Here is a 57671-nt window from a genome sequence, read left to right on the forward strand (position 1 = left end):
TTTGGTATCAATTATTGTTGAACCAGCAAAAATCCTGTTCCTAAACAATGCGATTAACCACGGCGTATTTACTCCGCTGGGGGCTGAGCAATCTGCTGAGTTTGGTTCATCTATCTTCTATATGATTGAAACTAACCCAGGCCCAGGCTTAGGTATTTTGTTGGCCTACATGGTAGTGGGTAAAGGCGCTGCGCAAAAATCAGCTTATGGTGCCTCCATCATTCATTTCTTTGGTGGTATTCACGAAATCTACTTCCCCTACATTTTGATGAAACCACGTTTGATCCTAGCGGTCATTGCCGGTGGTATGGCAGGTGTGGCCTTCAACATGCTTACCGGTAACGCTTTGGTTGGTCCACCATCTCCTGGTTCAGTATTTGCCTTAGTACTGATGTCTACAGGCGGTATGGGTATCGTGCTCACCCTATGTTCAATTGCGGTAGCGGCCACCACTTCGTTCCTGATTGCTTCAATCATGATCCGCAAAGATGCCTCAGAAACCGACGACTTAGAAGCAGCTCAAGCAGCGGTTGATGCCAATAAAGCTGAGTCAAAAGGGCAAATTCCCGCAGCAGCAACCATGGTCGGCGGTGAAGTGCGTCGCATCGTGGTGGCTTGTGATGCAGGTATGGGCTCGTCAGCGATGGGCGCCACGGTATTGCGCGGCAAGATAAAAGAAGCCGGTTTAGACATTAGCGTAAGCAACGCAGCCATTAACGACTTAGTGGATGCCGACATGGTGATTACTCAGCAAGAGTTATCAGCACGGGCTAGAGCAAAACTGCCTAGTGCGCGACATGTCAGCATTGGCAACTTCATGGATGCCAGCTTCTATGACGACCTAGTGGCCAGTTTGAAAGCATAAGCCAAGGCAGTGGCTTAGCTATAGCAGAGCTGCCACCTAGGCAGCCTGTTATAGCCCCAAACTAATATTTTAACTATTTGAATAGAATGAGATAAGCATGTCCTTTTTAAAGCGTTTATTCGCCTCCAGTGAAGAACAGACAGAAGTTGCCTCTCAGCCCGACACCGCTACGGTAGTGCAAGCGCCGTCGCCAGAGCCAGCTCCATCTAGCACCCCGCTAGGAGTAGCGCCAGAGCAGGTCTTTTTAAATCAGCAACTTAATACTAAAGCGCAGGTATTAGAGTTTATTGCCCAGCAGATGTTGGCTTTAGGTTTGGTCAACGGTGACTACAGTGATGCCTTAAAAGCGCGTGAAGAAAAAGTCAGCACCTACTTGTTAAACGGCGTGGCCATTCCTCATGGCACTAACGAAGCCAAAGCTTTGGTGGTGAAAAGTGGCGTGGTGGTAGTTCAAATACCCCAAGGGCTAGTGTGGAACGAGCAAGGTGATGTGGTGAAGTTAGCGGTGGGCATTGCGGCCACCGGTGATGATCATTTGCCATTATTGCAAAAATTGACCGCGGTGGTGATGGATGAGGACTTATCTCAACAACTTGCTAGTACAAACGATGTGCAAGCCATTATCTCAGCCTTGGGAGCAAGTCAGCCTAAGGCCAGTCAAGTATTACCAGACTTCGAGCTGAGTCAAACGGCTCAAGTGGTAGATGAAGCCGGTATGCACGCGCGTCCTGCTAGCATTATTAGCGAGCTAGCCGCTAGCTATACCGCCACCGACATTCGCTTGCGTAATGGTGAAAACAGCGCCGATGCTAAATCCATGGCCGCTATCTTAGCCATGGGGGCCAAACTTGGCGACAGCGTTGTGGTATCGGCCCAAGGCGAGCAAGCGAAGCAAGCGGTGAGTGAGCTTGCAGCAATGATTTCAGCAGGTTTAGACAATGAAGAAGCCAGTCAACACGCCGAGTTTAACCCACTAGAAGGTTTACCCGGACTGACAACACCCGCTGGAAGCGCGGTATTGAAAGGCATGGCTGCGTCACCCGGTATAGCGTTAGCTCCTATTTTTGTATTAACAGAGCAACAGCAGCATGTAGAACGTCAAGGCCAAGGTGTCGAAGTGGAACAAGCAGCCTTAAGCGAAGCCCTGCAGCAAGCCGAATTGGTAACCGAAGATCTATACCAAGCCTTATTAGCCAAAGCGCCCAATGAAGCGGCGATTTTAAAAGCCCAAAAACAACTGCTTAAAGATGCCTCTATTGTTAAGTGCTGTGAGCAGCTGATAGCTCAAGGCAATAGTGCAGCCTGGTCTTGGCAGCAAGCTTTGGCTGAGCAGATTGAAGCTTTAGCCCAGCTCAGCGACGAGCGCTTAAAAGCGCGTATTGCCGATCTAAAAGATGTGAGCCAGCGCGTGGTGGACTTATTACTACCTGAGCAGCAAGCCATCAGTTTTCCAGAGCAAGAGTTTATTTTACTCGCTAGTGATCTAAGCCCTTCACAAACGGCGGGTCTAGAAGGCAAACCGATTAAGGGCATCGCCACCGAGTTGGGTGGGCCTAATAGTCATATGGCTATTTTAGCTCGCGCCTTAGGCATCCCCGCAGTGGTAGGGGTTGGCGCCGACAAACTTTGCGGTGTAGCCAATCAGCAATTAGCCATTGTTGACCCTCAATCGGCCTGTTTGGTGATTCAACCAAACCCTGACACCTTGGCAGAGGCAGAGCGCAATATTCAGTTATGGCAGCAAATGCGTGAGCTGGAAGAAGCTCATCAACATGAACCAGCTGTCACCAAAGATGGCCGCCATATCGATGTAGTATGCAACATCGCCAAACCTTCTGATGCCAGCAAAGTCTTACAACATGGCGGTGAAGGCGCAGGTTTATTACGAACTGAGTTCTTGTTTGAAAGTGCACCTGAAGAGCCTTCTGTTGAGCAGCAAATCGAGGCATTAAAAGCGATTGTTAAAGAACTGGGTAGCCGTCAGTTAGTGGTGAGAACCGCCGATATTGGAGGTGACAAGCCGGTTTCGTGGATGAATATGCCCCATGAAGACAACCCTTTCTTAGGTGTACGTGGGCTGCGCTTGTCGTTTAAACATCCAGCCATGTTCGAGCGCCAGTTAGAAGCCATTTATCGTACTGCCGCTTGGCAGGTAGCAGAGCAGGGCAAAACCGGTTTGCACATCATGTTTCCCATGGTGGCCAAAATGTCGGAATGGTCTAAGGCATCGCAACTGGCCGAGCAAGTTAGACAGCGCCTAGACGCCCCCGTCTTGCCGCTGGGCATTATGGTAGAAGTGCCATCGGCAGCCTTAGTCGCCGATACCTTGGCCAAACATGTGGATTTCTTTTCCATCGGTTCTAACGATTTAACTCAATACACATTAGCGATGGACCGGTTAAACCCAGCGCTGTGTTGTGAAGCCGACAGTTATCACCCCGGTTTGCTGCGCTTGATCTCTATGACGGTAAAAGCAGCGGCCGCCAACGGCAAATGGGTGGGTGTGTGCGGCAACATGGCGGCCGATCCCAATATCGCCTGTTTGTTAGTGGGCCTTGGCGTAGAGGAGCTGTCGGTGAGCCCGGCTAATGTGGCCGCAGTGAAAAGCATTATTCGTTCGGTTGATTACAGCAAATTACAAATTAAAGCAGAAAAAGCGCTGCAAATGTGCAGCTCAGAAGCGGTGATGGCGATGTACCAAAGCCACCAAGATCTCGTTTAACACTTTATAGAATTAAGTAGGTAATACAATGACAAGTCAATTTGAAAAATATCAAGATTTAGCACAAGCGCTACCTAAAGCTACTAGTACTTGGAATATGTACGGTGCTGGCGTGGACAACATTGGTAAGAACAATCAACCGGAACTATTTGAGGTGCCAGAGCCAGCTGCTAATCAGCTCTTAGTAAGAGTGGACGCAGTAGGCCTATGCTTCTCCGATGTGAAGCTAATCAATCAAGGTAGCTCTCATCCCAAGCTATATAACCGCGACCTTACCAAAGAGCCAACGCGTTTGGGCCACGAAGCCACACTCACCGTGGTAAAAGTAGGTGACGAGCTCAGCGGCCAGTTTAAAGTGGGCGAGCGTTACGCCATGCAACCCGATATTTACCAAAACGGTAAAAGTACCGCCTATGGTTACACAGTACCTGGTGGATTAACTCAGTATCACTTAATTGGCCCAGAAATTCTCGATACCGATGCGGGCTCTTGCTTGCTGAAGGTATCTGAAGAGCTAGGCTTTGCCGAAGCGGCATTGCTAGAGCCTTGGGGTTGTGTATGGGCATCGTATACGCAGCGTCGTCGTTTAGAGCCTAAGCAAGGCGGGGTAATGTGGATAGTGGGCCAAGCCGACGATGATACCGTTTATGGTTTTTCTAAAGGTTTGTCATCGCCCGCTAAGGTTATTCTCACCAACGTACCAGAAAACCTACAAGTATTGGCTCAAAGCCAAGCCCAACAGGTGATTATTCGCAACGACATCACGGTGGAAAACCTAGAACAAGCGGTTAACGAATACACCGATGGCCTAGGTTTTGACGACGTAGTGGTATTAGCGCCTAAATCAGCAAAAGCCCTCACTACTATTGCTAAATATGTGGCGCGTCGTGGCACCATGAACATGGTAGGTAAGCAGCCTCTTGATGGCTTAGTGGATGCCGATGTAGGCCGTTTGCACTACGACTACGTGGCATTTATTGGCAATAGCGGGGTAGATATCGCCGACTCCTATGGCGAGCAACGTAACCGCTGTGATTTAAGAAAAGACGGTTTTGCAGTGTTTGTTGGTGCGGGTGGTCCGATGGGGCAAATGCACGTACAACGGGCGATTGAGTTAAAAGATGGCCCGCGTAAAGTAGTAGTGACCGATATCAACGACCAGCGTTTGGCCGAAATTGAAGCTCGCTTTGCCAGCCTAACCGAAGCCAACAACTGTGAACTTGTCACTTATAACCCTACCAACAGTGATACGCCGCTTCCAGAGCTAGTCAAGCAAATGACTCAGGGCGAAGGGGCCGATGATGTGGTGGTATGTGTACCCAATGCGCAAATCATGGCCGAGTCTGCCACCTTTATGAAAGACGACGGTATGTTGGTATTGTTTGCCGGGGTGCCTAATGGCACGTTAGCGCCAGTTGATTTTAGCTCGGTTTATCTCAGCAATGCCCAATACACTGGTACCTCAGGCTTAACCATTGATGACCAAACCGTGGTAATGAACAATACCGTGGCGGGTAATATCGCGCCTGCTATTTGTGTAGCCGCTATTGGTGGTATGAAGGTGGCGAAAGACGGCATTCAAGCGATGATTGATGCTAAGTATCCTGGCAAAATTCTCATCTTCCCTCACTTAGAAGACTTACCACTACTAGGCTTAGACGAACTAGCTGAAAAGTTACCCGAAGTTGCCGCGGCCTTAGGCAAAGGCAATACTTGGAACAAACAAGCAGAAAAAGCCTTGTTTGATAATTACTTTAAGGAGTTGGCATGATCTATACCTTAACGCTTAATCCTGCTGCCGATCTTGAGCTGAGCGTTGACCAGCTTGAGTTTAACTCTGTCAGCCGAGCAATCGATTCACGAATGGATTGCGGTGGAAAGGGCTTTAATGTGTCGCGAATGCTAAAGAACTTAGGCCAAGATAGCATCGCCATGGGCTTTGTTGGGGGTGCTACGGGCTTACGCCTTAGCAATGAGCTGGAAGCCGCAGGCATTGATTGCCAATTTACCAGCATTGTCGGGGAAACCCGCACCAATGTCACCATTGTGGAGGGCGCTAATGCCCGCCACATTAAGGTGAATCAGGCAGGCCCTGTTATTAGCGAGTCAGAACTGACCCGTTTAGTGGAAAGTATTCAGCAGCGCTTGCAGCCAGGCGACTGGTGGGTGCTTGGCGGCAGCCTACCGCAGGGTGTGCCGACGAGCTTTTATGCCCAGTTAGTCAGCTTAATTGAAGATGCGGGGGCGCATGCTGTTTTGGATACCAGTGGTGAAGCGCTGCGCGAGGGCATTTTTGCTGGCCCTAGCTTAATTAAGCCTAACTTAGAAGAAGCCCAAGCCCTGCTGGAGCTGGACGAAGAAGAGCTAAACAGTACTCAGGCATGGACTCAAGCCTTGTTAGCCATGGGCGCGCAAAACTTGGTTGTGTCTCTGGGTAAAGCTGGCGCTTTAATGGCTAGCGAAGCTCAGTTACATGAGTTTGCCAGCCCCAGTATCGTGGAAGCCAACCCGATTGGCGCAGGCGATTCCATGGTGGCAGGTTTGGTGTGGCGCTTAAGCAAAGGTGAAAGCTTAGAACAAGCGCTACCTTACGGTTTAGCCTGTGGCGCGGCCACTGCTAGCAGACCGGGCACTGAGCTAGGTGAACTAGCGCAAGTCGAACAGCTGCTAGAGCAATGCCGACAAATTAATTAGGCGCCAATTAAGGCAATAAACTTACAAGGGCTTATTCATCAATAAGCCCTTTTTTTGGTTTAGCTGGTGGAACCTTGCTGGATGTTCGGAATAAGCAAGCAGCAGTAGCTTCGGTGAAATGATGTTCTGACAATCGAAAGGGAAGTGGCTAGCCATTGAGCTGCTAAACCTGGTGACAATGAGTAAGCGATAAAAATGGCTATCATGTGTTAACCTTAGATAGCCATTATGTGAGTCATAGTGGTTACGGTTTATTCGATTAGCTAGTTTTTAGTGCCCCAAAACCACCAGATAACCAGTGCAATTGCGAGCAAACCTAATAGATTAATTAGCATGCTGTGCCTCCTGTTGATGTACCGATAAAGTGCGTAGGCGGTTGGCGTTGCTTACTACGGTAATCGACGATAAGGACATCGCCACACCAGCAATGATCGGGCTAAGCAACATGCCGGTAAAGGGATAGAGTAGGCCAGCGGCAATTGGAATGCCCAAACTATTATAAATAAAGGCCCCCATAGGTTTTGCTTGATGTTTGTCAACGTGGCACGGCTGATCCGCATGCTGTCGGCGATGCCATGCAGCGAGCCACGCATTAAGGTGATGTCGGCGGTTTCAATCGCTACATCGGTGCCTTGGCCCATGGCAAAACTCACATCGGCAGCGGCAAGAGCAGGGGCGTCGTTAATTCCATCGCCTACCATGGCTACTCGATAACCCTGTTGCTGGTATTGTTTCAAATAAGACAATTTATCATCGGGCAATAACTCACCGTGGAATTCATCTAGCCCAGTTTGCTTGGCAATGGCTGCGGCAGTGGCCTGATTATCACCACTTAGCATCACCACTTTAATGCCTTGGGTTTGTAGGGCTTTAATGGCCTCGGCTGAATCCTCTTTAAGCGGGTCGCTGATGCTGAACTCGGCCATTAATTTACCGTCCACTGCAAAATACACTCGCGAACCGCTGACATCTAGTTGTTGCTCATTAGTGCTTAGCTCCACACCTTGTTGCTGCATCAGTTTGCTATTGCCCAACAACAAGTCTTGCTGTTGATAGCGAGCGCTAAGGCCTAAGCCACTTATGTTATTAAGCTCTGCAACATCGCGTGTGGGAATGTCGTCTAGTTGTTGCTCGACATAACTGACCATGGCGCTGGCCAAGGGATGGCTTGAGGCGCGCTCCATGGCATAAATTAAGGCCAGCAACGAAGTGGCATCGCCATGTAACTGACTCTGACTGACTTGGGGTTTGCCTTGAGTAATGGTGCCGGTTTTATCCAAAATAATTAGGTTGATCTGACTGGCATTTTGTAGCGCTTCACCGTTGCGAATTAAACCGCCGGCTTCGGCGGCCTTACCTACACCAATCATGGTAGAGATGGGAGTGGCTAAGCCCAGGGCACAAGGGCAGGCGATGATCAATACCGAACACGCGGCGATTAACATGTTTACCCCTAGCGGCTCTGGTCCAAAGTTATACCAAGCTAAAGCGGTGATGATCGCAATGATCATTACACTGGGAACAAACACTGCCGATACTTTATCGGCCAATTGGCTGATCGGTGGTTTGGAGTTTTGCGCACGGCTGACCAAGTCGACGATTTTGGCTAACAGCGTATCTTTACCGACTTTTTCTGCGCTAATTACTAGCGGCTGGTTGCCATTGATGGTGCCAGCAGAGACGTTTTGCCCTTCGGTTTTTTCAATCGGAATAGGCTCGCCACTTAACATCGACTCATCCACAGTACTGTTGCCCTTAAGCACTTTGCCATCCACCGGAATGCTGTCGCCGGGCCTCACTAGCAGTTGATCGCCAATCTTAAGCTCGCTAATTGCTACCACACTTGTATTGCCGTTTTGATCAAGGCGTTGCGCAGTATTGCTTTGCAAGTTCAGCAGCTGGTTGATGGCCGAAGAGGTTTTACCCCGTGCTTTTAGCTCTAAGGCTTTACCTAGGTTAATCAGACCGATGATCATCACGCTGGCTTCAAAATACAGATGCTGAGCGTTACTAGGAAATAGGCTGGGACTGATTACTACCGCCATGGAGTAAAGCCATGCCGCGCCAGTACCTAAGGCTATTAGGGTATCCATATTGGCTTGGCGGTGTTTGAGACTTTTCCAAGCACTGCTGAAAAATTGCTTACCGGAAACCCACATCACTAACAATATCACTAAACCGACAAACAACCACCAAGCCTGCTGGCCAGGGCTGCTAACACTCATGGCTCCGCCTGCTAAGCCGTAGCCCATTAATGGCACAGCGAGTAATAAACTCAGCCCGGTTTGCATCAGTTTGTGGCGATACTCTTGTTTATCGTCGCTGCTACGTTGTTGCTGGGCTTGTTGCTCGTCTTCAATTAAGCTGGCGCCGTAGCCTGCTTGCTCGATTTGATTAATTAGGCTGTCGGCTGATTCCTCGCCAAATACGCTGGCGGTGCGTTCGGCAAAGTTAATCTCTACTTTGGTTACTTTATCCAGCTTATGTAAGGCTTGTTCGATGGTATTTACGCAACTAGCACAGGTGACGCCGCTTAGGTTAAGTCGGGTAAGGGAGCTGTCTGAGCTAGGTGCATTTGTTGCTGCATCGTCTGCAGGGAGTGTTGAGACGCGTTGCTGTTGGCTTTGGGCGATGCCTCTGTTTCTACTTCTGCTTCTGCTTCCGCTGCAATTTCGGTTTCTGGCTGAGCTTCGGCTAAATAGTTTAACTCACTGAGGCGCTGCTCGATTTGGCTAGGCCATAAACGCGTACTTAGCTGCAAGGTTTGCTGCTGTATGTCTACGCTTAGTTCCGCTTCTGGATCGTCGCCCTGTATGGCTTGTTCAATTTTTTTACGCAATGCCCGCATTTTACGTTTTGTAGCGAATACTGATAAGCCTGCGCCGAGCGCTGCTGACTGCGGTAGCCAGTTTGTTCAATCAATTGATTAAACTCGGCAAAGTCCTCAAGCTGGTTAACAATGGCATGGCGCTTATCGTTACTGACTTGTAGCACGGCTTCAGGGTGTTGCTGTTGTAGCGCTTGGCTTAGTTTGGCGACACATTTGCCGCAGGATAAGCCTTCTAAGTCAACGACTAAGTTACTCATTGTGTTCCTCCTTAGCTGACCATGACTCAATCAAGGCGCAAATACTCTGTTCCGTGGGAAGCTTATCCGGGTGGCATTGCCACTGTTGATAAGTATCTTGCAGCATGGCCAACTGTTGTTGGGTTTTAAGCAAACGTTGTTCGGTTTGTTGGATCTTTTCTTGTAATAGATGGCGAACCGTAGGGCAGGGAGTATCACCTTCATTAGCCAAGGCCAATATGGCTTGCACTTCTTTTAAGCTAAAGCCGATTTCTCTGGCTTGATGAATAAAACGTAGGCGTTGCAGCGCTTGGCTATCGTAGTCTTTGTAGTTATTAGCAGGGTCACGGCTGGCGCTAATTAAGTTTAGGCGTGTGTAATAGCGCACCGTTTCGGCGGTGACACCGGCTAGTTTGGCTAATTCTGAGGTTTTCATCGTGTTACCCATAACAACTTCACTTAGCACTACTATAAAACCTATGTGTTACACACGGGTCAAGTGCAAATATGCATTTGCTGGATAAACAACACTCAGAAATATAACCACACAAACATTGGTACTTTTGCTACAAATCCTACATTGTGACGCGCTTTGTTCGTTGTATTTTTACGGTTTCTTTGCGACGAAAGATATTAATTCCTTTTAAAACAACAACCTATTTGTTTTGGTTGAATGTGGAACGGTATTCGCAGTAGTGATAGCGGGAACCGTTTTATCAAAGCTAAAAGGAAGAAATATTATGGCTATTCGTCAATGTGCAATTTACGGAAAAGGCGGTATTGGTAAATCTACCACTACTCAAAACCTAGTTGGTGCTCTAGCAGAAGCGGGCAAAAAAGTCATGATCATCGGTTGTGACCCTAAAGCTGACTCAACTCGTCTTATTTTACACGCGAAAGCTCAAAATACCATTATGGAAATGGCTGCTGAAGCGGGTTCTGTTGAAGACATCGAACTAGAAGATGTACTAAAAGTGGGTTACGGCGGTGTTCGTTGTGTTGAATCAGGCGGTCCAGAGCCAGGTGTTGGTTGTGCCGGTCGTGGTGTAATCACAGCGATTAACTTCCTAGAAGAAGAAGGCGCTTACGAAGAAGATTTAGACTTCGTATTCTACGACGTACTAGGTGACGTTGTGTGTGGTGGTTTCGCCATGCCTATTCGTGAAAACAAAGCTCAAGAAATCTACATCGTGGTATCTGGTGAAATGATGGCAATGTACGCTGCTAACAACATTTCTAAAGGTATTTGTAAATATGCTGCAACCGGTGGCGTACGTTTAGCGGGTCTAATCTGTAACTCACGTAAATGTGACCGCGAAGACGAGCTTATCGAAGCCCTAGCATCAAAAATCGGTACTCAAATGATTCACTTCGTACCTCGTGACAACGTAGTACAACAAGCTGAAATCCGTCGTATGACAGTAATCGAGTACAACCCTAAATGTAACCAAGCTGACGAATACCGCACTTTGGCTCAGAAAATCATTAACAACCAAATGTTCGTTATTCCTACTCCAGTAAGCATGGACGAGCTAGAAGAGTTGCTAATGGAATTCGGCATCATGGACGTTGAAGACGAATCCATCATCGGTAAAACAGCTGAAGAAGTTACCGCTTAATCACTGCTCAATAATGAGTAAATTGATGCTATAGGAGGCAGCAATGTCAAATAAACAAGCAGAGACTCAAGCGCTGATTGATGAGGTGCTAGAGGTCTACCCAGAGAAAGCCAAAAAAGACCGTCTTAAGCACCTTGGTGCAAACGACAGTGAAAAAGGCAGCTGTATTACCGCTAACCGTAAATCTTTACCTGGTGTGATGACCGCTCGTGGTTGTGCTTACGCCGGTTCTAAAGGGGTGGTATGGGACCTATCAAAGATATGGTTCACATCTCTCACGGTCCAGTAGGTTGTGGTCAATACTCACGTGCCGGTCGTCGTAACTACTACACTGGTTACACTGGTGTGAATAGCTTCGGTACCATGAACTTCACTTCTGACTTCCAAGAACGTGACATCGTATTTGGCGGCGACAAAAAACTAGCCACCATTATCGACGAAGTAGAAATGTTATTCCCATTAACCAAGGGTATTTCAGTTCAATCTGAATGTCCGGTTGGTCTAATCGGTGACGACATCGAAGCGGTATCTAAAACCAAAGGCAAAGAAATCGGTAAAACCATCGTGCCAGTACGTTGTGAAGGTTTCCGCGGTGTGAGCCAATCTTTAGGTCACCACATTGCTAACGATACCTTACGCGATTACGTGCTAGATAAGTCTGAAGATAAAGAAGTTGCCACAACTGATTACGACGTAGCCATTATTGGTGACTACAACATCGGTGGTGATGCTTGGTCTTCACGTATTCTTCTAGAAGAAATCGGCCTACGTGTTGTGGCTCAGTGGTCTGGTGACGGTACTTTACCTGAACTAGAAAACACCCCTAAAGTGAAAATGAACTTGGTTCACTGTTACCGTTCAATGAACTACATCTGTCGTCATATGGAAGAGAAATACGGGATTCCATGGATGGAGTACAACTTGTTTGGTCCAACCAAGTGTGAAGAGTCTTTACGCGCTATCGCTGCGAAATTTGACGAAAAAATTCAAGCTAAAGCTGAAGAAGTTATCGCCAAATACAAAGCCCAATGGCAAGCCGTGGTTGACAAATACCGTCCACGTTTAGAAGGCAAAAAAGTCATGTTGTATGTAGGTGGTTTACGCCCACGTCACGTGATCGGTGCCTACGAAGACTTAGGTATGGAAATTGTTGGTGCTGGTTATGAATTCGGTCACAACGACGATTACAGCAAAACGGTTCCTGAAGTGAAAGACGCCACCCTGATTTACGATGATGTGACCGGTTACGAGCTAGAAGCTTTTGCCGACAAACTTAAACCCGACCTAATTGGTGCTGGTGTTAAAGAAAAATACATCTTCCAAAAAATGGGTATTCCATTCCGTCAAATGCACAGCTGGGATTACTCAGGTCCTTACCACGGCTTCGATGGCTTCGCTATCTTCGCTCGCGACATGGACATGACTTTGAACAACCCATGCTGGGACAAATTGACTCCGCCATGGAAAAAAGCCAAAGCAGCTTAAGTGCTTGCAATATCAGGACGAGTGCATCAGCGCTTAATTGTTTAACTCAATTCGTTGTTCACAGATGAGTGGCGCGAAAGGAGAAAGAAAATGAGTCAACAAGTAGACGATATCAAACCTGGCTATCCCCTGTTTGAACAGCCAGAATACAAAGACATGATGGCACGCAAACGTGCCGATCATGAAGAAGGGGTGAGCGACGAGAAGGTCAAGGAAGTATTCGAGTGGACCACCACCGAAGAATACAAAGAGCTTAACTTCTCTCGTAAAACCTTAACCGTAGACCCAGCAAAAGCTTGCCAACCTTTAGGTTCAGTATTGTGTGCACTAGGTTTTGAAAAAACGCTACCTTATGTACACGGTTCGCAAGGTTGTGTGGCCTACTTCCGTACCTATTTCAACCGTCATTTTAAAGAGCCGGTAGCCTGTGTTTCTGACTCTATGACCGAAGACGCCGCTGTATTCGGTGGCCAAAAGAACATGTTCGATGGTTTGCAAAACTCTTTGGCTTTATACAAGCCAGAAGTGATTGCAGTTTCTACCACCTGTATGGCCGAAGTTATTGGTGATGACTTAAACGCCTTCATCAACAACGCAAAAGCTGAAGGCTACATTCCTAAGGAATTGCCAACACCTTTCGCTCATACGCCTAGTTTCGTAGGTAGCCATGTTACTGGCTGGGATGGCATGTTTGAAGGCTTCGCACGCTACTTCACCCTAAACAAGATGGAAGACAAAACTGTTGGCAGCAATGGCAAAATTAACTTTGTGCCTGGTTTTGAAACCTACCTTGGTAACTACCGTGTTATCCATAAAATGATGCAACAAATGGGGGTAGATTACTCGCTACTAAGTGACCCATCTGAAGTGTTAGATACGCCTGCCGACGGTGAATACCGTATGTACGCAGGTGGTACCACTATCGCTGAATTGGAAGATGCGCCTAACGCCATCACCACCGTACTACTACAACCTGATCAATTAGTGAAAACTAAGAAGTTTGTAGAAGGTACTTGGAAGCACGAAGTGCCTGCGTTGCAAATCCCAATGGGCCTAGATTGGACCGATGAATTCTTGGTGAAAATTGCTGAGTTAACTGGCAAAGAAATCCCAGAATCACTTGCGCTAGAGCGTGGTCGTTTGGTTGACATGATGACCGATTCACACACTTGGTTACACGGTGTGAGCTTCTCCATCTATGGCGACCCAGACTACCTAATGGGCTTAACCAAGTTCCTTCAAGAACTAGGCTGTGAAATCAAACACATCTTGTGTCACAACGGTGCTAAACGTTGGCGCAAGAAAATGGAAGCGCTATGTGCTGAAGCACCTTGTACTGCCAACGCTGAAATTCACGTAGGTAAAGACTTGTGGCACTTCCGTTCATTGGTATTCACCAATAAACCTGATTTCATGATTGGTAACTCTTACGCTAAGTTCATTCAACGTGATACCAAGGCCAAGGGTGCGGAGTTTGAAGTTCCATTAATTCGTTTGGGCTTCCCCATCTTCGACCGTCACCATCTACACCGCAACACCACTTTAGGTTATGAAGGCGGCATGTACATGTTGACCACCTTAGTGAATGAAGTGCTGGCTAAGCTTGATGAAGACACCAGCGAAATGGGTAAAACAGACTACGGTTTCGACCTAGTACGTTAATCCTCAAAAGTCTGGCTGGGAGCATGCTCCCAGCCAGTTTTTAGCCAGTGTTAAGGAGCAAGCATGCCCAATCTTATTATTAGTCGCGAAAGCTCAGGTGAGCTACAAGCCTACATCGCCAAGAAAGATTTAGAGTTAACTATCAATTCTTTAGAGTTTGATCAAGACGATCAATGGGGCGGTGAGTTAGAGCTAAGCGATGGCAGCCGTTTTTATATTGAACCGCAAAATGCCAAACCCAGCTTACCTAAAACCTTCCGTGCCAGAAGAGCCTAGCCCTCGCTAGAGCTCAATGCTTAGCGCGTATTTTGTTTAGAGGAGAGATCATGAACAAGCCTATGAGTGACACCCTAGCATTAAGGCTAGCGGTAGCCGCCAAAGCCGTACCCGATATTGAATTGAAACAGTTTATTCAGTTACTGATTACGCATTGTGGTGAGCCGCTAACAGAGAAAAAACTACGCGCGATTAGCCCTAAAAAGTTGCGTGAGCTATTTGCGCAAACCGCCTTACAGCTTGAACGTAGCCAGCTTAATCAAGTGCACGCCATTTTGGGCGCCGACGAAATTAGCCCCATGGAAGCACCTAGCATACCAGCGCCAAAACAACTAAGCGGCCCAGTGGTGCAGTTAGCGGTAAGTTCAAATAACTTAGAGCGTATCGACGGGCATTTCGGCTCTTGTCTGCGTTTCTTAATTTATCAAGTCAGCGCCAGCGGTTATCAGCTGGTGGATGTTCGCCCGGTGGTAGAAAATCTTACCGGCGATGCGCGCACCACCTACTTAATTGATTTAATCGGTGATTGCCAGTTACTTGCTACTCTATCTATTGGTGGCCCGGCTGCGGCGCGAGTCAGTCGTGCTGATATTCTGCCGCTTAAACAACTGACTCCTCAGCCTAGCCAAAGCATATTACAACGCTTGCAAATGGTCATGGATCAGCCGCCACGCTGGTTGGCGCGTTTGTTGGAAAGACAAGGGCAGGAGGCTGCTTTATGTGTGGAGTAGGTGAAACTGAAGTTAAAACTTGCACCTGTAAGGGTGAAGATAAACCACATCAGCCTAAGCACGGTGATTGTGGCTGCCATAGCGGCGAGGCTGAAGCCAAAACTTGCACCTGTAAGGGCGAGGATAAGCCGCATCAGCCGGAGCATGGCGATTGTGGCTGTCATAGTTCTAGTCACAGTGCTAAGCAATGTGGCTGTAAAGATGAGCACAATGAGCAGCCGCTAAACCAGTCGAAGCTGGACAAACTGGTCTCTCGTATAGCTGACAAAGCCGATTACCAAAAGGGCTTGGCCTGCTTTAAAAAACATCATCCTGATATTCGAGTGATTGAATGTAGCGAAGACGACATGGCCGAGCGTGAACCCTTTCTTGCAGCCAGTTACTTCGACATTTATCTAATGGCCAATGGCACCAGTTGCGCGCGCTTAACCAATAGCTTGGATCTAGCTATTGGGCTAGTGATTGCTTTGCACGAAGAAGACTAAATAACTTATCGATTCGATGAAGCATTTGCCCAGCCGACAGGGTGGGTAAATATCGTTTTAAGAGAACTATCATGTCAGACTTAAACAGTGACCGCTATGTGTCCTTTTGCAATATAGATTGCGACCAAAATGCCGACCGCTTAATTGAGATGCTCGATCACCATATTGCCGCCGGTAATGGCAGTGAGCAATGGCAGCAGTACTTTATTGGCAAACGTGCCGAACAAAAAAAGATGCAGCGCGACAACCTCAATTTTGTTGGCAGCCAAACCAACCCGCTGTATGAATATTTTGAAGACTGTGACGACCAAACCGCTAGCGACTTGCTCTATCAAATAGAACAAGAATGTTGCTAGTAGCCTTAGCATTAGCACAGTAAAAAGCAGCTTGTTAGCTGCTTTTTTTGTGGCTGGGAGTGGGGCTTAGCGGCTTAAGCCTACGGGTGTTGCGAGTGATGTTGTTGGTTTTATTGGTTTTTTGTGGCTTGGTCTAGGTTAAGTGTTGGGGAAAGATGTTAGTGTGTGGCGATTTTAGAATGGGTGTCTGATTTAATTGACTTCGTTAAGTCTAGTGGAAATAAAATCGTTCCTTACGTTCAATTTGATAGCAGAGGTCCTAATATGAACTTCCTATGGGTTCACCGGTGGTGAAAGTGAATAGTTTTATTATAACGTTAGTTGCGACTTTATTTTATCTTCCTTTTTTTAGCAATGGTGGGGAGATTGAGAAAGAGAGTTGTGAAGATAAAGTTTCTCTTTACAATAAGGTGATATTTGAAAATTTGAGTGATGATATATCTTTCTATGACTCTATGTACGACGCTTCAAGAATTAGCCATATCAATCGAGATGAGTTTTTCTTATCCAACACTCTGGAAGAGTTAAAGATATATGAAGAGCTAACTGATGAGTTGGAATTGACTTCCTTGGTTGCAATTTACTCTATTATCATCGCTAAAGGCAGTAAAGATCAGGAAGAGGCCCGAGTTAATCTCTGGAAGCTCTTGCTCCATGTTGATAATGATATATTTAATACAAGAACTCCAAATATGAATTTGAGTTTTATCGAAATAGCAGCTGTTCTAAAAAGAAAGAGGTTTTTCGATTTGCAGAAGGGCAATGAAAGCTTGGAAGAACATGTCAACACTCTAAATTGCTATCTTAACTACAATTAGATGATTAATTATATAAGACATATATGGACGCCCCGTGTTTTGCAACTCCTGATTGAAGATCGGTTCGCTGACATATATCCGGCGTCTTTAAGTAGGGCGATTCATTAATGCGCCCTGCGCCATGATGAGATCCGAACCCGACCGCCTTTACACCCATACGGCATAAAATGCCTCGTCTCATTCCCAGGCTCTTGCCGGGACGGATAACCGTTTTTCCATCAAGGTTTGCAAACTCTAGGGTGACGTTTATATCTCTTTTTTCTGCCTAATCAGTTGATTAAACAGTTCTGTTACTCTTTTTTCTCTGTATTCATGCCGTTTTAAAGGCCCGGCTTAACTGAAACTCTTGATCTCCGCTTATGAGCCGCCAGGCGATCCTGCCGAGTTTATTTGCCAGTGCCACAATCGCCTTAACTTTTCCTCGTCGAGCAACCAGTCTGTTAAGCCAACGCCTCATTGCATCCTGACGCTTAGCTGCAAACCGTAGCACTGCTCTGGCACCATGAATCAACAATGTTCGCAGTTCTCTGTTGCCGTTTTTGGTCATGCCCATCAATGTAGCCTTCCCTCCGCTACTGTGCTGGCGGGGAACCAAACAAAACCGCACCACGCAGAAAATTGCCGCCCATTGGTAAACTGTTCACCCGTTCCTAGTTCGCTGAGTACACTGGCGGTGACAATGGGACCAAAGCCGGGAATTTTTAGCAAAGCTTGATAGCGAGGATGATGCTTTGCCAAGCGTGTTAACTCATCAGTTAACGAGTCGATATCACGGGAGATTATCTTAATGTCATCATACAGCCCTTGCAGCAGGCCGCGTATTACTGTTGATAAGCCGTTATCGGCATCTTCCAATGTGGCGGGCAGCTGCTCCTGCAGTGTTTTTAATCCTTTTGGGAAAATCACGCCGTATTCTGCCGCTAAGGCTCGAACCTGATTCACCGTTGCTGTACGGCGCACAACCAAGGTACTGCGTACAGTGCGAAGCGCCTTGATATCCCGCTGCTCCCGCGTCTTGATTGGCACAGCATGAATATTGGGACGAAAAGCAGCTTCGCAGATAGCTAGCGCATCATTAGCATCATTTTTTTGTCTACGCGCCATCGGTTTACATGCTGAGCCGGAAGCAGTTTGACCTGATATCCCATATTTTGAATGGTTCCCCCCAATAATTGGATGAAAGACAAGCTTCCATTGCAATCAGCGTATTGGGAGGGAATTGACGAACTTCATGCAGCAGTTTATCTCTGGAGACTTTTCTGTTTTTAATGACAGAGTTATCGTCACCAAGCACACATATTTGAAAAACATTTTTTGCTAAATCAATGCCAACAACTTTAATATTCATGATGGACGCTCCTTTGTTAACTAAGGCTTTGCACCTTTAGTTTGGCGCATTTGACGCCGTAAGAGGGGCGTCCATCACATCACCCATAATTATGTCTCAGTAAAAAGCAGCTTATTAGCTGCTTTTTTTGTGGGTGAGAGTTGGGGGTAGGTGCTAAAGCCGACAGCGTGTTGTGAGTGATGTTATTGGTTTTATTGGTTTTTTGTGGCTTGGTCTAGGTTAAGCGTTGGGAAAAGGTGTTAGTGTGTGGCGTTTTTAGAATGGGTGTCTGATTTATTTAACGTGATTTATTTAACGGAAAATTTATCAGGTTTCCCGAGAAATGAGCTGTTAAATTGTGACAATTTAAATAAACGGAGGAGCTTTACGTGTTACAAAAATTTAGGGTTATTGTTTTTTTCGCTGTTTTACTTGGTCTCACAGGATGTGCTGGCCTTGGAAATATGAAGGAGGTGGAGTTCCAAGCCGAGGCAAAGCCAGATGTAGCTATGGTAAATATTGTTCGAAGAGCCGTTTTTTTGGGCGATGGGGCAAAGGTAGAAGCTTGGGATGGAGATGAATTTATCGGAACTCTTAGTGCTGGAAAACTACTGCAATATGAGGCCAAGCCTGGAATACATACTTTCATGGTCTATATTCAAGGGGCTTGGGGAGTAGCAAAAGGAGATCTTAAACCGGGAAAAACATATTACCTAAAATTTAATATGTCCGGCTGGGGACCAATAAGTCTCGGAGTTGCCGAGTCTACTGACCCAAGAATACCAGAATGGAATACAATGAGTACAGTTTCCATCGATAAATCATCCCCTAAAGATGTTCCTGAACAATATGTTCTCAAAGCGAAAAAAGTTTTGCAAAGAGTTGAGAGCGGCAGCGCAAATGTCACTCCAATTACGGATCGTAATGCGCTGTAAATTAATCTAGCTATAAAAATTTAACAAGGCAACCAAGCGGAACTACGATCCGTCCGCTTATTGCGGCGTCATGTATCACATGAGAACTTATGGAATTAGCCAACTTTAAAGACGATTTCTGGCAGCTTCGAAACGGAGAAGCATGCCATAGAGATCATCCTGATACTTTTTGGATTCCTTCCTTAAACGATGGGAAAGCCCTGAAAGTTGGGGATGCTGCTAAAGTAATTTTGGAAATCGAGTGTGAAGATGAAGCTGGTGAAATTCACATTGAATCTGAGCGAGGGTACTTAATCGTATCTGAAATTGTCGGCGATAAGTTTATCGGCATACTGGATTTCCAACCTTGTTGCATTGAACCGAATGATGAAAATGTATATCTGGGGCTTGGTGTGGAAATTCCTTTTGGCCTAGAACATATCATCGATATAGATCGACCACCGCAAGACTATATTGATTGGCAATTAGGCCAAAAGCCAGAGAAAGTCTGGTATCGTCGGTGATAGATAAATTATATGATAATTATATGAGACACTCATAGTTATGTCTCAGTAAAAAGCAGCTTGTTAGCTGCTTTTTTTGTGGGTGAGAGTAGGGCCTAGGCACTAAAGCCTACGGCGTGTTGCGAGTGATGTTGTTGGTTTTATTGGTTTTTTGAGGCGTGGTCTAGGTTAAGTGTTGGTGAAAGTGCTATTGTGTGGCGTTTTTGTTACGGGTGTCTAATTTAATTATTTTTGGTGAGAAGAGTATACCAGTTTAAGCAGTGGTCTCCTCTTCTATATATTTTTATTAATGTTTGGTTTCTGTTTGTAAGATGTTTTTATTTATTAGTTTCAGGGTGGTAAAAATAGGAGCGTCCCGCTAGCCAGTCATTGCAGTTTTTGCAGGGTTCAAAATCAAAATCGTTATTCCAATGTTTTTGTCTTCTCGTAGCTATTTTATTGTCCCATGTTTCTTTAATACTACTATTCATCAAACTTCCTGGGCTATATTTTCCTTCATAATCTGCGTCACATTGTGAAAAGGTACCATCCCAATGTATCGAAACAGTTCTGGTTAACCAAGCACATGGAAAGCGGGTTATTTCTGTTCGTACTTGTTCTAAATTATCTGCTTTAACGGCATCTCCCCAGCCTAATTTAGGTCTTACCTTTACAATTGCTCCTTTAGATAACCAAAATCTTTTAAACTCTTCAACTTCATGTTCATTTTCTTCCATCACAATGAACTGACAAACAATTTTTGTTTTAACTATTGATGATTGTTTTTTGTATTCCAGTACTGTTGAAACATTTTCTACTACTTTGTTAAAGTCTCCTCTTACTCTAATTTTGTTATAAGAGTCTTCAGATGTCCCATCTATACTTACGATTATGTTATCTACTCCGGCATCTAGAGTGTCTTTTCCTAATTTTTCATCTAAATAAATGGCGTTTGTATTTAGATTTACTTGAATGTTTTTGCTTTTGGCATATTTTATCATTTTTATTAGCTTGTTACCTAAAAGCAGAGGTTCGCCCATAATGGCTAACCAAATTCTTGTTTTAGGACTAATTTCAGAAATTTCATCTACTATTTTTTTGAAAACAGAAAACTCCATATTCCCTTTGGGTCGTTTTAAGCTGGGGTAAGGACACATAATACATCTTAAATTGCAATAATTTGTCACCTCTACAATGACGTCAACTGGAAAATCATGCTCTTTTAGCGTTTTTTTTACATCTTCTAAATTAGGCTCTATCATAATCTACCTTTTGGCTTTTCTAATTTTTAATTAATCTTTAATCTTAGCAAAACATTTGCTGGATTAAATTTTAATGCAAAAAGTTTAAACGTTGTAAAGTTACAAGTTCAATCTTAATTGGGTGCGTTAAATAAAGAATAGTGTCAGCACTGGTAATGCATAAAGTTGCTATAGTTAAGACTAAAAATTAGAGTGTCATTTTTTCTTCATTAACTTACCTCATTGCCAATTTTAAACTTTATCCTTCGGTGTCACCTGTACAGAGATCAATGATTTGGAGCAAAATTATATAAGACACCGGCCTTGTTGATCAATTCAGTGCAACGAACGCAGTAACCTCAAGGCGTTTTCCTCTTTATTCAGCTAGCTGACGAGCAGGCATACCTAGCCTGCTCATTTTGTTCAACGCGCACACTCCGGCCATGATTTCGCCGACTTGGGCGTTGTAACAACGTAGACTCAACTTGTCGCTAAGCAGTTGTTTGAAACGATACATCGCCGTCTCCGATAGTGAACGAAGATGGTAAGCATTGTCCCGTTTCCAGTTTTCCAACTCACCTTGCTTCAAGGCTTTTACTGCAACGTTCCGTGGGTGACCCGCTTCCCACATACCTGCATTCTTGCGTGGAGGGATTAGTGCAACAGCCTTCTTACGTTGTACTTCTTGATAGCTCTGCCGTGTGTCATAGGCACCATCAGCGCTTACTGCTTTCACTTTGCGCCGCAGCGGTCTCAACAAGGTGGGTAACACTTCACTATCGTGAACCCAGTCCATCGAGACCTCAGCACTCACTATCTGATGGCTCTGGGCATCTACTGCCATATGCAGTTTTCGCCAGACTCGACGCTTTTCAGCGCCGTGTTTACGCACCTTCCACTCTCCTTCGCCAAACACCTTAAGACCTGTAGCATCGATAACGAGGTGAGCCGCTTGACCTTGGCTAGGTAGGCGATAGTTGACTTCAACAGTCTTTGCTCGCTTGCTTATACAACTGTAATCGGGAGATTTTAAGTCGACCTTGAGCAGGCGAAACAATGAGTTGATGAAGCCTTCAAGAGCACGCAGTGGTAACTTGAATACGCCTTTAATCATCAGCGCAGTTGCGATAGCGGTGTCACTGTAAGTATGGCTGCGCCCTCGACGACCACTGCGCTCAGTGTTATTCCATAGTTCTATGGCTTTCTCATCCATCCAGAAGGTCAATGAGCCGCGTTGCTTCAGTGCACTGTTGTACAGCTTCCAGTTGGTGATGTTGCCTTTCGCTTTACCCATGTTTGGTGACCCGACAGATATAGATACAGATCAGATCCGCGACTGCTGAGTTAGTTCAATCTGATTTAGGAAACAACGCCTAAGACACCTAAAATTGTACAATTAACTGAAACACCCATAATCATGGCGAAATATTCGCCACTGCTCTAGGCTTAAGCTAATTTTTCGCGTGGAGTTTTTGTTATGCCTCAACCTCGAAAATCGCAAGTGAGTTTGGATGATACGCCTTATTACCATTGTGTTTCCCGCTGTGTTCGTCGGGCTTGAAGATAAGCAAACAGGCAAGAGTTATGAACACCGCCGCCAGTGGGTAGAAGACTACCTATTAAAATTGGCAGAAGTGTTTGCTATTGATGTCTGTGCTTATGCAGTGATGAGCAACCACACGCATATCGTATGGCCTTGTTGATCAATTCAGAGCCAAGAATGCAGTAACCCCAAGGCGTTTTCCTCTTTATTCAGCTAGCTGACGAGCAGGCATACCTAGCCTGCTCATTTTGTTCAACGCGCACACTCCGGCCATGATTTCACCGACTTGGGCGTTGTAACAACGTAGACTCAACTTGTCGCTAAGCAGTTGTTTGAAACGATACATCGCCGTCTCCGATAGTGAACGAAGATGGTAAGCATTGTCCCGTTTCCAGTTTTCCAACTCACCTTGCTTCAAGGCTTTTACTGCAACGTTCCGTGGGTGACTCGCTTCCCACATACCTGCATTCTTGCGTGGAGGGATTAGTGCAACAGCCTTCTTACGTTGTACTTCTTGATAGCTCTGCCGTGTGTCATAGGCACCATCAGCGCTTACTGCTTTCACTTTGCGCCGCAGCGGTCTCAACAAGGTGGGTAACACTTCACTATCGTGAACCCAGTCCATCGAGACCTCAGCACTCACTATCTGATGGCTCTGGGCATCTACTGCCATATGCAGTTTTCGCCAGACTCGACGCTTTTCAGCGCCGTGTTTACGCACCTTCCACTCTCCTTCGCCAAACACCTTAAGACCTGTAGCATCGATAACGAGGTGAGCCGCTTGACCTTGGCTAGGTAGGCGATAGTTGACTTCAACAGTCTTTGCTCGCTTACTTATACAACTGTAATCGGGAGATTTTAAGTCGACCTTGAGCAGGCGAAACAATGAGTTGATGAAGCCTTCAAGAGCACGCAGTGGTAACTTGAATACGCCTTTAATCATCAGCGCAGTTGCGATAGCGGTGTCACTGTAAGTATGGCTGCGCCCTCGACGACCACTGCGCTCAGTGTTATTCCATAGTTCTATGGCTTTCTCATCCATCCAGAAGGTCAATGAGCCGCGTTGCTTCAGTGCACTGTTGTACAGCTTCCAGTTGGTGATGTTGCCTTTCGCTTTACCCATGTTTGGTGACCCGACAGATACAGATCAGATCCGCGACTGCTGAGTTAGTTCAATCTGATTTAGGAAACAACGCCATATCGTATTGCATGTGAATCAACAACAAGCCGAGGCTTGGTCAGTACAAGAGGTGCTTGAGCGCTGGCATCGCTTGCACAAGGGCACTTTGCTTACCCAAATGTACTTAAACCCTGAGCTTCGGGCACAACTAGATGCCAGCCAACTGCAGTGCGTTAACGATACCGCTGAAATTTACCGTCAACGCCTCTATGACTTAAGTTGGTTTATGCGCCAACTGAATGAACATATTGCTAGAGAAGCCAATAAAGAAGATAAGTGTACTGGCAGATTCTGGGAAGGGCGTTTCAAATCTCAAGCCTTACTCGATGAAGCGGCGCTCATGGCTTGTATGGCGTATGTGGACTTAAACCCAATCAGGGCAAAAATGGAAACAACGCCTGAATCATCCAAGCACACTAGTGTTAAGTTAAGAGCCAAGGCAGTACAACAAAAGAAAGCCCAACCTAAAACACTGTTTCCCTTTGTCGGTAACCCCAGAAACAACATGCCCCAAGGTCTACCTTTTCAATTGCATCATTACTTGGAATTGGTCGATAGCACTGGCCGTATTGTGCGAGAAGACAAACGAGGCCACTTAAGCCTAGAGGCCAGCCCCATAATGCAACGCTTAGGCATAGCCGCAGAGCAATGGTTAAGCTTGAGCTGTGAGTTTGAACAACACTTTTCCGGTGCGGTGGGTAAAGAGCGCCTATTGCGACAATATCATCAAGGCCTCGGTCATAAGCGCACCACTGGCTTAAGTCGATGCCGCTGCTTACTGAACAGCGCTTAAATTCCCTCGTCCGTTTTCGCCTAATCTCCAGCCATGCTGAGACTTTTTCTCGCCCAACTTTATTAGCGCCACTGCTAATTTGCGATAGCTGCTATTAACTGATTAAGCGATAAGCGTAGTAAATTGCCAGCTCGATAATTAGCAGAGTAGAGAAGGCCAGTGAGCCAATGTATGGCCCCAGCATGGATTTGGGGTCGCTGCTCCCCCAGGGGTGCCAGATCTTATCGATGATGTTTTCCCAAAATGGATTGGGGCGACGTAACAGCAGGATGAATAGCAGAAAGATGGCGCACACTGGAAGCAGTAAAAATACCATCTGGTAGACATAAACCCACCAGTGCAGCAGTGCCAATACCACCACCAATACTAAGCCATATTCATAGGCCGCTCGAAATAGCTTTGCCATCTTTTTCTGTTCTGTCCTTATAAAAATCAGCGCTTGGATTGGCTGATTGTGCGTACTGAGGCGGGAGTATACCAGTTTAGAAGCTTAAGCATGCGAAAAGACTGATGAGTTACCGCAGACAACCAAAGCTTAAGGTCCGGCACAATGTCTATTGAGTATAGGAACCCAAAATGCGCTTGGTTACGCTGCCTTTTATTGTCTATTCAGAACAGTTGGAAGCGTTGGAAAATTAATGAGACACTCGGAATATTGGAAGATTTAGCATTTACAGGATAGAAAATGAGCAAGCAAAAAGTGGTTATTGTTACCGGCGGTGGGCGAGGGATAGGTGCTGCTAGCGCAAAGCTTTTTGCTCAAAATGCTTACGCCGTGTGTATTAACTACAAATCTAATGCTGAGTCTGCCAATGCTCTAGTGCAAGAGATTAAAGCCTTTGGTGGCGAATGTATCGCCGTTCAAGCTGATGTTTCTAAAGAAGATGATGTTCTACGATTATTTGAAACCGTAGACCGAGAGCTTGGGCTTGTTTCTGTGCTTGTAAATAACGCCGGCATGTTAAAGCAACAGATGCGCTTAGAAGATATGAGTGCAGATAGGATCAATTCCGTTCTTATCAACAATGTGACTAGTTACTTTTTATGTTGCCGAGAAGCGGTAAAACGCATGTCGACTCGCCGTGGTGGTGTAGGTGGGGTTATCGTTAATGTTTCATCGGGAGCGGCTCGCTCTGGTTCTCCTAACGAATACATTGATTACGCGGCCTCGAAAGGGGCGATCGACACTTTAACAAAAGGTTTGTCATTAGAAGTGGCTGCCGAAGGTATACGAGTTAATTGTGTTCGACCCGGATTGATTTATACCGATATGCATGCCGATGGCGGAGAGCCTGAGCGTATAGAAAGACTAAAAAGTAACATTCCCATGCAACGGGGCGGTTTGCCCGAAGAAGTTGCCGAGGCCATTTATTGGCTAGCGTCTGAAAAATCATCTTTTGCCACCGGTGCCTTTGTTGATTTAACCGGTGGCTTGTAACGCCGAATAAATCGTTTTAGAAACATTCACAAACTGCAATTAAAGCGATAGATAAGCCCCCCAAATCGATGGTTACCATAGAGACGTTAGGCCTTTGGGGCCAGCCTAAGCCGGCGATTTAGATTGATGGATCGATGATTATGTTTCAGCAAAAGATATTATTTTACTCAGAGAAAAATTGTGATTGGCCTCACGTAAAATAAGGTTATAATCCGCGCACTTCGTTATTGCGTGGATACATTGAATGAGCCAATTTGATTCCCTCCTTCCGCCTCAGATGGCAGAGATGGCCGCTGAAGTGGGTGTTAAAAAAGTGACCAAAGATCCGTTTAAAACCTTTATGCTGGCTATCACAGCGGGGATCCATATTGGTATCGCCTTTGTTTTTTATACCACGGTCACTACCGGTGGCGGTGATATGCCTTGGGGTTTAATTCGTCTGGTAGGCGGTTTGACATTTAGCCTGGGTTTGATTCTGGTGATCATTACCGGCGGTGAACTATTTACTAGCTCGGTACTCACCTTGGTGGCTAGAGCTAGTGGCAAAATCAGTTGGCGCAGTTTAGGGGTAAACTGGGTGGTGGTTTATCTAGGCAACTTGATTGGCGCACTCACCTTAGTGGGCATTATGCTGGTTGCTAAGCAGTACCTTTCTGATAACGGTGCTGTAGGTATCGAAACTATGAAGATAGCCCAACATAAGTTGCACCATGGCTTTTGGCAGGCTGTTGCGCTGGGTTTGATGTGCAACGTACTAGTGTGCGTTGCAGTGTGGATGACTTTTAGTGGCCGCAGCCTCACCGATAAAATACTTGTGACGGTTTTGCCGGTAGCGATGTTTGTATCGGCGGGTTTTGAGCACTGTGTGGCTAATATGTTTCAGGTGCCAATGGCGATTGGTATTAAGTACCTAGCTGGAGATACCTTCTGGCAAATGAGTGGCATGAGTATTACCGACTTTGCTGATCTCACCATTGGCAATTTTATTGTGAATAATCTTATTCCTGTCACCCTTGGCAATATTATTGGCGGGGGAGTATTTGTTGGCATGGGCTATTGGCTTATTTACCTGCGTGACCCCGCGCACAAGTGAACTAGCTCAGCGGCTGTGCCGTGAGTTTTAGCTTTAAACAATAACGGCGCCGTGTTGGCGCCGTTACTTTTTTCTCGTCATCATGTTTTAGGCTCATCATTAACAACATCCCCATTATGGCGGTGAGGCTTTTCATCATCATCGACGTTTAGCCGCAGCCTTATAGTGAAGTTGGCTTAGTGCTTAAGTCTAAAAGAGACAAGTGAGTGGGGTAGAAACGCCTTATTGTTAGGCGCCTTTGAGCTCTCGGGTTGATTAGTTTGCAAGAATTAACCAGCGGGAACTACTCATCCGTCGTGTTTACGGGTCGACACTGGCGACATGCTGCAAGATTGTATTAATCTAGTAAATTTACGTTTATTCAATAAGATAAATGAGTAAGTGCACTACATTACTCTTTGCTTGGAAACGGTAAGATGACGATAGTAGAACAAATAATCAGTAGGGAAATTGAAGCGGTAATTGTTTATGAGTCCAGTAACGTTATTGCTTTCGCTGATCACGAGCCGATTAATTTCGGGCACATTTTGATTTGTCCTACTTACCCCTACCAGAGCTACATCGAGTTACCAGAGCATATTTTCGCTGAAATTCACTCGGTGGCTAGAAACCTCTACAGTCGGATTGAAAAGTTATTTGAGCCTGAAGGTATTTCTTTTATTCAGAACAACGGCAAGTTCAACGCGTTATCTCATTACCATCTGCATATTTTCCCTCGGTTTAGCGGCGATCAGTTTGCTTGGCAAAGCAGCGGGCTAGGTGTTCAAAGTATAGAGAAACTGCGTAACGCTTTAGCACGCTTATAACGCGCAGTTAAGAGCAGGCTAGCGTTCTTGGATAGTTAGAGCAACTAGTTACTATTGTTGGTTTTATTAGGGATGGCTATTTAACAGCTTTTTGATAATCTGCTATTTAAGCATCGGCATTATTAAGTATCACCATGATTAATCTTGAAAATCTTAAACTAATAGGCAGCGGCGCTACTGCCGATGTTTACCTGTACCAACAAACCAAAGTAATAAAACTATTTAACAATAAGTACAGCCTAGAGGCAGTTCATTATGAAGCGAGTATTGCTGAAACAGTTAGTTGTTCGACAATAGCTGCGCCCAAGTATCACCAGATAGTCAGTATTGGTGACCGTAGCGGGATAGTGTATGACTATGTGCCAGGGGAAATACTAATTAATCAACTACTGGCTAAACCTTTACAATCTATATCTACCATTAAACGGTTAGCCAGAGCACAAGCAAGGTTGAATGCCACAACAATTAAGGGACTGCCTAAGCAAGCAGAGCGCCTAGCTAGCCTAATAAAACGAACAGACACTATCCCCGAGTATCAGGCGCAGATTTTACAAGCGGTAAAGCAGCTGGCTCCGGCTGAGCAGGTTTGTCATGGCGACTTTCATGTAGGCAATATTATCCGCCATCATCAAGATTTTTTCGTCATCGATTGGATGAATGCTTATTCAGGCAATGCCGAAGGCGATCTACTAAGAAGCTATTTAATGCTGATTAGCCCCTTTATGCCCTTTGAGATGGGGCCGTTAAAAAGACAGGGCTTTATCGCTTATAAACGATTGTTGGCTTACTTCTACCTCAGGGAGTACCTAAAAGTATCGGGGATCTGTAAACACAGCCTAAAGAAATGGTGGCCGATTGTTGCTGCCGCACGATTGCAAGATCAAGTTCCAAACGAAGAGCTGTGGCTAAAGAAGATAATTAAGAAGCACCTAAAATATCTGGGGGAGTGGGGCGCGACTTAATTGGTATTAGTTTCGACCAGATCTGACACAGCTAAGCTAGGCCAAGGCAGGCGCTAACTGATTAGCGCCTAGTGTTATTGGCCACCTTATTTGCTAGCTTGGTATTTTTACTCGCCAAAAACAAAGGTATTTATGGAGTTGTTCGCTAACGAAAGCTCTGCGCCTAAGCCATCAACAACCAGTGTCACTTTGGCTACATGCCCTTCATTTTGTACCACTACCACTCGTTTACCGTCGTTGTTTATAAAGCTTACCGCATGTAGGTTTTCACCACTGACCTGAGTTTTTATCCGTTTGGCACCAATATCGATATAGCGGGAAAAATGGCCGATGTAGTAATAAGAGTTATTGTAAATTAAACACTTAGTTTGACGGTTGTACATGATTGGGGCTTCACAGTAGTTCTCTACGTGGTTGGGGCCGCCTTGCTCATTTAACAATAAATTCCAGTCAATCCAACCTTCCGAATAGTTATTAAAATCACCAATAATGTTTCTGCCATAGCGCTCACCATTACCCCAAGCGCCTAAATAACCGCTTTTATCATCTTTATCTACCGAACTATCGGTGAGTTCGACACAACCTTCAGTGAAGATAAGGTGTGTATCTGGGTATAAATGATGCACCATGGACAGACTTTCAAAATCTTCACTTACATACCAGTGATTGCCGACTCCCCAAACATACTTCGCTGCTTCTGGGTCGCTCAAAACAGTAGCCGCTCGCTCAACTATCACATCACGGTTATGATCCCAAATAATAATGGCTTTGTCTTGGTAACCCGCCGCGTGCATAGTGGGGCCTAAGTAATGTTTAATAAAGTCACGTTCTTCTTCTGCACTATAAAAGCAAGAATCCCAAATTTGGTCGGCTTCAGGCTCATTTTGAATACTGATCCCCCAAATCGGAACACCATGCTCTTCCATCTGTTCAATAAACTTGGCGTAATAGTTTGCCCAAGACTGTTGATACTCCGCCAACAGTTTTCCACCGTAGTTCATTTCGCCGTTGGTTTTCATAAATGCAGGCGGACTCCAAGGGGATGCAAGCATCGTAATAGCTTTACCAAGCTGTTTCGCCGCATGCTTTATCATTGGAATAAGCCATTGTTCTTCATGAGAAAGGTCAAAGCTGTTAAGTTCGCTATCTCCCTCTTCTATATAAGTGTAATTGCCTAGGGCAAAGTCACATGAATGAATAGCAATACGCCCCAGCTCGTAACCCAAGCCTTGTTGTTTATCAAAATAGGCCTTAATAAATTCTTCTTGTAAGGCCTTGGGCATCTCATGGTAGGTGTAGGCAGCCGCTTCGGTAAACGCGCCGCCAAACCCTATATGGGTTTGAAATGTTTCTCGAGAATTAACGGCAATGAGCGATGGCTGTACTTTATAGTGAGACTTAAACCGCACCGGTGTTTTCTCGGCCCAACGTTCTCCAGTGCGCTCTAGAGTTCTGTAATGTTTCGCTTTCATTAATTGATACAACCTTCATTTAAGTAGACTAGGCAAAGGCTATAATGAAAGCGCTTTCTTGTTCAAGGTTGTCAATCACAGAAACCAACAGCCGAACATGCTTAGGCAAATTTAATAGGCTAATCAAAAGATTTGCTGAGATCAGCAGGGTAAAGGTTAAGCAATACTGCTAAGTACAATGCTTAGTTGTAGATCTTTTTACTAATGATGGCTGCGCTAATGAGCCAATGACTAAGCAGATTTGTTTGGTCTTACGTATGAATCAACAGCTGCGCTGAAAGGGTAAAAAGCAAAACTCGCTGTGCTGGTTGGCAGAGTGTTTTGAGATGAAGATCTAACTTTATACTGCAACTTAAATAACCAATGAAAAATTATATAGAGACTGAGCACACCTTAGAATAGCAATGCCCGCCAGTTCGACAGTTTCACTACTATGTTGGTGCAGTTACGCGGATGTAAATTTAGTGTTTTCTCATAAAATATTTGGTTTATTTATTTTTATTCAATAGCTTGCGAGAATAAGTGAGTTTATTCTTAACTAGTGGTTTTATACTAAATAGGCATTATCTTAGACGCTGAAGATAATTAACATAAATGTTTATTAATCACTCACACAATAATCTAAGTTTCAGTATATTTTGTTCATTATGGAGTTTTCTTCATTAATATTGAACTAACCAACGAGCGGTTCTTACAAAAAATTACAGAATATTTTATCGAAACACGTTTCTCTTGTGATTTTTTTATCTGTTTAAGGTGGGAGTTTACAACTCGAAATATTGTTTTGGTGACATCTTGTTTGTCTCACTCTTCTTTTTAAACCAGTAAAAGCTTTAATCTTTTAGGTGGTTTCAAGCTTAAAAGTTTATTCGTTAAAGCGGTCACAGCTAGGAAAATCCGATATTGAGTTGCTTAGAATATAAGTCAAGGATAAGACAACGGAATATTATGCTAAGGACGGCTAATGATAAGGAAGATAGCAAAACATACATCTAGTAATGGGATTGTTTTCTCTGTCATTCTACCACTGTTTTCCCTACCGAGTTCAGCCTATTTACTAGCTAAAAATTTAGGCTGTCAGTTTTTCATTAGTGCCAACTCTTTTCTAAAACCTATTCGTCAGCAGTTAGTTTTGATGCTGCATTACAAGGTCCGAAACTTGGCTCTGCCTTTTGCGTTTTAAGAGGCGAGTGAGGTTTATGCGACACATATAATACTAAGACAACATAAGGAATATACGAAATGAAAACCCAAGCAATACTTGGTATTGGCATTACGCTACTAACAATAAGCGCAACCCAAGCAGCGAGTTATTTTAAAGATGACTTTAACTGGGGTTATAACTCGGGCATTTGGCAAGCCAGAAGTGGCAGTAATGGTAGTCCTTTTGGTTGTAGCTTTACTCCATCCAAGATTTCGCCAAGTTCTCACGGTATTACATTAGGGGTGGCTCCTAATCAATGTGCCGAGCTGAGAACAAAATCATTAGTAGGTTATGGTCGAATTCAATCTAGTCTTAAAACTGGTAATGCTCGTGGTACTGTAGCTTCAATTTTTACTTACACGTCGTGGCATGATGTGCCTGGCCGAGCTTGGCAAGAAATTGATATTGAGTTTTTACCTAGCCTAGGAAATGTTGTACATACTAATTTGATTTATCAACCCCAAGGCGGCACGTACCAAAGCTGGGAGCAAGATATCGACCTAGGACAATACGGCCTGAATATCTACCAAGATCTTATACATATTGGTTTTGATTGGTCTAGTTGGAAAGTAGACTGGTATGTAATCGATCCGTCAGGGAATACCCGTATTATTCGCACTCTATACCGTGATAATGGCGATGGATATGTCGCGTCCAATGAAGTGCCGCAGTATGCATGGCCGGTGGATTCGACCCGCATCATGATAAACCATTGGCACGGTGATAACTCTGCCAGTGGTATGTACTTTCCGCAACAATACTACTGGCAAAACAACTGGGCTTACTACGATTACTTAGAATACGTGCCTAAATAATACCAGCCTTAATAATATAGAGAGCAAGCTAGCTTGCTCTCTATTTCATGGCAAAAGCGCTTATTTAGGCGCTAAGTATTTTCTTATTGGTTTATATAAAGCGCTTTACGCGACCTTAAATAGCTAAAACTTATAGTTTTAGGTTTTGGCTATAAAATGTCCTATATTCAGCATTCAACTTCGGTAGCCTTGAACATATTTAGGTTATTTTGATTGGTTTTAATAGTGCTGATTAACGCTGTAGTAGTGGAAGCCAACATTATTAATACCATCGGCCATAGGCTGTGTTCGGTTAATAGTGCTGAGATTGCACTAATAATTGCGCCGGTAAAAAATTGCACTGCGCCGAGTAGGGCGGAGGCCGTACCCGCACCGTGCTTAAAGTGTTTTAAAAAAGAGGCGCTAGCATTTGACATAGTGCCACCGTGTGCTGCCATACATAGAACAAAGCCCACCACGGCAAACCATATATTGTTAGGTGCTAGAACAATTGAGGCTATCAACACTAAACCACCAAGTATTTGTAGGCTTAAAAATCTCGCCAGTAGGCTTTCAGGATCGTGTTTATTTAATAAGTAGGAATTCACTCGGTTGGCAATCACTAGCCCAACAATGTTGACGATGAATAAGCCGGAAAACAGTTTTTCCGAAGCCTGAAAATGATCGATATAAGCAAACGGCGCATTGGTGATAAAGACCATTAATACCGTGTAAGAAAACGCTTGGGCAATCAAGTAGCCACGGGCTTTACGGTTTTGTAGCACCTGTAAGAAAGTCAGCGAGCTTTTGTCCCCAGCTTTGCTTGGCTTATTAGCGGGCAGTACCGCAGCCCCCCAAATGGAGACTACTATGGCAATCACACCTGAGCTAATAAAGATCCAATGCCAACTAGAAATCGCGTTAATAAAAGCACCAACAGACGGCGCGATGGAGGGGGCAATCATCATGATTAACATAATTAAAGAGAACAGCTTCGCTGCTTCTCGGCCGTCGGCGTTGTCGCGAATCGTGGCTGGCACGCCCACTACTGCGATACCGCCGCCTACCGATTGAAATACTCGCCAAAACCAGAAGTATTCGAGGCTGTCGCTGAAGGCGAGAATCAGGCTACCCAGCGCAAACACGCTCAAACCAGTGATAATGGCGAATTTACGACCGCGTTTGTCTGAGAGTGGGCCACCAATCAGTTGGCCTACCGCCATGCCAAATACATACATACTAACAGTGACCGCCACCATCGAGGTTTTTACCCCAAAGCTTTCGGCAATACTGGGGATGGCCGGAAGGTAGCTATCGATGGCATAGGGTGTCATGGCAAAAACAGCGGCTAAAAATACCACCAATTGTTTAGATATTGAGTGCTGCATTAGTTTCTCTAAATTAATCTTTCTAGAAAGATTTTATCTGGATTTTATCTTTCCGGCAAGATATATTCTAAGGTAGCATTATTGTTAGGATAAAAAACTGTGGAAAAACAACAAACTGTAGACCGTATTTTAGAAGATGTTGAAACCAACTGGCCGCAAGCACATCAACGCATCCTTCCGCAGGTGTTACGTTTGATCCGCGCCGAGCATGGTTTACGCTGCGCGGTTGGAGTGGTGTTTGACAAGTACCAACTGCAAGGTGCCGACTATAGCGCCTTAGCTACACTGCGCCGAACGCCAGCTCCTCACTGTCTTCCCCCTACCACCCTGTATCACTCAATGTTATTTAGCTCTGGCGGTTTAACTAAAGTATTAAATCGGCTTGAACAGGCCGAGTTAATTGAGCGGGTGGCCAATCCTGAAGATAAACGTAGTAAGTTGGTCAAGTTAAGTGACTTAGGGAAACAGTTGGTAGAACAGGTAGTGGTGGAGCTACAACAAGCTGAGCGCCAGTTTATGCAGCCTCTATCGACAGATGAACAGCGACAATTGAATCAACTGCTGGCTAAACTAGTACCGTAAGTTTGGGTTACGCTTTTTAATGAACCCTATTTGCCTCAGAGATTAAACTGATCATCTGCTAGAAATGTGTTTTGTTGGCCTTTTGTCGCATTTGCTACAATAAAATATATCGTTAAAACAATAACTTAAATTGTGGCCTGTTCGTTGCAGTGCTGTTCTCGAGACCCTTTGTCAGTGTTGTTGGCAATTGTTATGAGGAGTAAGCATGAAGCGAAGTGAAATAGCCGAGTTATTGGACGAACCTGCTTGCGAGCATAACGACGGAGAAAAAAGTGGCTGTGCCCGTCCCACTCCCGGAGCTACCGCCGGTGGTTGTAGTTTTGATGGGGCGCAAATTACCTTATTACCGATAGCCGATGTGGCTCATATTATTCATGGGCCCATCGCCTGTGCCGGTAATAGTTGGAACAATCGGGGCACCCGCGCCTCGGGACGTAATTTATTTCGTTTAGGTTTTACCACCGACTTAAACGAGCAAGATGTGATCATGGGGCGTGCTGAGAAGCGCCTATTACATGCCATCAAACAAGTCATAGAAAAACATCAGCCACCCGCGGTATTTGTTTATGTTACTTGCGTTCCTTCGCTAGAAGGTAACGACGTGCAGGCGATTTGTAAGCTAGCCCAAGAGCGTTGGGCTATTCCTGTGGTAGCAGTGGATGCCGCTGGCTTCTACGGCAGTAAAAACCTAGGCAACCGCATCGCTGGTGAGGTAATGGTGAAGCAGGTCATTGGCAGTGCCGAGCCGCCAGCCAAGCCTTTAATGAAGCATGATCCCAGTCGTAAGGTTAACGACATTGTATTGATTGGTGAGTACAACATTGCCGGTGAGTTTTGGCATGTGTCCCCCTTGTTAGAGCGCCTCGGTTATCGTGTACTCAGCTGTATGTCTGGCGATACCCGCTACCACGAAATTCAAACCATGCACCGCGCCGATGCCGCCATGGTCGTGTGTTCACGCGCCCAAATTAACGTAGCGCGGATGCTGCAAGAGCGTTGGAATATTCCTTGGTTTGAAGGCAGTTTTTACGGCATAGAAGATACCTCAGCCTCTTTAAGAAACTTTGCCAAGTTAGTCAAAGACCCACAATTAGTGGTAGAAACCGAAATCTTGATTGCCGAACAAGAAACGCGGATCCGCGAGCAATTAAAACCTTATGTTGAACGCTTGAGTGGCAAAAAAGCCCTGCTTTACACCGGTGGGGTGAAGTCTTGGTCGATAGTCTCGGCTCTGCAAGAGCTTGGCATTACTGTAGTCGCGACCGGCACTAAAAAATCTACCGCTGCCGATAAGGCGCGTATTCAAGAAATTATGGGTGACGATGCCTTAATGCTGGATGAAGGCGGCGCACGTAATCTACTGGATACCGCTTACCAACATCAGGCCGATTTGATGATAGCCGGTGGCCGTAATATGTATACCGCGCTGAAGGCCCGCCTGCCGTTTTTAGATATTAACCAAGAGCGCGAACACGCCTATGCCGGTTATCAAGGCATGCTGACCTTTGCCGAAGAACTTTGCCGCACCCTAGAAAGTGCTATTTGGCCCTTAGTGACCAGCTCAGCCCCGTGGTTAGACGATTCAGCGCTGAGTGACAACAAGGAGCAACAATAAGATGAAACCTTCTATTCATGTCAAACGTAGTGCCTTAGTTGAGCAGCCCTTAAAAACCAGCGCCGCCACCGGGGCGACTTTAGCTTGTATGGGGCTGGGTAATGCCATTCCCTTAATGCACGGTTCTCAGGGCTGTGGAGCCTTTGCCAAGGTTTACCTTATCCAGCATTTTCGCGAGCCAATTCCTTTGCAAAATACCGCGATTGACCAAATTGCAGCGGTGATGGGCGGCGACGACAACCTGTTCCAGGCCATTAAGCTATTGTGCGAAAAGCATCAGCCAGAGCTGATCATGGTGATGACCACAGGCTTAACCGAAATGCAGGGCTGTGATTTAGAGCGAGTGGTGCGTGAGTTTCGCCAAGCTTGTCCGCAGTTTGCAGCCACTCAAGTTGTGGCGGTGACAACCCCTGATTTTAGTGGTTCTATGCAAACTGGCTTTGCTTCGGCTGTGGAAGCTTGCATTCAGCAATTATTAGTGGATAAAAGCGATGTTATTCAGCCTAAAGCGACTTGTGCGGAGCAGCTTAATGTATTTTGTTCGGTGGCCTTAACCAGCGCCGATTTGGAGTTGATTGAACGCTACTGCGAAGCCTTTGGCTTTAAGCCGATATTTGTACCCAAACTAAGTGACTCTTTAGATGGCCATTTAGCGGCAGGGGATTTCGCCGTGAGTACCACCGGCGGCACTAGCCTGAGTCAGTTAGCGGCGTTGGCCAATAGTAGCGCCAGTATCGTGATTGGTGATTCTATGCGTGGCGCAGCAAAAATTTTAGAAAAATACTTTGCGGTGCCCAGTCACTTTGTGGGCATGGCCATGGGCATGCAGGAAACCGATAAATTGGTAATGCTATTAAGCCAACTGTCGGGCAAAGCCGTTCCCCAATGGCTTACTCGCCAGCGCCAACGGCTACAAGATGCCTTACTCGATTGCCACTTTATTCTATCTGCCAGTTCTTGTGCCATGGCCTTAGAGCCTGATGCTGCCTTAGGTTATAGCCAGCTTCTCAGTGAGGTTGGTGCGGTGCTCGATACCTGTGTCACCACGGTAAATTTGCCAGCGATTAAACAGCTTAAGGCGAAACAGGTGGTAGTGGGGGACTTATCAGATTTAAGTGAACGAGTGGCCGATTACGCCCTCGTGGTGGGTAATACCCATTGCGCCAATTTATGTGAGCCTACAATACCGGTATTGCGAGCGGGTTTTCCTTGCCACGATCGCTATGGCAATAGCGATATTCTGCAAGTGGGTTACGAAGGGGCGCGAGCGCGTTTGTTCGCCATGGCCAATCTGCTAAAAGCGTATCACCAAGATGAAGTGGCAGCGCACTACAGTGATTACCGCTTTGAACCTGAGAGTTGCCAGCAAAGCACCATCAACTAAGCCAAGGATTACGATATGGAACGAAAACTCACCGTTATCGAAGACAATCAGCAGCGTGAACACGCCTTTATGGTGGCCTTTGCCAGTGAAAGCAAACAGTGGGTTGATCAACATTTTGGCAGCGCTCACACCTTTCTGATTTATGGATTTGGCGAACAGCATATTCAATTACTTGAAGCGCTGCAGTTTGAGCGGGCCAAGCCCGGACACGATAAGGGCCGTTTAAGTGAGCGAATAGAAGCTTTGAGTCAGTGCGCCGCAGTATTTAGCAATGCCTGTGGCCACAGCGCTAATCAAATGCTGCAACAAGCTGGGGTGCGCAGCATGATGGTAGATAACAATGTTGAATTAAGCAGCCTACTAAACAACATCCACCAGCAATTTGTACAGCAGCCGCTGCCGTGGATGAAGAGTAAACAACAGCCTGAGTTGCAGCTAGAGCGCCTAAACGAGTTACTCGATGAGCCATGGTAGTTGTGTCTTAGCAAGGAATTTTTATAAACTAAGGAAAGAGAAATGAGCGAAAAAAGCTACATGGGTTTAACCCGGGACGGCACCCCTTGGGAGCCACAATTTGTTACCGCCCTTGATCAAAATGCCTGCATAGGTTGTGGCCGTTGTTACAAAGTCTGTCCTCGTGATGTGTTTGATTTGGTTGAAAAAGAAATCGATGAAGATGATGACGCATACGATGATTACGAAGATGATGTAGTAATGGTGATGAGCCTGAAAAATGCCGGTGATTGTATTGGTTGTGCGGCTTGTTCAACCGTATGCGCAAAAAATTGCCACACCCATACGCCAGCCAGTGCGTTGGTGTAATTAGGAGTCATCATGCCACAGGTAACCTTAACGGTCCGCAGTTTGTCAGATAACAAAGTTGTCTTGGAAGGACAACGCCAAAGTGCCTGTTCATCCTGTGCCAGCAAGGAGACCTGTGTCACGGTTAGCCACGATCAAAGCAAGTTGTTACGTGCCGAACTCGAGGCTAATGATAATTATGCTGTCGGTCAGCAAATCAGCCTACATTGCCAAGATAGCTTTTTACTGAAAGCGGTGTTGGTAATGTTAGGTCCAGCTCTGTTGGGTTTAGTGGGTGGCGCTTTATTGTTTAATCTACTGTTCGCTTCTATCTTCCCAGAGCTTGTCGATTATCTTACATTTTGCGGCAGTGCTATTGGCTTTGTGTCGGGTTTAATCTTGAGTCGTCGCCTAGGCCGCTCATTAAAACAACAACTCAAACTGCATTTGTCATTAAAAGCGACAAACTAGTGTCGCAAATCTAACAACTCTCTCCATTAATGTGACTTAACTCACACATGTGTATTCCACCACGTCAATAAAAACCGTTATTTTTCAGTATTTTAAAATATTTCACAGAACGGTATTAGGCTTGCAACAGTAGCTGTAGGTACTAACCCGTTGTTGATGAGTTTACTGTCTACGAGCAAGAAACGCTGTGTTTTAGGTTCCCAATGGCTTATCAACACTCTGTCTACGACAGTAATGTTGTCTCTTCACAACGGGTTACTACCACCACCAATTAAAACCACCAAATTAAGAACAAACAGTGGGGTAGCGTATGTGGAACTATTCAGAAAAAGTAAAACAGCATTTCTTTACACCTAAAAATGCCAAGGCAGTAGACCATGCAAACGCAATTGGTGATGTTGGCTCTATATCTTGTGGAGATGCTTTAAGACTAAGCCTTAAAGTGAATCCTGATACCGATGTAATTGAAGATGCAGGATTTCAAACCTTTGGTTGTGGCAGCGCGATCGCTTCTTCATCTGCCTTAACCGAAATGATCATTGGTCGCACTATCGATGAAGCAATGACCATTACCAACCAAGATATTGCAGATTATCTAGATGGTCTACCACCAGAAAAAATGCATTGTTCGGTGATGGGCATGGAAGCCTTACATGCAGCTGTAGCCCAGTATCGTGGTGAAGAAGTGGCCGAAGAACATGAAGAAGGTGAATTGATTTGTAAGTGTTTTGCGATTGATGATGCCTTGATTAAACGCGTGGTCGCGCAAAACAAACTAGAAACCCTAGAAGATGTGATCAATTACACCAAAGCCGGCGGCGCGTGTGCGGCTTGCCACGAAAAAATTGAATGGGTATTGGAGGAGTGTTTAGGCGCACCTTTGGCCGAGCCTGAAGCGCCTGCACCTGCGGCCAGTACTGCCAGTACCATTGTTGGCCGTATTCGCTTAATTGAACAAGCCTTAGACCAAGTTCGCCCACAGCTGCAAGCCGATGGCGGCGATGTTCAGCTCTCTGATGTGGAAGACGACATGGTGTTTATCTCCCTCACCGGTGCTTGCTCAGGATGTGGCTTATCGGCCGCAACTATTGCGATGATTGAACAAAAAATCAGCCAAGTTCTTGGCGAAAACATTACTGTTTACCCCACTGGCTCAGCTAGCGTAGCTTAAGGAAAAGATTATGAGCACTACTAACACGCTTAACTCCAATACTCAGCTGGCTTACTTAGACAACAACGCCACCACCCAAGTAGCTCCTGAAGTGTTACAAGAAATGCTGCCTTATCTGAGTGAATTTTACGGCAATCCTTCTTCTATTCATCAGTTTGGCGAGCAAGTGGGTAAGGCCATAGAACGTGCTCGAGTACAGGTACAAAAACTGATTGGAGCCACTCACAGTAGCGAAGTGATCTTCACCTCTTGTGCTACCGAGGCCACCTCTACGGCGATTAATTCGGCCATTGAAGCGTTTCCAAATCGCAAAGAGATCATCACTTCAGTGATCGAGCATCCAGCGACCTTAGAGCTTTGCCAAATGTTGGAACGCAAAGGCTACACGGTACATTGGATAGGCGTAGATAAGCGTGGTCGCTTAGATATGGAAGCCTACAAACAAGCGCTTAGCCCCAATGTGGCGATTGCCAGCTTTATGTGGGCCAATAACGAAACTGGCAGTTTATTCCCTATTCGCGGCATGGCCGAGCTAGCCAAGCAACATGGCATACTATTTCATACCGACGCTGTTCAGGTGGCGGGTAAGTTACCTATTCAAGTAGCCGACAGTGGCATCGATCTATTATCGATTTCTGGTCATAAGTTTCATGCACCCAAGGGTGTTGGTGCCTTGTACTTGCGCCGTGGCGCTAAATTCAGACCGCTACTGCGCGGTGGTCACCAAGAGCGCGGTCGCCGAGCCGGTACCGAAAACTGTAGCGGTATTGTGGGTTTGGGTAAGGCTGCAGAGCTAGCCACCATTGCCATGGAGCAAGATAGCGCGCGGATTAAAATGATGCGCGACCGGCTGGAAATGGGCCTATTGGCTCGTATTCCCAACTGTTTTGTTACTGGCGATCCTAAACATCGTGTGCCCAATACCAGCAATATTGCCTTTGAGTTTGTGGAAGGCGAATCAATTCTATTGATGTTGGACCAACATGGCATTGCTGCTTCATCGGGTTCGGCCTGTACTTCGGGTTCTTTGGAACCCTCACACGTAATGCGCGCCATGGACATTCCTTATACCGCAGCGCACGGCGCTATTCGTTTCTCCTTGTCGCGTTTTACCACCGAAGAGATGGTGGATCAGGTATTGGCAGTACTGCCTGGCATTGTTGAGAAATTGCGTATGTTGTCTCCATATTGGGATGCGGCGAATAATCAACCGGCCGAGCAAAGTTTCAGCCCGGTGTATGCCTAAAGCGGCAGTGAGAGGAGCGGCGTATGTTAATTATTAACGACACTACCTTACGTGACGGCGAACAAACTGCCGGGGTGGCCTTTAGCGCCGAGGAAAAACTGGCCATTGCCAGCTGCTTAGAGCAGGCTGGGGTGGCCGAGCTTGAAGTGGGTGTGCCAGCCATGGGGCCGATGGAGCGTGAGGTAATCAGCGCCATATGTGGTTCACTGCGCAGCACTAAAACCATGGGCTGGAGTCGCTTACATCGAGACGACATTAATCAGGCCGCGTGGTTAGGCTTAGATTATTTAGACATCTCTGCTCCTGCCTCCACTCAGCAGCGCCAGTCCAAACTGGCGCTAACTCAAGCACAGTTGTTAAAGCAGTTGGAACGCGGCATTAAGCAAGCTCAAGATTTAGGTCTGCAAGTGTGTGTAGGCATGGAAGATGCCTCCCGCGCCCACTTAGACGAACTATTCGTGATTGCCGATTTAGCTCAGCAGTGTGGCGCAGTGCGTTTACGTTTTGCCGACACCCTCGGGGTATTGGATCCCTTTGCTACAGAAATCAGCATTAATGCCCTAAAGCAGCATTGTGATTTGCAAATCGAGATGCACGCGCACGACGACTTAGGTATGGCCACCGCCAATACCTTAGCGGCGATACGAGCAGGAGCAGACTCGGTGAATACCACGGTGATGGGCTTAGGAGAGCGTGCCGGTAACGCCGCCTTAGAAGAAGTATTAATGGCCCTAAATGTGACTAAGTTGGCTGGCCAGCGAGCTATTCCCGAAGTGAAGCTGCGTTTACTACCCAGTATTTGTGCCTTGGTAGAGAAGGCCTCAGGGCGAAGTGTGGCAGTGAGTAAAAGCATTATTGGCCAACAGGTGTTTACCCATGAGTCGGGCATACACGTAGATGGTTTGCTAAAAGATCCGCATAACTATCAGGCTTTTTCTCCGGCCTTGTTGGGTCGCGAGCACAGTGTGGTATTGGGTAAACACTCAGGCCATGCCGCCATTGCATCGGTATATAAAGATCTGGGTATTTACTTAGATAAACAGCAGTGTAGCGATTTAAGGGGCGTATTGTGTGGTTGGGCCGAAGTGAATAAACGGAGTCCCACATCTCAAGAGTTATTGGGTTTTTATCAACAATGCTGCAGCCCTGTAATGTCGGGTTTGGCCAGCTAACAAGGCAAACGCCAAGGAGCAATTGAATGTCGGAGCCAAGTTTACAAATGGATACAGACTTACTACAGGATGTAGCCGAACTGAGCAGTGCCGAAGGCTTTCTAGACTATTTTGGTGTGCCTTATCAGCCAAGTCTGGTTCAGGTGAAACGGGTGTTATACCTACGTTTACTCAGCCAAGTGTTTGAGAAGCAGCCTTGCGAGACTTTTAGTGAGTATAAAGCCGCAGTGGCCAAGGCTTATTGTTTATTAGAGAAGGGCGTAGTGTTGGCTCATGCTGCGCCGCAGTGTCAATCTTGTAGTGGCTGTTAACAGTAGAGGTAGAGCAGATGAACACAGCAAAATTTGGATATGGATGTAAAGTTCGGGTAGTAGAAAACATTCGTAACGACGGCAGTTTTCCTGGTTGTAAAAAGGGCGCTTTATTGGTTCGTCGTGGCGCAACCGGTTATGTACGTCAGTCCGGGGTTCACCTACAAAACCAGATCATCTATCAAGTACAATTTTTAAATCGTGGGCTCACCATTGGCTGTAAGGAAACAGAGCTAATGGATGCCGAATTGGTATGGCAGCCTAACCAGTTTGAATACGGCGATAAAGCCGCCTTAACCTTAAGCCTCTCGCAAGAGGGTGAGATTGTGGCCAATAAAGGCAGCGTAGTGAGTGTATTAGCGGTGCGTCGTGACGCTCGCTCTATGCCTAGCTACCGTATTCAATATGGTGAGTTGGATGTGGAAGTGCCAGAGCGCGCCTTAACTCGAGTAGAGGAGGCCGCTTATGTGGGATGAAACCCAAGCTTATATTAGTATGAAAACCAGTTTGGCTTTGTTCCAGCAAGTGCCAAAAGAACTTAGCGATAGTCAGCAGCAAGAGTTGGCCCGAGTGGTGAGCAAAACTCAAGCAATACAACAGCGGGTATTAAGTTCAGATGAAGCGCAGCAAGTGGTTATCGACGACGCTCAGTTAGATAAAGCGCTTGCGGTACTACAGCAAAACTTTGATTCAAGCCAGGCTTATCAGCAAGCTTTAGAAGACAACTTACTCAGCCCTGATGCCTTACGCCAAGCGATTAAAAACGAGTTAAGCAGCGAAGCGGTATTGGCCTTGGTGTGTAAAGACATTCAGCCGGTCACCGAGCAAGAAGCACAGACCTTTTATAATCAGCATCCAGAGAAGTTTCGGCAAGTAGCGCGGCGAGAGGCCCATCACCTGTTGATCACAGTAAACGAGCAGTTTAAAGAAAATACCCCGCGCGAAGCCAAGCGCCGAGCCGGAGAACTCGCTAAAAAGGTGAACCCCGGTAATTTTGAAAAGCTCTGTGAGCGCCACTCGGAATGTCCGACCGCGGTCAATGGTGGTTATTTGGGTATGGTGGAGCCGGGCAGTCTGTTGCCCGAACTCGACAAGGCCTTGTTTAATATGCAAGAAAAAAGCTTTAGCTCGCCAATATTAAGCTCGGTGGGTTATCACATTGTATGGTGTAAAAAGCACGTGCCCGAGCATTGTGTCAGTTTTGCTGAGGCCAAAGCCAAGATCCAAAGTGCATTGTTAGAACAAGCACAAAAACGCCGCCAAAAACAATGGCTGGCCAAGTTGTTTAATCAATCGCCATTGAATTAAGTGGTATAACAAAGGTGACAGTCTGTCACCTTTGTATTTTGGCTTTTATAAAAGCTGGGGAATGGCCTTAGCTTAGCTTTCTTTTGCCCTATTCTGTGTTGGTAACGGGATAAAAGCTTTCGCCGTAGGCGACGTCATTAAGCTTCAACGAGCAAAGTTTAGCTAAGCAAAAAGAAAGCTCGCCCTACATCTTCTTAGATCCTGCGTTGCGCATTCACAAGGGCGTTGAAGTAAACACTACGCTCAAACAGACTTCAACTCTGATACCTTGTTCATTTGCGCTACTCGGCGAAGATGATGGGATTGAAAGCGCAATTTTAGCTATCGAGGGTATGAAAGGTTTTTGCCGTATTCTGTGTTGGTAACGGGATAAAAGCTTTCGCCGTAGGCGACGTCATTAAGCTTCAACGAGCAAAGTTTAGCTAAGCAAAAAGAAAGCTCGCCCTACATCTTCTTAGATCCTGCGTTGCGCATTCACAAGGGCGTTGAAGTAAACACTACGCTCAAACAGACTTCAACTTAATCCCTTGTCCACTTGCGCTACTCGGCGAAGATGATGGGATTGAAAGCGCAATTTTAGCTATCGAGGGTATGAAAGGTTTTTGCCGTATTCTGTGTGAGTAACGGGATAAAAGCTTTCGCCGTAGGCAACGTCATTAAGCTTCAACGAGCAAGGTTTAGCTAAGCAAAAAGAATGTTCGCTCTGCATCTTCTTAGATCCTGCGTTGCGCATTCACAAGGGCGTTGAAGTAAACACTACGCTAAACAGACTTCAACTTAATCCCTTGCTCATTTGCGCTACTCGGCGAAGATGATGGGATTTAAAAGCGCAGTCTTGATATTCGAAAGAATGAAGCATTTTTGCCCCATTCCTTGCCACAGCCCCTAGCAATAGCAACCCTATGTATCCTTAATTTTTTTGTGGATATGGCACTGTGCTTATATACAGTTTTCTTGCGCTTCCTACTTTTATGCTGATGTTTTTGTTACTTTTCGAGCTAGGTGGCTGATATAGCGTAGGAATAGTGATAAGGTGGGCTTTGTCAAATGCATAAAAAGAGGAAAAATTCCTTGTTTAAACAAGGAATTTTTCCTCTTAATAACCTGTTAGTTTCCTCTTAAACGTGTATTGGGAATGGTATTAATAATGTGTTTTATATCATGCAGTTGCTCGAATCTTATTAAGGTTTGCAAATTACCAATTGAATCACAGTTAGAGATTGTTTAAATACAGCCAAAAAGATTTGGAAGAAAATGAACAAAAAAATAGTACAAACTGGTTTGGAACGTGAAATTTATAGATCAGCAAAAGAGTATCATGATTCAACAAAAGTAATGGATAAGATGAAACACACTCTTCCTTACATAACTAATCTTGGTTTTGCTATAGAACTATATATTAAGTGTATGAACGTCACTACTGAAACATTACCAAATAATCCTGCGAGTAAAAATTTGGTGTCGAGTGTTTCTATTCCGGCTGGAGGCGGGGTTGTAATCGATAGAATTGGGAATATGAAGATTCACACTCGTTTAAAGAAAGATACACATTCGTTAATCAAAATGTTTCAAAAGCATGAGGAACCATTGAAATTAAATGCTATTAATGAGTATAGAGAGTGTTTTAAATCTGATCTAATTGTTGATTTAGAGACTGTTGGTTCGCCTTTTTCTTATTGGCGATATCATTTTGAAAACGAACATTCTCATACTGGATTTGCATTATTAGAAAAGTTAGCTGATTTCTTTGAGATGTTTGCCAATAAGCAAAATATGAAAATCACCCTTGTGCCAGTGGAAGCGGAGTAAACTAACAAGCAAAACCAGCAGCGCGCACTACGTGCGCTGGACCTCGTTTCACTCGGCCGCTGTTTTGAGCGTTAAACGGTGACCTTCCTACAGAGGCCTTTCACCTCATTAGTTCACCTGTTTTGTCTCTGAGGTGAGTCTATCACCTCTAATCAGGTGGCCGTCACTACACTGCAATTAAGTTTTCTACCATATAGCCAGAGTTAGTATGAGAAATCTGAAATGGAATATTTAATATTAACCACACTGGCAATTATAGTTCTTATTCCCTTAGTCATTCCTTGGGGGAAAGTGCTAAATGTATATTGCATTACGGTTTGGTTTTCATTGTGGGTTTTATTCTACGTGCAAACGGAGCGTGAGAATCTCCCATCATATGACGCGGGCATCATAAGTGACGACGTAGTTTTAGGTGTGTTCATACTGGCGTTTATTTTGGTCGTTGTATTAAGAATTCTGGTTAAATTAATTTTTCAATATTTAAATGAGCAATAAAACATAGCAAAGCGCAGCAGCTCGCGCACTTCGTGCACTGGACAGTGTGTAAGTCGTGGCTTTGGGGTTTGTGGCAAAGTTAGTGATTTAGGTGGTGTGCGTTAGCATTGTAAAGCTCACTACTTACGCAGGCTTTATCTCTATAAATCTCCAGTCCATATTTGTCTTCGCGTAATAACTTGATCTTGACTCATGCTCACTCGCCAAAACCAATAAACTACCACTACACTAGTAAATCCAAAACCAGCACGCTTTAGTTAAGGAGTAGAAACAAGCATGAGTGAACAGCATCAAGGCAGTTGTTTGTGTGGTCAGGTTCATTATTCAGTGAGTGGTGAATTTGACAGCTTTTACCTGTGTTATTGCCGTCATTGTCAAAAGGACAGTGGTTCGGCACATGCGGCCAATTTGTTTTCTAGTCAGGCTAAGTTAACTTGGCTTAGTGGGGAAGCTTTAGTTCGCACTTATCAGTTGCCTAACAGTCGCCATGTAAAAAGCTTTTGTCAGCATTGTGGTTCGGCTTTACCGGCTCAACTGGAGGGGTTACTGCAAGTCCCCGCGGGGAGTCTCGATAGTGAGTTAATACTAAGGCCGAGAGCTAAAATCTTTATGGCTAGTGCGGCTAAGTGGCGTAAAGAGTTAAAGGAAGTGCCGAGTTATCAGCAACTTCCCGATGATTTAGATACTTAATATCGCTTTGTATGTCGATGCTAGCTAGCCAACTAGCTAGCATCAGTTGTTACTGTTAAAGCTTATTGGTAGGCTTTCCAAGTCAGTTCTGTTGCGCCATTGTCTACTTGTTGTTGAATGTTGGCTGTCATGGCTTGGCTAAACCCTTTGGTATCTTCAATGTTAAAGCTCATATCGGCACGGGTCATTTCGCTTCTAAACCAAATGTCACCATTATCCAAGTTAAGCTGTACGGTAAAGAAAGTAGGGTAGTCTTCACCTGTTGCTGGGTCTTGAATTTCAAAAGGTACTGTGCCGGCTACATCCATCGCACTGCGTTGGCGAGCGACTGTTTGTTGGTAGTTCAAGCCTTCGGTATTTAATTGCTCTGATACCGCTAACAAACGTACATTACGTTGTTTGCCGCCAATTCCCCAAGGCAGTGACGCCGCAACCTTTGGATCTTTAATATCAAACTGGCTTACAAATTCGCGTTGTTTATTTTGAAAGGGGTCGTTGGTTTTTACGCGTAAATCAGAGTCTGCATCACCTAGTTCATACTGAGGAACGCCACCTTCGCCCAATTGAATCAACATGATATTACCGTCTTTGTCTACGATGGAATAATGCAGGCCAGCGGCGTGCTCTAAACCATTAGGCGCATCGGCCCAAGCAAATTGGAACGCTTTATTGTCTAGCGCGGCTTTTACTTCGGCTACTGTGGCGTAGTTTTCAGCAATAAAGGTGGCTACATCGGCGATGTTCACAGCGGGTGCGCCATTATCTTTATGCTGGGCTAAAAAGGGTTCGCTATCAGATTGTGACAAGGCGGCTACGTTAAGGCCTTGGTCATTAACTGTGTGACCAGATAGACCGTTAAATGCGCCGTGCTCTTCAAAAGAAACAGTGTGGTATTTGGTTTGCCATTGTTGGTAAGCATTTTTATAGCTGCTGACTTCGCCCCGCATGGTGCGTTGGCTAGCAACTGGGAATACAGACACGTGTCCGTCAAAAGGGGCAGCGCTATACCAGTCGGCGGTGCGTATTACTAAAGTACCATGTTGGGTATCGGTGACTAAACGTGAACAGGCATGAGCGGTTTCGCTAATACTGAATATGGCGGTCGCTGCGATTAAAGCGCTAATAAGTGATTTTTTCATTTGAGCCTCCTCGGCAATAAATATTAATTTGTGATGTTTCGATGAGGCTATGCTAAGTAATCTAGAAAATAAGTTACTATGATTACTTCAAACCTAAAGTTTGAGGTTAGACATAATCATTACTACAGAGCGTCTTAGATATTTGGTGACGGTGGCAGAACAAGGCAGCTTTTCATCAGCGGCACGCTTGCTTGGTGTTAGCAATAGCGCGGTGAATAAAACCATTCAAAGCTTAGAAGAAGACTTAGAATTGAGTTTGTTTGTGCGTCAACACGGAAAACGGCCCACACTAACGGATGCTGGTAAGGCGATGTATTTTCAAGGCTTAGATATATTGCCTAAGCTAATTAGAATGGAGCAACACGCACTTACCTTAAGCCAAGGAATAGAATCCAGCTTAAATATTGTGGTGCATCCCTATACCCTTTATCCGCAATATAGCCAGCTGTTTCGCCAGCTTACTGAGCGCTTTCCAGATGTAGAGTTAAATTTCATTGATGGTGAATCTTTAAGTAGTTATGAAGACGACTTTAATATTCTTATCGGGCCTACTAAGCACCATTTACCACGGGGTATTGAGTTTGCCACGATTGATGAATTGGAATGGCGCATGGTGTGTGCGGCCACTCATCCATTAGCGGCGAAATCAGGCTGGCTTGAGTTAGAAGATTTAGAACAACATCCCCAGCTTCTACTTACTGAAGGTTTTAATACTAGTGCTGAATATCGCGAGGCGATGCGCTATTCACCACAACTGATTAATGTTGACCGCTTTTATCAATTCCGCGAGTTGTTATTGGAAGGTGTCGGTTTCGCCTTATATCCGGCTCAACTAGCTAAACCGCTGTGCCAAGCCGGCGCGTTGGTGGATTTAGCTTTTGATTTTGGCCCCATAGGTAACCGCTGGCCCATAGAAATGCTGTGGCGTAAACAGTTAGGCAAAGCTGGAGAGTGGCTGGTAGAGCAACTCTTATCAATGCCTGCAGCTCGCAGCAGTGAGCTGACTTAATTCGTTAAGTGGTGTCATATTTTAGCCGAAGTGATGTACAGTTAAGCCTCGTTTGACGCATGTTCGTTAACTCATCTTATAAAAGAGCTAAATATGGATGTTAAAAGTAGCCTAGCGGCCTTGTTGGTGGTGTTTATTTGGGGTCTGAACTTTTCGGTGATTAAGTTTGGCCTTGAAGAGCTTCCGCCGATCATGTTTTCTGGTTTGCGGTTTTTAATTGTGGCAGTTCCTGCGGTGTTTTTTGTTCCTTTTCCTCGTACCTCGGTTTGGAATGTACTTGGGGTGGGGGTATTCCTTGGGGTGCTTAAATTTAGTTTTTTGTTTGTGGCCATGCGTCAAGATATTTCGGCCGGTTTAGCGTCCTTACTACTACAAGCCCAGGTGGTATTTACCATATTACTTAGCCTGTTATTTTTTAGAGAGAAACTCACTGCTAGGCAGCTTGTGGGTGCTGTTATCGCGCTTGCTGGCTTTAGCTTTTTCTTCCAAGATACCGGCGGTAACGCCACGAGTTTAGGTCTGTTATTGGTACTTAGCGCGGCCCTGTTCTGGGCTATTTCCAACTTGATCATGAAAAGGGTAGCCAATAGTAACTTGCTGCACTTTATGGTGTGGGCCAGCTTAGTGCCGCCGCTGCCACTGTTTTTAGTGTCTTACTTTTTTGAAACTAAGCAGCCGCTGGCGCTGTTAATGGCTACCACGGCGCAGTCTTGGGGCGCACTGGTGTATGTGAGTTATATCTCTACCTTGCTAGCCTTTTCGCTGTGGGCGTGGTTATTACGTCATCATCAAACGGCGGTGGTAACGCCTTTTGCCTTGTTAATCCCCATTGTAGGCATGCTTGGTTCAAGTATTTTGTTGGGTGAACGCCTGACTCAGTTTGAAGTGTTTGGCGGCATGTTGGTATTGCTGGGATTAGCAGTATTGCTCCTGACTCCCGCCGTTATTGTAAAGCTAAGCCGTCGCATCGCGCATAGTAGAGCCGAGTTGTAGGCTGGACTTCAATAAGTTCACTGCTGTGCTAGCTTGCTAGTGGTCTAATTACAGCTTGAAAAACAAACTTAATATAAGGGCTTATGGCAATATTAGCCCTAATAGTTTGCTCCCATATTTCACCTAAACAATGTGCCAAGAACGTTTTTTGAGAGTCTGTGTTTCATAGACTAGTCTTATGCTAACTTAGATATAAGTAACTGATAATAAAGAATATTTAAATAATATCGCTGACAAATTAAGCCGCTGCTTATGAATCTGAAATCACATCTTAATGTGACCACCTTGGTGCTTTGAAAACATTAACTTGAAGCCGATACCCATATGCACGTAAATTAGCGCCATGTAAGCGCTTTCACGTTGAGGTAATCAGTATGCATTTTGATAATTTTTCAGAACAAAAAGTAGTAGGACAGTTTGTTGATTTGGCAGGCGAGCGATACTACAAAATCGCTAACGTTGACCAAATGGCACCGTTTTTTATTAGTGTTGTTTCAGCCAGTGATCATTGGTTGTTTATTTCTTCTACGGGCAGCTTATCTGCTGGTCGGATCCGCCCAGAGAACGCACTGTTCCCTTATAAATCGGTGGATTATATTCACGAGAGTGCCGAAAACACCGGTTCTAAAACCCTAGTAAGAGTAAATGGCGCACTGTGGGAACCGTTTAACCGTTATCACGATGGTTTGTATCAACTAGAGCGTAACCTATATAAAAACACCACTGGTGATAAGTTGCTGTTTGAAGAACTTAACCACAGCTTGGGGGTTAAATTTCAATACAGCTGGCAAACCAGCGAACAATACGGTTTTGTTCGTCAGGCAGAAATAAGCAACATTGGTGAGCAAGACTGCGACATCGAGATAGTAGACGGTATTCAAAACATTCAGCCTTCTGGCGCTCCGTTGTCGACCATGCAAAGCGCTAGTTCATTGGTTGATGCTTATAAATGGAATGAACGTTTAGAGCAGGGCCCATTGGTACTGTATACCATGTATGCCAAGCTATCTGACCGTGCCGAACCGCTAGAATCCTTATTAGCCAGTTCTGTGTTCAGCTTAGATAGCGACGACAGTCAAATCTTGTTAAGCAGCAAACAACTTAATGCCTTCCGCCGTGGTCAGCCTCTAAACGATGAACATTTAATTCGCGGCGAGCGCGGCAGCTACTTGCTAGCTAAAAGCTTCCGTTTGCCTGTACAGCAGCAGCGTGAGTGGTTGATTGTTGCCGATATTGATAAAAACCATCGTGCCGTTAGTCAACTACAAGCCGAACTAGCCTCAGTCGAAAGTTTAACTGATGCCGTTAAATCTAGCGTTGCAGCTAACCAGCAAGAACTGGCCAATTTGATGTCGGGTGCCGATGCTTGGCAGCTTAGTGCCGAAGAGAATACCAGCGTTCATCACTATGCGAACGTTTTGTTCAACAGCATGCGCGGCGGGGTATTCGAAAATGGCTACATCTTAGATAAAACAGACGTAATTAATACCTTAAAGCAAACTAACCGCGAGGTGACTGAGCGTTACCTTGAAGCGTTAAATAGTTTGCCTGAGCAATTCTCTCACCAAGCCTTAATGGCCTTAGCTAAGCAAAGTAACGATGCCCAGCTATTACGCCTATGTGATGAATACATCCCACTTACTTTTGGCCGCCGCCATGGTGACCCAAGCCGCCCTTGGAACCATTTTGAAATTAAACTCAAAGATGACGCTGGCCAACGTTTGTTGTCTTATCAAGGCAACTGGCGCGACATTTTCCAAAACTGGGAAGCACTAGCGCTAAGTTACCCAGGGTATATCAGTTCTTTCTTAGCCAAGTTTGTGAATGCGTCTACCGCAGATGGCTACAACCCTTATCGTATTACTAAGCAGGGTATTGACTGGGAAAAACCAGAAAGTGACGACCCATGGAGTAACATTGGTTATTGGGGCGACCACCAAATTATTTACTTGCTTAAGTTCTTAGAACAGTTTGATAAGTATCAACATGATCAACTACTAAATCTTCTTATTAGTGAACAATTTAGCTACGCCAACGTACCGTATCGTTTGAGTGACGTGGATCAATTGTTAGCTAACCCTAAAGACACGGTAAGTTTTGATGAAGAGCTAGATGCCGTTATTCAACAACGGGTAGCGACTATGGGCAGCGACGGACGTTTGCTATTAGATGCTCAAGGTCAGGTTTATCAGGTTAACCTGATGGAGAAAATATTGGTGCCATTGCTTACTAAACTTAGCAATTTAGTGATTGATGGCGGTATTTGGCTAAATACTCAGCGTCCAGAATGGAATGATGCGAATAACGCCATTGTGGGTAATGGTTTATCCATGGTGACGCTGTACTACATGCGCCGTTATGTTAGCTTCATGCAACAGTTGTTGGCCGACGCGCCAGAAGAGTTCAGCTTGTCGGCTGAAGTCGCCCAGTGGCTTGATAGCACCAGTACCATATTGCAACAAGCGCTGAACGCCATTGAACAAAATGCGGTGAACGACCAGCAACGTTATAGCTTCATGCTAGCCTTACAAAATGCAGCTAACGACTATCGTCAAAAGGTTTATTCGCAACAAGGCTTTAGCGCTAAAGCGAGTGTGCAACAAACAGCATTGAAGCAACTAATGACAGTGTCGCTTAGTGTGTTAGATGCCTCTATTGCGAACAATCTACGCCCAGATGGTTTGTACAATGCCTACAACATTCTGAGTTTGACTGAAGACAAGGCGGAAATCTCGTATCTATATCCGATGTTAGAAGGTCAAGTAGCGATCCTTAGCGCAGGGGTATTAAGCCCTGAGCAAGCCGTGACGCTGACCGAGCAGTTATATAACAGTGATATGTATCGTGCGGATCAGCATACTTTCATGTTATATCCTGACCGCGACCTCAATGGCTTTATGCAGAAAAACATCATTAGTGCAGAGCTGATTGCGGCTACTCCAGCGTTGCAGGCGATGGTGAGCGAGCAAGACCAGCGCATTGTTATGCTAGATGAGCAAGGTAACTATCGTTTCCATGCCGCTTGCGACAACTCGGCTGGCTTAAGCAAAAAAATCGAACAGCTTAAAGCAGACTACAGCCACCTTACTCCAAGTGATTGGAAGGCGCTGGAGAAAACCTATGAGCAGGTTTTCAATCATAAGGCCTTTACTGGACGCTCTGGCACCATGTTTGGCTATGAAGGATTGGGCTGTATCTACTGGCACATGGTGTCGAAGCTATTACTGGCGGTACAAGAGAACTACCTTAAAGCCCGCGAGCTAGATGCTGCTTCGCCTGCTACTCAACGTTTGGCGCAACTGTATTACCAAGTACGCCAGGGTATTGGCTTTAACAAAACACCAGATAACTATGGCGCATTCCCATGTGACCCTTATTCACATACACCGAAACAAGCTGGCGCTCAGCAACCGGGTATGACTGGACAAGTGAAAGAAGAGGTGATTAGCCGATTCACTGAGCTGGGTATTGAGGTGGCAAATGGCGCTATTAATATCAAGCCGAGTTTGCTTAAAGCGAATGAGTTTTTAAGCCAAGACGCTGTCTTCCACTGGAAAAATCTAGCTGGCGAAGACCGCCAATGCGAACTGAGCGCTGGACAGTTGGCCTTTACTTTATGCCAAGTGCCGTTTGTTTACACTTGTAGCGACGACTCACAACCCGCCATTGTTTGCCATTTAGCTAACGGTGAAACTCAGCAGGTGAGTGGTTTAAGCTTACCGCAAAGCTTAAGCCAGCAGTTATTTGCTCGACTAGGTGAGATAGTGAAAGTGGAAGTGAGTTTGAATTCTCAAGCTATCGCCCAGTTTTAGCCTTTGGCTAAGCTAAGTCTTTAACATTTAAAACCGAGTTGTGCATTGCTGCTCGGTTTTTTTTTGCTTAAAAAAAGGCCCGCATAAAGCGGGCAAAGGTTTAGTTTTAGAGAGAATAACTATACTGAGTAAAAAGCTTAAACACCAAATTCAGCTTTAATTTGTTCTAACCAACCGGCTAAACGTTCGCTATGCAGCTCGCTTTGGTTGTCGTTATCTAATACCAGACCGGCAAACTTACCGTTGTCTAGTAGCGCGGCAGAGTCGTCAAACTCATAACCGTCTGCAGGCCATTCACCTACTAGCTCGGCGCCGGTTTCACATATGGCGTCATATAACTCACCTAAGCCATCAACAAACTCGCTAGAGTAGTTCACTTGGTCACCTAAACCGTAAAGCGCTACTTTAATGCCAGATAAATCGGCGTCATCGAGTTGTGGAAGAAACTCATCCCAGCTTTCAGCCTGACAATCGGCAGCTAGGCCGGGCAGTTGGCCTTCGCCTAGGGTGGGTGTACCTAGAATCAACATTTTGTAAGAACTTAAAGTGTCTATATCGACACGGTTAATGTTAAGCGGCTTATCGGCAAGGTCTTCGCCTAATTGCTTGTGGATCATCTTAGCAATCTTACGAGTGGTGCCGGTATCCGTCCCAAAAAATATACCTATATCTGCCATGATACGTGCTCCTTGAATGTCTGGCTTAGTTGCTCTACTGCAATAAGCAAACCAAATAGAAAACAACTAAAAAACAAAAGCTTAGATAACTTGAAAATAGCCTTGCGCCACACTTTGTAGCAAACATGACAGCTGAGAAGACAACAAATGTGGGTTTTGTAACGGAGGCTAGGCTAGCGTCTAATCGCTTTAGTGAAGATGTTGGATGAAGATTGAGCTAGCTAGTTGTTGCGGCTCTCTTACACTCAAGTTTACGATGAGCTGCCATTAATTTAACAAGGGCAAACTCGAGTAAATCGCTCATGCGTTGTTTCAGTTCTTGGTGGCTTAAATGGAGAGTAGGCGCTCTTTTGAGTCATCCATTTAGTTGTCCAAAGTGTGCTAAAAGACAAGCTTTTAGCATAACTAACACCTATTTAGATTGATTACCTTATTGCTTTAATAGTCGTTATTAGCATCCAATGAATTCAGATTAATGGTCTATAAATGGGTTGGCCCTTAGCCGAGCGACGGCTAGGTCAATGAAAGATCGAATCTTTGCATGAGCTTGTCGCCCTTCTATATGAACGATACTGACCGGTAGTGGGGGCGGTTGGTAGTTAGCCAATACGCAAGTTAGCGAGCCATTTTTCAATTCCTCACCAACTTGATAAGACATTAGCCGGGTTATGCCAAGACCTTGCTTGGCGGCTTCAATTGCTGCGCCATTTTGCGAGCACTGCAGACGCGGGTTGACTTTTGTGCTTGTCTTGCCCGTTGCTGATTCAAACTGCCATGTGGTTGAAGGCTCTACGGTAGAGGCTTGAATGATTTCATAATTGACTAGCTCGTTAGGGTGTTTGGGGCTTCCATGTTTTGCTAAATATCGCGGCGAAGCACAGAGTACCCGATGAACGCTACCAACAGGAATAGCATAGATGCTTGAATCTTTAAGCTGGCCAATCCGAATCGCGATGTCTAAACCTTCATCGAGTAAGTTACTGATTCTGTCATAGAAAACTGCGCGTACCGATACTGAAGGATGTTGTTGTAAATACTCGGTAATCACAGAGGTGACATGCAGCTGTCCAAACAACACAGGGGCTGTAATGGTTAACAGGCCTTTAGGTTCGGTGTAGCTTCCCGATACTGCGGCTACGCTCTGGTCGACATCGTCTAAGATCCGTTTGGCATCTTGATAAAACCGAATACCTGAATCGGTTAAGCGAACATGGCGTGTGGTTCTATTGAAAAGACGAACGCCCAAGGTTTTTTCAAATTGGGCGATAGAGCGGGTAACAGCAGGCGCAGAAATACCTAGCTTACGGCTAGCCGCTACAAAGCTATTAGCTTGTGTTACCTCAACAAAAACGCGCATTGCCTCTAGCTTATCCATAACTGATGACCAATCTCAGTGCTTGATTATTTCAAATATCGTAACAGACAATTAAAAGGTGCCCTAATTATGTTTCTTTAGGTTAATTGTATGCTGGGTTCTCTTATCAGGAAAACACAGGAGTTACCCATGTCTCGTATATCTACACCCGAATCTATCGCGGCTGCGCCAGCGGCTTCCAAGGGATCGCTTGAAGCCGTTAACAATCTTTTAGGAACAGTTCCCAACTTGTTTCGAATTGTGGCAAACAGCCCTAAAACCTTAGAAGGTTATTTAGCGTTGAATGGCGCGCTTGGCCAAGGAGCGCTGAACGCTCAAACCCGCGAACGGATTGCACTAGCTGTCGCGGAGGTGAATGGCTGCAATTACTGTCTGGCTGCGCATCAATATCTTGGTAGCAACTTGGCAAAATTGGATGAGGCCGAAATTGAAGCGAACCGTCGTGGGACTTCCACAGACGAAAAAGCCGCTGCGGCAGTTGGTTTTGCCGTTAAGATTGTTAAATATCGTGGCAAGCTGTCTGACAGTGATTTTGAAGCGGTTCGTTCAGCGGGCTACAGCGATGAAGAAATTGTCGAAATTGTTGGCCATGTGGCATTAAATACATTAACTAACTACATCAACGAAGTTCTCGGTACCGAAATCGATTTTCCGGCGGTAGAAACCTTGGCTGTATAGTATTTTAGCTCGTTTAAGGGGTGGGATTTACCACCCCTTACTTGCAGTTAATTTAAGATCTTGAACTATGGCTTCACCAAACAAAATAACACGGCTTCAGATTACCCTGTAAATGCGTAGTGTCTTAAATCCGCTGTTTAGCAGCGATAGTTAACACTTGGTATTGTTCGTATCATTGCCAACGTTGGTGTATGAGGGTAAGCATTTTGCCTAAGGGGCTGATTTATAAAGCCAAACGGCGCTTTAGACCCCTCATAGGTTTAACTCTACAAGGGCATTAATCTCACCGTTGTTGCGGCGCTTGCGCAGTCGTTTTGCCCATTACTCGTCGTCATCGTCGTCATCATCTATGGGCGGCTTCCAAGTGATAGGGCGGTATATTTCCACTCTATCTCCGGCGACTAATTGGGTTTCTAGGGTGACAAACTTGCCAAACACACCCACCTTTTGTTTATCTAGCTCGATTTCGGGACAAAGATCTAAGATCCCCGACTGGTGTAGCGCATTTATCACGCTGCTTTCTTCTACCACATCAACATTAATGCAGAGCTGTTGCTCTGGTGTGGCGTAAGCGATACTGACTAACATAAAGCCTTCTCCTAGTTGGTTGATGGGGCGCAGCAACTGGCGCTTTCATCAGCTTTTGCCGCTTTAGCACTCAGTTTGTTTTGCAGCTGACGGTGCAAGCTAAGCAGTATGCCTAGCACGATGAAGCCACCGGGTGGCAAAATCACCAGCAGTAAGCCGCGGTAATCAGGGATGACGGTAAATTCTATGGCTTTGAAGGCCGAACCTAACAGAATATGGGCGTCGGCGAATAAGGTGCCTGAGCCAATAATTTCGCGAATGCCACCCAAAAATACCAGTACCCAGGTAAAACCGACGCCCATGGCTAAGCCATCTACCACTGCCGGTAAAGGCGCTTGGCGGCTAGCAAAAGATTCTACCCGACCCAAGATGGCACAGTTGGTAACAATCAATGGAATAAATAAACCCAATACCTTGTGCAGCGGGTGAACCCAGGCGTTAAGCACCATGTCGGTGATGGTAACCAAGGTGGCAATCATCAAAATATTGATGGGAATACGCACCGCGCGGCTAACATAGTTTTTGGTTAAGGCGGTAATAAGATTAGACAAGACCATTACCGCTAAGGTGGCTAGGCCCAAGCCTAGGCCGTTAGTGGCGCTAGAGGTAACCGCGAGTAGCGGACACAGTGCTAAACACTGGCCTAGTACCACGTTATTGTTCCACAGGCCGTCAGCAATAATCGTTTTATACTGGCTCATATTAACTTCCTTGTTGCTGAGTATTTAGGTCGAGCAGGGCTTGGTGTACCGCATTGACCACGGCGCGTGGGGTAATGGTGGCACCGGTGAATTGGTCAAATTGGCCACCGTCTTTTTTCACTGCCCATTGTTTAGTGGTGGTATTGTTTAAGTCTTTGCCATTAAAGCTCAATACCCAGGGATTTTTCTCTACTTCAATTTTGTCAC

The 57671-nt window shown here is 45.5% G+C and carries 55 protein-coding genes and 3 pseudogenes (2 of these 58 only partly in view); 40 read left to right on the forward strand and 18 right to left on the reverse strand.

From position 1 onward, the window contains the following. From AR383_RS01680 to pfkB, 4 genes are all read left to right on the forward strand, one after another. Positions 1 to 865, forward strand: the 3' portion of a protein-coding gene (locus tag AR383_RS01680; protein ID WP_055731562.1) for a PTS mannitol transporter subunit IIBC. 527 nt of this gene lie to the left of the window's left edge; the window shows 865 of its 1392 coding nt (coding positions 528-1392); its start codon lies off the left edge, out of view; its stop codon occupies positions 863 to 865. A 97-nt stretch (positions 866 to 962) separates the two neighbouring features. Continuing rightward, the gene (gene ptsP, locus AR383_RS01685; protein WP_055731563.1) at positions 963 to 3587 is read left to right on the forward strand and encodes a phosphoenolpyruvate--protein phosphotransferase; all 2625 of its coding nucleotides are present in this window, start codon (positions 963 to 965) and stop codon (positions 3585 to 3587) included. Between the two features lie 28 nt (positions 3588 to 3615). Continuing rightward, entirely contained in the window at positions 3616 to 5358 is a 1743-nt protein-coding gene (locus tag AR383_RS01690; RefSeq protein WP_055731564.1) for a zinc-binding dehydrogenase, read from the forward strand. After that, positions 5355 to 6281: a 1-phosphofructokinase gene (pfkB, locus tag AR383_RS01695; protein ID WP_055731565.1), complete on the forward strand. Its 927-nt coding sequence runs from the start codon at positions 5355 to 5357 to the stop codon at positions 6279 to 6281. The genes AR383_RS01690 and pfkB overlap by 4 nt, the downstream gene beginning before the upstream one ends. A gap of 389 nt (positions 6282 to 6670) precedes the next feature. Here pfkB and AR383_RS01700 read toward each other — a convergent pair whose 3' ends face one another. From AR383_RS01700 to AR383_RS01705, 5 genes and pseudogenes are all read right to left on the reverse strand, one after another. Next, entirely contained in the window at positions 6671 to 8506 is a 1836-nt protein-coding gene (locus AR383_RS01700; protein ID WP_232304775.1) for a copper-translocating P-type ATPase, read from the reverse strand. A gap of 207 nt (positions 8507 to 8713) precedes the next feature. Then, positions 8714 to 8782 (reverse strand): annotated as a pseudogene (locus AR383_RS21885) (hypothetical protein); the annotation flags it as partial. Between the two features lie 32 nt (positions 8783 to 8814). Beyond that, complete coding sequence (locus AR383_RS21150; RefSeq protein WP_157051622.1) at positions 8815 to 9120, reverse strand: hypothetical protein; 306 nt, start codon at positions 9118 to 9120, stop codon at positions 8815 to 8817. Further along, entirely contained in the window at positions 9066 to 9368 is a 303-nt protein-coding gene (locus AR383_RS21155; RefSeq protein WP_083481462.1) for a copper-exporting P-type ATPase CopA, read from the reverse strand. Before AR383_RS21155 ends, AR383_RS21150 begins: the two co-directional genes overlap by 55 nt. Then, positions 9361 to 9783 (reverse strand): MerR family transcriptional regulator, encoded by a 423-nt coding sequence (locus AR383_RS01705; RefSeq protein WP_055731566.1) that lies wholly within the window; start codon positions 9781 to 9783, stop codon positions 9361 to 9363. Before AR383_RS01705 ends, AR383_RS21155 begins: the two co-directional genes overlap by 8 nt. A 304-nt stretch (positions 9784 to 10087) precedes the next feature. On the opposite strand from AR383_RS01705, the gene nifH reads away from it, so the two are divergent. The 9 genes from nifH (at position 10088) to AR383_RS01745 (ending at position 16779) form a co-directional block, all read left to right on the forward strand. Then, positions 10088 to 10966 carry a nitrogenase iron protein gene (gene nifH, locus AR383_RS01710; RefSeq protein ID WP_055731567.1) on the forward strand — a complete coding sequence of 293 codons (879 nt, stop codon included), beginning with the start codon at positions 10088 to 10090 and terminating at the stop codon, positions 10964 to 10966. A gap of 43 nt (positions 10967 to 11009) precedes the next feature. Then, positions 11010 to 11255: a hypothetical protein gene (locus AR383_RS21655; protein ID WP_198150200.1), complete on the forward strand. Its 246-nt coding sequence runs from the start codon at positions 11010 to 11012 to the stop codon at positions 11253 to 11255. Continuing rightward, complete coding sequence (gene nifD / locus AR383_RS01715) at positions 11210 to 12451, forward strand: nitrogenase molybdenum-iron protein alpha chain (RefSeq protein ID WP_198150201.1); 1242 nt, start codon at positions 11210 to 11212, stop codon at positions 12449 to 12451. Before AR383_RS21655 ends, nifD begins: the two co-directional genes overlap by 46 nt. A 90-nt stretch (positions 12452 to 12541) precedes the next feature. Further along, positions 12542 to 14113: a nitrogenase molybdenum-iron protein subunit beta gene (gene nifK / locus AR383_RS01720; RefSeq protein WP_055731568.1), complete on the forward strand. Its 1572-nt coding sequence runs from the start codon at positions 12542 to 12544 to the stop codon at positions 14111 to 14113. Between the two features lie 63 nt (positions 14114 to 14176). After that, complete coding sequence (gene nifT / locus AR383_RS01725; RefSeq protein WP_055731569.1) at positions 14177 to 14389, forward strand: putative nitrogen fixation protein NifT; 213 nt, start codon at positions 14177 to 14179, stop codon at positions 14387 to 14389. 50 nt (positions 14390 to 14439) lie between these two features. Beyond that, entirely contained in the window at positions 14440 to 15120 is a 681-nt protein-coding gene (locus AR383_RS01730) for a NifB/NifX family molybdenum-iron cluster-binding protein (RefSeq protein ID WP_055731570.1), read from the forward strand. After that, positions 15108 to 15605: a DUF6129 family protein gene (locus AR383_RS01735; protein ID WP_055731571.1), complete on the forward strand. Its 498-nt coding sequence runs from the start codon at positions 15108 to 15110 to the stop codon at positions 15603 to 15605. Before AR383_RS01730 ends, AR383_RS01735 begins: the two co-directional genes overlap by 13 nt. Positions 15606 to 15676: 71 nt before the next feature. Continuing rightward, on the forward strand, positions 15677 to 15961 hold the full coding sequence (gene cowN, locus AR383_RS01740; RefSeq protein ID WP_055731572.1) for a N(2)-fixation sustaining protein CowN: 285 nt from the start codon (positions 15677 to 15679) through the stop codon (positions 15959 to 15961). Between the two features lie 275 nt (positions 15962 to 16236). Further along, the gene (locus tag AR383_RS01745; protein WP_055731573.1) at positions 16237 to 16779 is read left to right on the forward strand and encodes a hypothetical protein; all 543 of its coding nucleotides are present in this window, start codon (positions 16237 to 16239) and stop codon (positions 16777 to 16779) included. Positions 16780 to 17089: 310 nt separating this feature from the next. Here the strand turns inward: AR383_RS01745 and AR383_RS01750 are convergent. Further along, positions 17090 to 18127, reverse strand: a pseudogene (locus AR383_RS01750) (IS110 family RNA-guided transposase). A 368-nt stretch (positions 18128 to 18495) separates the two neighbouring features. Between AR383_RS01750 and AR383_RS01755 the strand changes: the two are divergent. Both AR383_RS01755 and AR383_RS01760 read left to right on the forward strand, forming a co-directional pair. Further along, the gene (locus AR383_RS01755; protein ID WP_055731574.1) at positions 18496 to 19041 is read left to right on the forward strand and encodes a hypothetical protein; all 546 of its coding nucleotides are present in this window, start codon (positions 18496 to 18498) and stop codon (positions 19039 to 19041) included. 89 nt (positions 19042 to 19130) lie between these two features. Beyond that, the gene (locus AR383_RS01760) at positions 19131 to 19544 is read left to right on the forward strand and encodes a hypothetical protein (RefSeq protein ID WP_055731575.1); all 414 of its coding nucleotides are present in this window, start codon (positions 19131 to 19133) and stop codon (positions 19542 to 19544) included. A 317-nt stretch (positions 19545 to 19861) separates the two neighbouring features. On the opposite strand, the gene AR383_RS01765 is transcribed toward AR383_RS01760, so the two are convergent. Together AR383_RS01765 and AR383_RS01770 are read right to left on the reverse strand one after the other, a co-directional pair. Continuing rightward, a complete protein-coding gene (locus AR383_RS01765) occupies positions 19862 to 20785 on the reverse strand; it encodes a radical SAM/SPASM domain-containing protein (RefSeq protein WP_055731576.1) in 924 nt (307 codons plus the stop codon). Between the two features lie 355 nt (positions 20786 to 21140). Then, entirely contained in the window at positions 21141 to 22058 is a 918-nt protein-coding gene (locus AR383_RS01770; RefSeq protein ID WP_055731577.1) for an IS5 family transposase, read from the reverse strand. A 183-nt stretch (positions 22059 to 22241) separates the two neighbouring features. Between AR383_RS01770 and AR383_RS01775 the strand changes: the two are divergent. Then, a pseudogene (locus AR383_RS01775) lies at positions 22242 to 22455 on the forward strand (transposase); the annotation flags it as partial. A 57-nt stretch (positions 22456 to 22512) separates the two neighbouring features. On the opposite strand, the gene AR383_RS01780 reads toward AR383_RS01775, so the two are convergent. After that, complete coding sequence (locus AR383_RS01780; protein WP_055731579.1) at positions 22513 to 23430, reverse strand: IS5 family transposase; 918 nt, start codon at positions 23428 to 23430, stop codon at positions 22513 to 22515. 88 nt (positions 23431 to 23518) lie between these two features. Here AR383_RS01780 and AR383_RS01785 point away from each other — a divergent pair, with 88 nt between their 5' ends. Continuing rightward, positions 23519 to 24280, forward strand: a complete 762-nt coding sequence (locus AR383_RS01785) for a hypothetical protein (RefSeq protein WP_055731580.1) — start codon at positions 23519 to 23521, stop codon at positions 24278 to 24280. A gap of 94 nt (positions 24281 to 24374) precedes the next feature. Here AR383_RS01785 and AR383_RS01790 read toward each other — a convergent pair whose 3' ends face one another. Then, positions 24375 to 24686 carry a hypothetical protein gene (locus tag AR383_RS01790; RefSeq protein ID WP_055731581.1) on the reverse strand — a complete coding sequence of 104 codons (312 nt, stop codon included), beginning with the start codon at positions 24684 to 24686 and terminating at the stop codon, positions 24375 to 24377. A 279-nt stretch (positions 24687 to 24965) separates the two neighbouring features. Here AR383_RS01790 and AR383_RS01795 point away from each other — a divergent pair, with 279 nt between their 5' ends. The 4 genes from AR383_RS01795 (at position 24966) to AR383_RS01810 (ending at position 28579) form a co-directional block, all read left to right on the forward strand. Next, the gene (locus tag AR383_RS01795) at positions 24966 to 25718 is read left to right on the forward strand and encodes an SDR family oxidoreductase (protein ID WP_055731582.1); all 753 of its coding nucleotides are present in this window, start codon (positions 24966 to 24968) and stop codon (positions 25716 to 25718) included. 244 nt (positions 25719 to 25962) lie between these two features. Further along, positions 25963 to 26811, forward strand: coding sequence for a formate transporter FocA (gene focA, locus AR383_RS01800; protein ID WP_055731583.1), 849 nt, complete (start codon positions 25963 to 25965; stop codon positions 26809 to 26811). Positions 26812 to 27227: 416 nt separating this feature from the next. After that, positions 27228 to 27617, forward strand: a complete 390-nt coding sequence (locus AR383_RS01805; protein WP_055731584.1) for an HIT family protein — start codon at positions 27228 to 27230, stop codon at positions 27615 to 27617. A 134-nt stretch (positions 27618 to 27751) separates the two neighbouring features. Continuing rightward, positions 27752 to 28579 carry a phosphotransferase family protein gene (locus AR383_RS01810; protein WP_055731585.1) on the forward strand — a complete coding sequence of 276 codons (828 nt, stop codon included), beginning with the start codon at positions 27752 to 27754 and terminating at the stop codon, positions 28577 to 28579. Positions 28580 to 28686: 107 nt separating this feature from the next. Here the strand turns inward: AR383_RS01810 and AR383_RS01815 are convergent, their stop codons facing one another. Next, positions 28687 to 30051 (reverse strand): glycoside hydrolase family 30 protein, encoded by a 1365-nt coding sequence (locus AR383_RS01815; protein ID WP_055731586.1) that lies wholly within the window; start codon positions 30049 to 30051, stop codon positions 28687 to 28689. Between the two features lie 1242 nt (positions 30052 to 31293). Here AR383_RS01815 and AR383_RS01825 point away from each other — a divergent pair. Further along, entirely contained in the window at positions 31294 to 32070 is a 777-nt protein-coding gene (locus AR383_RS01825) for a family 16 glycosylhydrolase (RefSeq protein WP_055731588.1), read from the forward strand. Between the two features lie 167 nt (positions 32071 to 32237). Here AR383_RS01825 and AR383_RS01830 read toward each other — a convergent pair whose 3' ends face one another. Then, positions 32238 to 33437, reverse strand: coding sequence for a multidrug effflux MFS transporter (locus AR383_RS01830; RefSeq protein ID WP_055731589.1), 1200 nt, complete (start codon positions 33435 to 33437; stop codon positions 32238 to 32240). 99 nt (positions 33438 to 33536) lie between these two features. Here AR383_RS01830 and AR383_RS01835 point away from each other — a divergent pair, with 99 nt between their 5' ends. From AR383_RS01835 to AR383_RS01905, 14 genes are all read left to right on the forward strand, one after another. Continuing rightward, on the forward strand, positions 33537 to 34019 hold the full coding sequence (locus AR383_RS01835) for a MarR family winged helix-turn-helix transcriptional regulator (RefSeq protein ID WP_055731590.1): 483 nt from the start codon (positions 33537 to 33539) through the stop codon (positions 34017 to 34019). 205 nt (positions 34020 to 34224) lie between these two features. Then, a complete protein-coding gene (gene nifE, locus AR383_RS01840) occupies positions 34225 to 35634 on the forward strand; it encodes a nitrogenase iron-molybdenum cofactor biosynthesis protein NifE (RefSeq protein ID WP_055731591.1) in 1410 nt (469 codons plus the stop codon). A gap of 1 nt (position 35635) precedes the next feature. After that, positions 35636 to 37018 carry a nitrogenase iron-molybdenum cofactor biosynthesis protein NifN gene (gene nifN / locus AR383_RS01845; protein WP_055731592.1) on the forward strand — a complete coding sequence of 461 codons (1383 nt, stop codon included), beginning with the start codon at positions 35636 to 35638 and terminating at the stop codon, positions 37016 to 37018. Positions 37019 to 37033: 15 nt separating this feature from the next. Beyond that, complete coding sequence (locus tag AR383_RS01850; RefSeq protein ID WP_055731593.1) at positions 37034 to 37492, forward strand: NifB/NifX family molybdenum-iron cluster-binding protein; 459 nt, start codon at positions 37034 to 37036, stop codon at positions 37490 to 37492. Positions 37493 to 37534: 42 nt separating this feature from the next. Then, complete coding sequence (gene fdxB, locus AR383_RS01855) at positions 37535 to 37840, forward strand: ferredoxin III, nif-specific (protein WP_055731594.1); 306 nt, start codon at positions 37535 to 37537, stop codon at positions 37838 to 37840. Positions 37841 to 37852: 12 nt separating this feature from the next. After that, positions 37853 to 38290, forward strand: a complete 438-nt coding sequence (locus AR383_RS01860) for a SoxR reducing system RseC family protein (protein WP_055731595.1) — start codon at positions 37853 to 37855, stop codon at positions 38288 to 38290. Positions 38291 to 38600: 310 nt separating this feature from the next. Beyond that, a complete protein-coding gene (gene nifU / locus AR383_RS01865; RefSeq protein ID WP_055731596.1) occupies positions 38601 to 39461 on the forward strand; it encodes a Fe-S cluster assembly protein NifU in 861 nt (286 codons plus the stop codon). A gap of 10 nt (positions 39462 to 39471) precedes the next feature. Continuing rightward, positions 39472 to 40707: a cysteine desulfurase NifS gene (nifS, locus tag AR383_RS01870; protein ID WP_055731597.1), complete on the forward strand. Its 1236-nt coding sequence runs from the start codon at positions 39472 to 39474 to the stop codon at positions 40705 to 40707. Between the two features lie 23 nt (positions 40708 to 40730). Continuing rightward, positions 40731 to 41879 carry a homocitrate synthase gene (nifV, locus tag AR383_RS01875; RefSeq protein ID WP_055731598.1) on the forward strand — a complete coding sequence of 383 codons (1149 nt, stop codon included), beginning with the start codon at positions 40731 to 40733 and terminating at the stop codon, positions 41877 to 41879. 26 nt (positions 41880 to 41905) lie between these two features. Then, positions 41906 to 42190 (forward strand): nitrogenase-stabilizing/protective protein NifW, encoded by a 285-nt coding sequence (locus AR383_RS01880; RefSeq protein ID WP_055731599.1) that lies wholly within the window; start codon positions 41906 to 41908, stop codon positions 42188 to 42190. 17 nt (positions 42191 to 42207) lie between these two features. After that, on the forward strand, positions 42208 to 42666 hold the full coding sequence (locus AR383_RS01885; protein ID WP_055731600.1) for a nitrogen fixation protein NifZ: 459 nt from the start codon (positions 42208 to 42210) through the stop codon (positions 42664 to 42666). Continuing rightward, positions 42656 to 43498, forward strand: a complete 843-nt coding sequence (gene nifM, locus AR383_RS01890; protein WP_055731601.1) for a nitrogen fixation protein NifM — start codon at positions 42656 to 42658, stop codon at positions 43496 to 43498. The genes AR383_RS01885 and nifM overlap by 11 nt, the downstream gene beginning before the upstream one ends. Positions 43499 to 44752: 1254 nt before the next feature. After that, positions 44753 to 45307, forward strand: a complete 555-nt coding sequence (locus AR383_RS01895; protein WP_055731602.1) for a hypothetical protein — start codon at positions 44753 to 44755, stop codon at positions 45305 to 45307. A gap of 771 nt (positions 45308 to 46078) precedes the next feature. Continuing rightward, the gene (locus AR383_RS01905) at positions 46079 to 46492 is read left to right on the forward strand and encodes a GFA family protein (protein ID WP_055731604.1); all 414 of its coding nucleotides are present in this window, start codon (positions 46079 to 46081) and stop codon (positions 46490 to 46492) included. 62 nt (positions 46493 to 46554) lie between these two features. Here AR383_RS01905 and AR383_RS01910 read toward each other — a convergent pair whose 3' ends face one another. Further along, positions 46555 to 47631 carry a linear amide C-N hydrolase gene (locus AR383_RS01910; RefSeq protein WP_055731605.1) on the reverse strand — a complete coding sequence of 359 codons (1077 nt, stop codon included), beginning with the start codon at positions 47629 to 47631 and terminating at the stop codon, positions 46555 to 46557. A gap of 100 nt (positions 47632 to 47731) precedes the next feature. On the opposite strand from AR383_RS01910, the gene AR383_RS01915 reads away from it, so the two are divergent. From AR383_RS01915 to AR383_RS01925, 3 genes are all read left to right on the forward strand, one after another. Beyond that, positions 47732 to 48640: a LysR family transcriptional regulator gene (locus AR383_RS01915; protein WP_083481463.1), complete on the forward strand. Its 909-nt coding sequence runs from the start codon at positions 47732 to 47734 to the stop codon at positions 48638 to 48640. Positions 48641 to 48733: 93 nt separating this feature from the next. Continuing rightward, positions 48734 to 49633: an EamA family transporter gene (locus AR383_RS01920; RefSeq protein ID WP_055731607.1), complete on the forward strand. Its 900-nt coding sequence runs from the start codon at positions 48734 to 48736 to the stop codon at positions 49631 to 49633. A gap of 374 nt (positions 49634 to 50007) precedes the next feature. Then, positions 50008 to 53445 carry a hypothetical protein gene (locus AR383_RS01925; protein ID WP_055731608.1) on the forward strand — a complete coding sequence of 1146 codons (3438 nt, stop codon included), beginning with the start codon at positions 50008 to 50010 and terminating at the stop codon, positions 53443 to 53445. 137 nt (positions 53446 to 53582) lie between these two features. On the opposite strand, the gene AR383_RS01930 is transcribed toward AR383_RS01925, so the two are convergent. After that, complete coding sequence (locus AR383_RS01930; protein ID WP_055731609.1) at positions 53583 to 54122, reverse strand: flavodoxin; 540 nt, start codon at positions 54120 to 54122, stop codon at positions 53583 to 53585. A 472-nt stretch (positions 54123 to 54594) separates the two neighbouring features. Further along, positions 54595 to 55497 (reverse strand): LysR family transcriptional regulator, encoded by a 903-nt coding sequence (locus AR383_RS01935; RefSeq protein WP_055731610.1) that lies wholly within the window; start codon positions 55495 to 55497, stop codon positions 54595 to 54597. Between the two features lie 129 nt (positions 55498 to 55626). Here AR383_RS01935 and AR383_RS01940 point away from each other — a divergent pair, with 129 nt between their 5' ends. After that, a complete protein-coding gene (locus AR383_RS01940; protein WP_055731611.1) occupies positions 55627 to 56175 on the forward strand; it encodes a carboxymuconolactone decarboxylase family protein in 549 nt (182 codons plus the stop codon). Positions 56176 to 56496: 321 nt separating this feature from the next. Here AR383_RS01940 and AR383_RS01945 read toward each other — a convergent pair whose 3' ends face one another. The 3 genes in view from AR383_RS01945 to rsxG are tightly spaced (at most 11 nt apart) and all read right to left on the reverse strand, a layout consistent with a single transcriptional unit that may run on beyond the window. After that, on the reverse strand, positions 56497 to 56763 hold the full coding sequence (locus AR383_RS01945; RefSeq protein ID WP_055731612.1) for an RnfH family protein: 267 nt from the start codon (positions 56761 to 56763) through the stop codon (positions 56497 to 56499). Between the two features lie 11 nt (positions 56764 to 56774). Beyond that, the gene (locus AR383_RS01950; protein ID WP_055731613.1) at positions 56775 to 57464 is read right to left on the reverse strand and encodes an electron transport complex subunit E; all 690 of its coding nucleotides are present in this window, start codon (positions 57462 to 57464) and stop codon (positions 56775 to 56777) included. A gap of 1 nt (position 57465) precedes the next feature. Then, on the reverse strand, positions 57466 to 57671 hold the 3' portion of the coding sequence (gene rsxG, locus AR383_RS01955) for an electron transport complex subunit RsxG (RefSeq protein WP_055731614.1). The gene runs 409 nt beyond the window's last position; only the last 206 of its 615 coding nucleotides appear in the window; its start codon lies beyond the right edge, outside the window; its stop codon occupies positions 57466 to 57468.

It is taken from the genome of Agarivorans gilvus (assembly GCF_001420915.1).
Lineage (GTDB): Bacteria > Pseudomonadota > Gammaproteobacteria > Enterobacterales > Celerinatantimonadaceae > Agarivorans > Agarivorans gilvus.

Coding starts and splice junctions, on each gene's coding strand:
- ptsP (WP_055731563.1), top strand. CDS start 963: ATGTCCTTTTTAAAGCGTTTATTCGCCTCCAGTGAAGAACAGACAGAA.
- AR383_RS01690 (WP_055731564.1), top strand. CDS start 3,616: ATGACAAGTCAATTTGAAAAATATCAAGATTTAGCACAAGCGCTACCT.
- pfkB (WP_055731565.1), top strand. CDS start 5,355: ATGATCTATACCTTAACGCTTAATCCTGCTGCCGATCTTGAGCTGAGC.
- AR383_RS01700 (WP_232304775.1), bottom strand. CDS start 8,506: ATGAGTGTTAGCAGCCCTGGCCAGCAGGCTTGGTGGTTGTTTGTCGGT.
- AR383_RS21155 (WP_083481462.1), bottom strand. CDS start 9,368: ATGAGTAACTTAGTCGTTGACTTAGAAGGCTTATCCTGCGGCAAATGT.
- AR383_RS01705 (WP_055731566.1), bottom strand. CDS start 9,783: ATGAAAACCTCAGAATTAGCCAAACTAGCCGGTGTCACCGCCGAAACG.
- nifH (WP_055731567.1), top strand. CDS start 10,088: ATGGCTATTCGTCAATGTGCAATTTACGGAAAAGGCGGTATTGGTAAA.
- AR383_RS21655 (WP_198150200.1), top strand. CDS start 11,010: ATGTCAAATAAACAAGCAGAGACTCAAGCGCTGATTGATGAGGTGCTA.
- nifD (WP_198150201.1), top strand. CDS start 11,210: ATGGGACCTATCAAAGATATGGTTCACATCTCTCACGGTCCAGTAGGT.
- nifK (WP_055731568.1), top strand. CDS start 12,542: ATGAGTCAACAAGTAGACGATATCAAACCTGGCTATCCCCTGTTTGAA.
- nifT (WP_055731569.1), top strand. CDS start 14,177: ATGCCCAATCTTATTATTAGTCGCGAAAGCTCAGGTGAGCTACAAGCC.
- AR383_RS01730 (WP_055731570.1), top strand. CDS start 14,440: ATGAACAAGCCTATGAGTGACACCCTAGCATTAAGGCTAGCGGTAGCC.
- AR383_RS01735 (WP_055731571.1), top strand. CDS start 15,108: ATGTGTGGAGTAGGTGAAACTGAAGTTAAAACTTGCACCTGTAAGGGT.
- cowN (WP_055731572.1), top strand. CDS start 15,677: ATGTCAGACTTAAACAGTGACCGCTATGTGTCCTTTTGCAATATAGAT.
- AR383_RS01745 (WP_055731573.1), top strand. CDS start 16,237: ATGGGTTCACCGGTGGTGAAAGTGAATAGTTTTATTATAACGTTAGTT.
- AR383_RS01760 (WP_055731575.1), top strand. CDS start 19,131: ATGGAATTAGCCAACTTTAAAGACGATTTCTGGCAGCTTCGAAACGGA.
- AR383_RS01765 (WP_055731576.1), bottom strand. CDS start 20,785: ATGATAGAGCCTAATTTAGAAGATGTAAAAAAAACGCTAAAAGAGCAT.
- AR383_RS01770 (WP_055731577.1), bottom strand. CDS start 22,058: ATGGGTAAAGCGAAAGGCAACATCACCAACTGGAAGCTGTACAACAGT.
- AR383_RS01780 (WP_055731579.1), bottom strand. CDS start 23,430: ATGGGTAAAGCGAAAGGCAACATCACCAACTGGAAGCTGTACAACAGT.
- AR383_RS01790 (WP_055731581.1), bottom strand. CDS start 24,686: ATGGCAAAGCTATTTCGAGCGGCCTATGAATATGGCTTAGTATTGGTG.
- AR383_RS01795 (WP_055731582.1), top strand. CDS start 24,966: ATGAGCAAGCAAAAAGTGGTTATTGTTACCGGCGGTGGGCGAGGGATA.
- focA (WP_055731583.1), top strand. CDS start 25,963: ATGAGCCAATTTGATTCCCTCCTTCCGCCTCAGATGGCAGAGATGGCC.
- AR383_RS01805 (WP_055731584.1), top strand. CDS start 27,228: ATGACGATAGTAGAACAAATAATCAGTAGGGAAATTGAAGCGGTAATT.
- AR383_RS01810 (WP_055731585.1), top strand. CDS start 27,752: ATGATTAATCTTGAAAATCTTAAACTAATAGGCAGCGGCGCTACTGCC.
- AR383_RS01815 (WP_055731586.1), bottom strand. CDS start 30,051: ATGAAAGCGAAACATTACAGAACTCTAGAGCGCACTGGAGAACGTTGG.
- AR383_RS01825 (WP_055731588.1), top strand. CDS start 31,294: ATGAAAACCCAAGCAATACTTGGTATTGGCATTACGCTACTAACAATA.
- AR383_RS01830 (WP_055731589.1), bottom strand. CDS start 33,437: ATGCAGCACTCAATATCTAAACAATTGGTGGTATTTTTAGCCGCTGTT.
- nifE (WP_055731591.1), top strand. CDS start 34,225: ATGAAGCGAAGTGAAATAGCCGAGTTATTGGACGAACCTGCTTGCGAG.
- nifN (WP_055731592.1), top strand. CDS start 35,636: ATGAAACCTTCTATTCATGTCAAACGTAGTGCCTTAGTTGAGCAGCCC.
- AR383_RS01850 (WP_055731593.1), top strand. CDS start 37,034: ATGGAACGAAAACTCACCGTTATCGAAGACAATCAGCAGCGTGAACAC.
- fdxB (WP_055731594.1), top strand. CDS start 37,535: ATGAGCGAAAAAAGCTACATGGGTTTAACCCGGGACGGCACCCCTTGG.
- AR383_RS01860 (WP_055731595.1), top strand. CDS start 37,853: ATGCCACAGGTAACCTTAACGGTCCGCAGTTTGTCAGATAACAAAGTT.
- nifU (WP_055731596.1), top strand. CDS start 38,601: ATGTGGAACTATTCAGAAAAAGTAAAACAGCATTTCTTTACACCTAAA.
- nifS (WP_055731597.1), top strand. CDS start 39,472: ATGAGCACTACTAACACGCTTAACTCCAATACTCAGCTGGCTTACTTA.
- nifV (WP_055731598.1), top strand. CDS start 40,731: ATGTTAATTATTAACGACACTACCTTACGTGACGGCGAACAAACTGCC.
- AR383_RS01880 (WP_055731599.1), top strand. CDS start 41,906: ATGTCGGAGCCAAGTTTACAAATGGATACAGACTTACTACAGGATGTA.
- AR383_RS01885 (WP_055731600.1), top strand. CDS start 42,208: ATGAACACAGCAAAATTTGGATATGGATGTAAAGTTCGGGTAGTAGAA.
- nifM (WP_055731601.1), top strand. CDS start 42,656: ATGTGGGATGAAACCCAAGCTTATATTAGTATGAAAACCAGTTTGGCT.
- AR383_RS01895 (WP_055731602.1), top strand. CDS start 44,753: ATGAACAAAAAAATAGTACAAACTGGTTTGGAACGTGAAATTTATAGA.
- AR383_RS01905 (WP_055731604.1), top strand. CDS start 46,079: ATGAGTGAACAGCATCAAGGCAGTTGTTTGTGTGGTCAGGTTCATTAT.
- AR383_RS01910 (WP_055731605.1), bottom strand. CDS start 47,631: ATGAAAAAATCACTTATTAGCGCTTTAATCGCAGCGACCGCCATATTC.
- AR383_RS01920 (WP_055731607.1), top strand. CDS start 48,734: ATGGATGTTAAAAGTAGCCTAGCGGCCTTGTTGGTGGTGTTTATTTGG.
- AR383_RS01925 (WP_055731608.1), top strand. CDS start 50,008: ATGCATTTTGATAATTTTTCAGAACAAAAAGTAGTAGGACAGTTTGTT.
- AR383_RS01930 (WP_055731609.1), bottom strand. CDS start 54,122: ATGGCAGATATAGGTATATTTTTTGGGACGGATACCGGCACCACTCGT.
- AR383_RS01935 (WP_055731610.1), bottom strand. CDS start 55,497: ATGGATAAGCTAGAGGCAATGCGCGTTTTTGTTGAGGTAACACAAGCT.
- AR383_RS01940 (WP_055731611.1), top strand. CDS start 55,627: ATGTCTCGTATATCTACACCCGAATCTATCGCGGCTGCGCCAGCGGCT.
- AR383_RS01945 (WP_055731612.1), bottom strand. CDS start 56,763: ATGTTAGTCAGTATCGCTTACGCCACACCAGAGCAACAGCTCTGCATT.
- AR383_RS01950 (WP_055731613.1), bottom strand. CDS start 57,464: ATGAGCCAGTATAAAACGATTATTGCTGACGGCCTGTGGAACAATAAC.